At 45.6% G+C, this 57,400-nt stretch carries 60 protein-coding genes, 1 other RNA gene and 2 other annotated features (2 of these 63 running past the window's edge); of the genes, 47 read left to right on the top strand and 14 right to left on the bottom strand.

From position 1 onward, the window contains the following. The 6 genes from hisS to N179_RS07660 form a co-directional block, all read left to right on the top strand. Nucleotides 1–513, top strand: partial view of a histidine--tRNA ligase gene (gene hisS / locus N179_RS07685; RefSeq protein ID WP_023468925.1) — the 3' end only. 768 nt of this gene lie to the left of the window's left edge; only the last 513 of its 1,281 coding nucleotides appear in the window; its start codon lies off the left edge, out of view; its stop codon occupies nucleotides 511–513. After that, a complete protein-coding gene (gene aspS / locus N179_RS07680) occupies nucleotides 510–2,276 on the top strand; it encodes an aspartate--tRNA ligase (RefSeq protein WP_023468924.1) in 1,767 nt (588 codons plus the stop codon). The genes hisS and aspS overlap by 4 nt, the downstream gene beginning before the upstream one ends. A gap of 62 nt (nucleotides 2,277–2,338) precedes the next feature. Continuing rightward, a complete protein-coding gene (locus tag N179_RS07675) occupies nucleotides 2,339–2,923 on the top strand; it encodes a DNA-3-methyladenine glycosylase (protein WP_023468923.1) in 585 nt (194 codons plus the stop codon). Nucleotides 2,924–3,213: 290 nt separating this feature from the next. Further along, a complete protein-coding gene (locus tag N179_RS07670) occupies nucleotides 3,214–4,398 on the top strand; it encodes a DASH family cryptochrome (RefSeq protein WP_075642576.1) in 1,185 nt (394 codons plus the stop codon). A gap of 74 nt (nucleotides 4,399–4,472) precedes the next feature. After that, a non-coding RNA gene (gene ssrS, locus N179_RS07665) (6S RNA) lies at nucleotides 4,473–4,662 on the top strand. A 92-nt stretch (nucleotides 4,663–4,754) separates the two neighbouring features. Next, complete coding sequence (locus N179_RS07660; protein WP_023468920.1) at nucleotides 4,755–5,519, top strand: tRNA threonylcarbamoyladenosine dehydratase; 765 nt, start codon at nucleotides 4,755–4,757, stop codon at nucleotides 5,517–5,519. An 11-nt stretch (nucleotides 5,520–5,530) separates the two neighbouring features. On the opposite strand, the gene N179_RS07655 is transcribed toward N179_RS07660, so the two are convergent. Continuing rightward, nucleotides 5,531–6,868, bottom strand: coding sequence for a replication-associated recombination protein A (locus N179_RS07655; protein WP_075642575.1), 1,338 nt, complete (start codon nucleotides 6,866–6,868; stop codon nucleotides 5,531–5,533). Between the two features lie 60 nt (nucleotides 6,869–6,928). Here N179_RS07655 and cymR point away from each other — a divergent pair, with 60 nt between their 5' ends. The 4 genes from cymR to N179_RS07635 are packed head-to-tail and all read left to right on the top strand — an operon-like array spanning nucleotide 6,929 to nucleotide 10,294. After that, complete coding sequence (cymR, locus tag N179_RS07650; RefSeq protein WP_029342236.1) at nucleotides 6,929–7,336, top strand: cysteine metabolism transcriptional regulator CymR; 408 nt, start codon at nucleotides 6,929–6,931, stop codon at nucleotides 7,334–7,336. Nucleotides 7,337–7,349: 13 nt separating this feature from the next. Beyond that, nucleotides 7,350–8,477: a cysteine desulfurase family protein gene (locus N179_RS07645; protein ID WP_055968693.1), complete on the top strand. Its 1,128-nt coding sequence runs from the start codon at nucleotides 7,350–7,352 to the stop codon at nucleotides 8,475–8,477. 16 nt (nucleotides 8,478–8,493) lie between these two features. Then, on the top strand, nucleotides 8,494–9,615 hold the full coding sequence (gene mnmA, locus N179_RS07640) for a tRNA 2-thiouridine(34) synthase MnmA (RefSeq protein WP_023468916.1): 1,122 nt from the start codon (nucleotides 8,494–8,496) through the stop codon (nucleotides 9,613–9,615). 13 nt (nucleotides 9,616–9,628) lie between these two features. Continuing rightward, nucleotides 9,629–10,294 (top strand): tetratricopeptide repeat protein, encoded by a 666-nt coding sequence (locus N179_RS07635; RefSeq protein WP_023468915.1) that lies wholly within the window; start codon nucleotides 9,629–9,631, stop codon nucleotides 10,292–10,294. Between the two features lie 45 nt (nucleotides 10,295–10,339). On the opposite strand, the gene N179_RS07630 is transcribed toward N179_RS07635, so the two are convergent. Then, nucleotides 10,340–10,888 carry a VOC family protein gene (locus N179_RS07630; protein WP_023468914.1) on the bottom strand — a complete coding sequence of 183 codons (549 nt, stop codon included), beginning with the start codon at nucleotides 10,886–10,888 and terminating at the stop codon, nucleotides 10,340–10,342. Between the two features lie 116 nt (nucleotides 10,889–11,004). On the opposite strand from N179_RS07630, the gene recD2 reads away from it, so the two are divergent. From recD2 to N179_RS07555, 15 genes are all read left to right on the top strand, one after another. Beyond that, entirely contained in the window at nucleotides 11,005–13,230 is a 2,226-nt protein-coding gene (gene recD2 / locus N179_RS07625; protein WP_023468913.1) for an SF1B family DNA helicase RecD2, read from the top strand. Nucleotides 13,231–13,272: 42 nt separating this feature from the next. Then, nucleotides 13,273–13,483: a binding site (T-box leader), on the top strand. 57 nt (nucleotides 13,484–13,540) lie between these two features. Then, nucleotides 13,541–16,183, top strand: a complete 2,643-nt coding sequence (gene alaS, locus N179_RS07620) for an alanine--tRNA ligase (protein ID WP_058713808.1) — start codon at nucleotides 13,541–13,543, stop codon at nucleotides 16,181–16,183. Nucleotides 16,184–16,217: 34 nt separating this feature from the next. Beyond that, the gene (locus tag N179_RS07615) at nucleotides 16,218–16,487 is read left to right on the top strand and encodes an IreB family regulatory phosphoprotein (RefSeq protein ID WP_029342229.1); all 270 of its coding nucleotides are present in this window, start codon (nucleotides 16,218–16,220) and stop codon (nucleotides 16,485–16,487) included. Then, a complete protein-coding gene (gene ruvX, locus N179_RS07610) occupies nucleotides 16,484–16,906 on the top strand; it encodes a Holliday junction resolvase RuvX (RefSeq protein WP_023468910.1) in 423 nt (140 codons plus the stop codon). The genes N179_RS07615 and ruvX overlap by 4 nt, the downstream gene beginning before the upstream one ends. A gap of 14 nt (nucleotides 16,907–16,920) precedes the next feature. Next, nucleotides 16,921–17,208, top strand: a complete 288-nt coding sequence (locus N179_RS07605; RefSeq protein WP_023468909.1) for a DUF1292 domain-containing protein — start codon at nucleotides 16,921–16,923, stop codon at nucleotides 17,206–17,208. Next, complete coding sequence (locus tag N179_RS07600; RefSeq protein ID WP_023468908.1) at nucleotides 17,195–17,488, top strand: DUF1292 domain-containing protein; 294 nt, start codon at nucleotides 17,195–17,197, stop codon at nucleotides 17,486–17,488. The genes N179_RS07605 and N179_RS07600 overlap by 14 nt, the downstream gene beginning before the upstream one ends. A gap of 78 nt (nucleotides 17,489–17,566) precedes the next feature. Further along, nucleotides 17,567–18,715: an endolytic transglycosylase MltG gene (gene mltG / locus N179_RS07595; RefSeq protein WP_058264763.1), complete on the top strand. Its 1,149-nt coding sequence runs from the start codon at nucleotides 17,567–17,569 to the stop codon at nucleotides 18,713–18,715. Nucleotides 18,716–18,786: 71 nt separating this feature from the next. Beyond that, nucleotides 18,787–19,425 (top strand): O-methyltransferase, encoded by a 639-nt coding sequence (locus N179_RS07590; RefSeq protein WP_023468906.1) that lies wholly within the window; start codon nucleotides 18,787–18,789, stop codon nucleotides 19,423–19,425. Nucleotides 19,426–19,441: 16 nt separating this feature from the next. Further along, nucleotides 19,442–20,089, top strand: a complete 648-nt coding sequence (udk, locus tag N179_RS07585) for a uridine kinase (protein ID WP_023468905.1) — start codon at nucleotides 19,442–19,444, stop codon at nucleotides 20,087–20,089. Between the two features lie 56 nt (nucleotides 20,090–20,145). Then, nucleotides 20,146–20,619, top strand: coding sequence for a transcription elongation factor GreA (greA, locus tag N179_RS07580; protein WP_029342224.1), 474 nt, complete (start codon nucleotides 20,146–20,148; stop codon nucleotides 20,617–20,619). A 52-nt stretch (nucleotides 20,620–20,671) separates the two neighbouring features. Further along, a complete protein-coding gene (mtnN, locus tag N179_RS07575) occupies nucleotides 20,672–21,370 on the top strand; it encodes a 5'-methylthioadenosine/S-adenosylhomocysteine nucleosidase (RefSeq protein ID WP_058713810.1) in 699 nt (232 codons plus the stop codon). 107 nt (nucleotides 21,371–21,477) lie between these two features. Then, nucleotides 21,478–22,422, top strand: coding sequence for a beta-ketoacyl-ACP synthase III (locus N179_RS07570; protein WP_023468902.1), 945 nt, complete (start codon nucleotides 21,478–21,480; stop codon nucleotides 22,420–22,422). A gap of 1 nt (nucleotide 22,423) precedes the next feature. Beyond that, nucleotides 22,424–23,662: a beta-ketoacyl-ACP synthase II gene (gene fabF, locus N179_RS07565; protein ID WP_023468901.1), complete on the top strand. Its 1,239-nt coding sequence runs from the start codon at nucleotides 22,424–22,426 to the stop codon at nucleotides 23,660–23,662. A gap of 223 nt (nucleotides 23,663–23,885) precedes the next feature. Continuing rightward, on the top strand, nucleotides 23,886–25,313 hold the full coding sequence (locus N179_RS07560) for a peptide ABC transporter substrate-binding protein (protein ID WP_158024756.1): 1,428 nt from the start codon (nucleotides 23,886–23,888) through the stop codon (nucleotides 25,311–25,313). A 204-nt stretch (nucleotides 25,314–25,517) separates the two neighbouring features. Continuing rightward, nucleotides 25,518–27,161, top strand: a complete 1,644-nt coding sequence (locus N179_RS07555; RefSeq protein ID WP_023468899.1) for a peptide ABC transporter substrate-binding protein — start codon at nucleotides 25,518–25,520, stop codon at nucleotides 27,159–27,161. 97 nt (nucleotides 27,162–27,258) lie between these two features. On the opposite strand, the gene trpS is transcribed toward N179_RS07555, so the two are convergent. Then, a complete protein-coding gene (gene trpS, locus N179_RS07550; RefSeq protein WP_023468898.1) occupies nucleotides 27,259–28,260 on the bottom strand; it encodes a tryptophan--tRNA ligase in 1,002 nt (333 codons plus the stop codon). A gap of 51 nt (nucleotides 28,261–28,311) precedes the next feature. Then, nucleotides 28,312–28,517: a binding site (T-box leader), on the bottom strand. Between the two features lie 56 nt (nucleotides 28,518–28,573). After that, nucleotides 28,574–28,954: a DUF3899 domain-containing protein gene (locus N179_RS07545; RefSeq protein ID WP_035396667.1), complete on the bottom strand. Its 381-nt coding sequence runs from the start codon at nucleotides 28,952–28,954 to the stop codon at nucleotides 28,574–28,576. 272 nt (nucleotides 28,955–29,226) lie between these two features. Here N179_RS07545 and N179_RS07540 point away from each other — a divergent pair, with 272 nt between their 5' ends. The 5 genes from N179_RS07540 (at nucleotide 29,227) to N179_RS07520 (ending at nucleotide 35,185) form a co-directional block, all read left to right on the top strand. After that, nucleotides 29,227–30,840 (top strand): peptide ABC transporter substrate-binding protein, encoded by a 1,614-nt coding sequence (locus N179_RS07540; protein ID WP_035396669.1) that lies wholly within the window; start codon nucleotides 29,227–29,229, stop codon nucleotides 30,838–30,840. A gap of 333 nt (nucleotides 30,841–31,173) precedes the next feature. Beyond that, nucleotides 31,174–32,100 (top strand): oligopeptide ABC transporter permease, encoded by a 927-nt coding sequence (opp3b, locus tag N179_RS07535; protein ID WP_023468895.1) that lies wholly within the window; start codon nucleotides 31,174–31,176, stop codon nucleotides 32,098–32,100. Continuing rightward, nucleotides 32,100–33,131: an oligopeptide ABC transporter permease gene (opp3C, locus tag N179_RS07530; protein WP_023468894.1), complete on the top strand. Its 1,032-nt coding sequence runs from the start codon at nucleotides 32,100–32,102 to the stop codon at nucleotides 33,129–33,131. The genes opp3b and opp3C overlap by 1 nt, the downstream gene beginning before the upstream one ends. Before the next feature lie 27 nt (nucleotides 33,132–33,158). Beyond that, nucleotides 33,159–34,232 (top strand): ABC transporter ATP-binding protein, encoded by a 1,074-nt coding sequence (locus N179_RS07525; protein ID WP_023468893.1) that lies wholly within the window; start codon nucleotides 33,159–33,161, stop codon nucleotides 34,230–34,232. After that, nucleotides 34,232–35,185 carry an ABC transporter ATP-binding protein gene (locus N179_RS07520; protein WP_023468892.1) on the top strand — a complete coding sequence of 318 codons (954 nt, stop codon included), beginning with the start codon at nucleotides 34,232–34,234 and terminating at the stop codon, nucleotides 35,183–35,185. Before N179_RS07525 ends, N179_RS07520 begins: the two co-directional genes overlap by 1 nt. 47 nt (nucleotides 35,186–35,232) lie before the next feature. Here N179_RS07520 and N179_RS07515 read toward each other — a convergent pair whose 3' ends face one another. After that, nucleotides 35,233–35,766, bottom strand: a complete 534-nt coding sequence (locus tag N179_RS07515) for an HD domain-containing protein (protein ID WP_023468891.1) — start codon at nucleotides 35,764–35,766, stop codon at nucleotides 35,233–35,235. A gap of 224 nt (nucleotides 35,767–35,990) precedes the next feature. On the opposite strand from N179_RS07515, the gene N179_RS17025 reads away from it, so the two are divergent. From N179_RS17025 to mecA, 3 genes are all read left to right on the top strand, one after another. Beyond that, on the top strand, nucleotides 35,991–36,128 hold the full coding sequence (locus N179_RS17025; RefSeq protein ID WP_023468890.1) for a hypothetical protein: 138 nt from the start codon (nucleotides 35,991–35,993) through the stop codon (nucleotides 36,126–36,128). Between the two features lie 172 nt (nucleotides 36,129–36,300). Beyond that, nucleotides 36,301–36,699, top strand: coding sequence for a transcriptional regulator SpxA (gene spxA / locus N179_RS07510; protein WP_012370920.1), 399 nt, complete (start codon nucleotides 36,301–36,303; stop codon nucleotides 36,697–36,699). Nucleotides 36,700–36,870: 171 nt separating this feature from the next. Continuing rightward, entirely contained in the window at nucleotides 36,871–37,497 is a 627-nt protein-coding gene (gene mecA, locus N179_RS07505) for an adaptor protein MecA (RefSeq protein WP_023468889.1), read from the top strand. A gap of 62 nt (nucleotides 37,498–37,559) precedes the next feature. Here the strand turns inward: mecA and N179_RS07500 are convergent, their stop codons facing one another. Next, entirely contained in the window at nucleotides 37,560–38,282 is a 723-nt protein-coding gene (locus tag N179_RS07500; RefSeq protein ID WP_023468888.1) for an SDR family NAD(P)-dependent oxidoreductase, read from the bottom strand. Between the two features lie 68 nt (nucleotides 38,283–38,350). On the opposite strand from N179_RS07500, the gene cls reads away from it, so the two are divergent. The 3 genes from cls to pepF all read left to right on the top strand — a co-directional run bounded on the left by cls (nucleotide 38,351) and on the right by pepF (nucleotide 42,698). Continuing rightward, nucleotides 38,351–39,862, top strand: a complete 1,512-nt coding sequence (gene cls / locus N179_RS07495) for a cardiolipin synthase (protein WP_023468887.1) — start codon at nucleotides 38,351–38,353, stop codon at nucleotides 39,860–39,862. An 18-nt stretch (nucleotides 39,863–39,880) separates the two neighbouring features. Further along, the gene (locus N179_RS07490; protein ID WP_075642573.1) at nucleotides 39,881–40,831 is read left to right on the top strand and encodes a competence protein CoiA family protein; all 951 of its coding nucleotides are present in this window, start codon (nucleotides 39,881–39,883) and stop codon (nucleotides 40,829–40,831) included. Nucleotides 40,832–40,895: 64 nt separating this feature from the next. Next, nucleotides 40,896–42,698: an oligoendopeptidase F gene (gene pepF / locus N179_RS07485; protein ID WP_075642572.1), complete on the top strand. Its 1,803-nt coding sequence runs from the start codon at nucleotides 40,896–40,898 to the stop codon at nucleotides 42,696–42,698. Between the two features lie 219 nt (nucleotides 42,699–42,917). On the opposite strand, the gene N179_RS07480 is transcribed toward pepF, so the two are convergent. Then, nucleotides 42,918–43,709, bottom strand: a complete 792-nt coding sequence (locus N179_RS07480; protein WP_023468885.1) for a DsbA family protein — start codon at nucleotides 43,707–43,709, stop codon at nucleotides 42,918–42,920. A 94-nt stretch (nucleotides 43,710–43,803) separates the two neighbouring features. Next, nucleotides 43,804–44,385, bottom strand: a complete 582-nt coding sequence (locus N179_RS07475) for a CYTH domain-containing protein (protein WP_235515916.1) — start codon at nucleotides 44,383–44,385, stop codon at nucleotides 43,804–43,806. Between the two features lie 96 nt (nucleotides 44,386–44,481). Between N179_RS07475 and yjbM the strand changes: the two genes are divergently transcribed. The 3 genes from yjbM to N179_RS07460 are packed head-to-tail and all read left to right on the top strand — an operon-like array spanning nucleotide 44,482 to nucleotide 46,846. Next, nucleotides 44,482–45,126 carry a GTP diphosphokinase gene (gene yjbM, locus N179_RS07470; RefSeq protein ID WP_035396676.1) on the top strand — a complete coding sequence of 215 codons (645 nt, stop codon included), beginning with the start codon at nucleotides 44,482–44,484 and terminating at the stop codon, nucleotides 45,124–45,126. Nucleotides 45,127–45,136: 10 nt separating this feature from the next. Further along, nucleotides 45,137–45,940, top strand: a complete 804-nt coding sequence (locus tag N179_RS07465) for an NAD kinase (protein ID WP_023468882.1) — start codon at nucleotides 45,137–45,139, stop codon at nucleotides 45,938–45,940. An 18-nt stretch (nucleotides 45,941–45,958) separates the two neighbouring features. After that, entirely contained in the window at nucleotides 45,959–46,846 is an 888-nt protein-coding gene (locus N179_RS07460) for an RluA family pseudouridine synthase (protein WP_075642571.1), read from the top strand. Nucleotides 46,847–46,896: 50 nt separating this feature from the next. On the opposite strand, the gene N179_RS07455 is transcribed toward N179_RS07460, so the two are convergent. Then, nucleotides 46,897–48,066, bottom strand: coding sequence for an FtsW/RodA/SpoVE family cell cycle protein (locus tag N179_RS07455; RefSeq protein ID WP_035396680.1), 1,170 nt, complete (start codon nucleotides 48,064–48,066; stop codon nucleotides 46,897–46,899). 144 nt (nucleotides 48,067–48,210) lie between these two features. Between N179_RS07455 and fabI the strand changes: the two genes are divergently transcribed. Continuing rightward, nucleotides 48,211–48,984 (top strand): enoyl-ACP reductase FabI, encoded by a 774-nt coding sequence (gene fabI, locus N179_RS07450; RefSeq protein ID WP_029342212.1) that lies wholly within the window; start codon nucleotides 48,211–48,213, stop codon nucleotides 48,982–48,984. Nucleotides 48,985–49,095: 111 nt separating this feature from the next. Further along, entirely contained in the window at nucleotides 49,096–49,314 is a 219-nt protein-coding gene (locus N179_RS07445) for a hypothetical protein (protein WP_075642570.1), read from the top strand. 4 nt (nucleotides 49,315–49,318) lie between these two features. On the opposite strand, the gene N179_RS07440 is transcribed toward N179_RS07445, so the two are convergent. Continuing rightward, entirely contained in the window at nucleotides 49,319–49,831 is a 513-nt protein-coding gene (locus tag N179_RS07440) for a YjcG family protein (protein ID WP_075642569.1), read from the bottom strand. A gap of 145 nt (nucleotides 49,832–49,976) precedes the next feature. Here N179_RS07440 and N179_RS07435 point away from each other — a divergent pair, with 145 nt between their 5' ends. Genes N179_RS07435 through N179_RS07425 form a run of 3 tightly spaced genes read left to right on the top strand, consistent with a single transcriptional unit; the run spans nucleotide 49,977 to nucleotide 51,636 of the window. Further along, entirely contained in the window at nucleotides 49,977–50,519 is a 543-nt protein-coding gene (locus N179_RS07435; protein WP_034786059.1) for a phosphatidylglycerophosphatase A family protein, read from the top strand. Beyond that, nucleotides 50,519–51,139, top strand: a complete 621-nt coding sequence (locus N179_RS07430) for a phosphatase PAP2 family protein (RefSeq protein WP_075642568.1) — start codon at nucleotides 50,519–50,521, stop codon at nucleotides 51,137–51,139. The genes N179_RS07435 and N179_RS07430 overlap by 1 nt, the downstream gene beginning before the upstream one ends. Continuing rightward, nucleotides 51,139–51,636 (top strand): hypothetical protein, encoded by a 498-nt coding sequence (locus N179_RS07425; RefSeq protein WP_035396682.1) that lies wholly within the window; start codon nucleotides 51,139–51,141, stop codon nucleotides 51,634–51,636. Before N179_RS07430 ends, N179_RS07425 begins: the two co-directional genes overlap by 1 nt. Nucleotides 51,637–51,691: 55 nt before the next feature. Here the strand turns inward: N179_RS07425 and N179_RS07420 are convergent, their stop codons facing one another. The 4 genes from N179_RS07420 to N179_RS07405 all read right to left on the bottom strand — a co-directional run bounded on the left by N179_RS07420 (nucleotide 51,692) and on the right by N179_RS07405 (nucleotide 55,597). Then, a complete protein-coding gene (locus tag N179_RS07420) occupies nucleotides 51,692–52,567 on the bottom strand; it encodes a DegV family protein (RefSeq protein ID WP_055968680.1) in 876 nt (291 codons plus the stop codon). 65 nt (nucleotides 52,568–52,632) lie between these two features. Next, nucleotides 52,633–53,958, bottom strand: coding sequence for a branched-chain amino acid transport system II carrier protein (brnQ, locus tag N179_RS07415; protein WP_075642567.1), 1,326 nt, complete (start codon nucleotides 53,956–53,958; stop codon nucleotides 52,633–52,635). Between the two features lie 345 nt (nucleotides 53,959–54,303). Next, on the bottom strand, nucleotides 54,304–54,597 hold the full coding sequence (locus tag N179_RS07410) for a hypothetical protein (RefSeq protein WP_075642566.1): 294 nt from the start codon (nucleotides 54,595–54,597) through the stop codon (nucleotides 54,304–54,306). 247 nt (nucleotides 54,598–54,844) lie between these two features. Beyond that, nucleotides 54,845–55,597 (bottom strand): hypothetical protein, encoded by a 753-nt coding sequence (locus N179_RS07405; RefSeq protein WP_235147585.1) that lies wholly within the window; start codon nucleotides 55,595–55,597, stop codon nucleotides 54,845–54,847. Between the two features lie 111 nt (nucleotides 55,598–55,708). On the opposite strand from N179_RS07405, the gene N179_RS07400 reads away from it, so the two are divergent. The 3 genes from N179_RS07400 to N179_RS07390 all read left to right on the top strand — a co-directional run. Next, a complete protein-coding gene (locus tag N179_RS07400; protein ID WP_023468869.1) occupies nucleotides 55,709–56,266 on the top strand; it encodes a GNAT family N-acetyltransferase in 558 nt (185 codons plus the stop codon). 8 nt (nucleotides 56,267–56,274) lie between these two features. Beyond that, complete coding sequence (locus N179_RS07395; RefSeq protein WP_035396687.1) at nucleotides 56,275–56,988, top strand: alpha/beta fold hydrolase; 714 nt, start codon at nucleotides 56,275–56,277, stop codon at nucleotides 56,986–56,988. Between the two features lie 86 nt (nucleotides 56,989–57,074). Then, nucleotides 57,075–57,400 carry the beginning of a conserved virulence factor C family protein gene (locus tag N179_RS07390; protein WP_075642565.1) on the top strand. 766 nt of this gene lie beyond the right edge of the window, so the window shows 326 of its 1,092 coding nt (coding positions 1–326); it begins with the start codon at nucleotides 57,075–57,077; its stop codon lies off the right edge, out of view.

Raw genomic sequence — 57,400 nt, 5'->3', positions numbered from 1 at the left:
GGAATCGATTATTACAATCACACGGCGTTCGAGATCATGTCAGAAGCAGAAGGCTTCGGAGCAATCACGACACTATGTGGTGGTGGACGATACAACGGTCTCGTCGAACAAATCGGTGGACCGGCAACACCGGGAATCGGATTCGGAATCGGCATCGAGCGTTTATTGATGGCGCTTGAGAATGAGAACGTCTTACCGGCAGTCGATGATCAAATCGATGTCTTCATCGTCGCGCAAGGCAGTGACGAAGTCGAAAAGACAGCAACACGTCTCTTACAATTGATGCGTCTCGAAGGACTTGTCGCCGATCGGGATTATCTCGGTCGGAAGTTCAAAGGACAATTCAAAGCAGCCGATCGCTTGAAAGCACGCTACACGGTCATCCTCGGGGATGAAGAAGTCGAGCGTGGTGCAGCGGCGCTGAAGAACATGGCTACAGGGGAACAGACGGACGTTCCGTTATCAGCAGTCGCTGATACGATCGTCGCGAAATTAAAGGAGGAAGCACAATGATCGGACGCACGCATATGAACGGTCAGGTGACGGAAGAAGTCATCGGACAACACGTTCAACTTAAAGGATGGGTTCAAAAACGACGTGACTTAGGAGGATTGATCTTCCTTGATCTCCGCGACCGGAGTGGTATCGTCCAAATCGTCTTCCAACCGGAAAACGAGCAGGCACACCGCCTTGCAGAATCAATTCGTTCAGAGTATGTCCTCGATATCAAAGGACACGTCATCGCACGTGAGAATCCGAACCCGAACATTCCGACTGGGCAAGTCGAGGTCGTCGCGGATGAAGTCGTCATCTTGAATGCAGCGAAGATGACACCATTCCCGATCAGTGAAGAAGCAGAGCAGACGTCAGAAGATTTACGTCTTAAATATCGTTATCTTGACTTGCGTCGTCCGTCGCTTCAAGAGACATTCCGTCTTCGTTCGAAAGCATCGAACATTATGCGGAACTTCCTCGATGAGCAAGACTTCTTGGAAGTCGAGACACCAATCTTAACGAAATCAACACCAGAAGGCGCACGTGACTATCTCGTTCCGAGTCGTGTTCACCCAGGTGAGTTCTATGCCTTGCCACAATCACCGCAATTGTTCAAACAATTGCTGATGGTGTCTGGTTTTGAACGGTACTTCCAAATTGCACGTTGTTTCCGTGACGAAGACTTACGGGCAGACCGTCAACCTGAATTCACGCAAGTCGACATCGAGACGAGCTTCATGGACATCGAAGACTTGTATGCGATGATGGAATCGATGATGACGCGTGTCATGAAGGAAACGCTTGGTAAAGATATCGTGACACCGTTCCCACGGATGCCGTACGCGGAAGCGATGAGCCGGTATGGTTCGGATAAACCGGATACACGCTTCGGTCTCGAATTGATTGATGTCGCGGAAGCCGTCAAAGGGGCAGGATTCAAAGTATTCGACATGGCACTAGAAGCTGGTGGCGAAGTTAAAGCCTTGAACGTCAAAGGTGCAGCAGAGCGCTTCTCGCGGAAAGATATCGATAAGTTACAAGAATTCACGGCGATTTACGGTGCAAAAGGTCTCGCGTGGGTCAAAGTGACAGGGGACGGACTTAACGGTCCGATCGCGAAGTTCTTCGACGAAGAAGCAGCTGCTCGCCTGACAGCGGCGACAGGTGCGGAAGCAGGCGACTTATTGTTGTTCGTCGCAGCAAAAGCATCGATCGTAGCAGACAGCTTAGGTGCGCTCCGTCAGAAATTAGCGAAGGAACTGGACTTGATCGATGAGTCGGTCTTCAACTTCCTTTGGGTGACGGACTTCCCACTCGTCACGTATGAAGAAGAAGAAGGTCGTTTCTACGCGAACCACCACCCGTTCACGATGCCACGTCGTGAAGATCTCGAATTGCTCGAGACGGATCCTGGAAAAGTCCTCGCCGTCGCGTACGACCTCGTCTTGAACGGATACGAGCTCGGCGGTGGATCACAACGGATCTACGAACGGGATATCCAAGAGCGGATGTTTAAGTTGCTTGGCTTCACAGAAGAAGAAGCAAACGAGCAGTTCGGTTTCTTGATGGAAGCATTCGAATACGGAACACCACCACATGCGGGGATCGCACTTGGTCTAGACCGTCTCGTTATGTTACTCGCAGGACGTTCAAACTTGCGTGATACGATTGCCTTCCCGAAAACAGCATCAGCAAGTGATCTGTTGACGGCAGCACCAAGCCCAGTCTCGGATGCACAATTAAACGATCTCTCGATTCGAACAGCGGTCAAACAATCTTAAGATACGACAAGCGAATCTTCCGGTATGGGAGATTCGCTTGTTTCATGAAGGAGGATGAACGGATGGAACGACACTTTTTTGAACGGTCTCCGGTTGAAGTCGGTCCAGACTTCTTAGGAACACAGATCACAGTCGATGAGGTGACGATGCGGATCGTCGAGGTCGAAGCCTATCTCGGTCCTCACGATCAAGCAGCGCATTCGTTTTCCGGAAAACCAACGAAACGGACGGCACCGATGTTCGGTCCACCGGGGCATCTCTATGTGTATTTCACATATGGGATGCATCACTGCATGAATATCGTTTGTGGACATGAAGGGGAAGGATACGGATTATTGCTACGAGGTGCGGAAATCATTAGTGGGCACGATCTCGTCGCGGAACGTCGTTTTGGTTGTTCCTACGCAGAGTTGACAGCGGCGCAACGACGCAATCTCGTCAATGGACCGGCGAAACTGTGCCAAGGATTCGGTCTAACGACAGCTGATTCGGGACAGGATCTTTATCAAGACCGTTTCCGACTTGTTGCTGACTCGGTCGACGCGGTCGTCCAGACGACACGGATCGGTATTCCGAATGCAGGAGAAGCGACAGCCTATCCATGGCGTTTTTATGTAGAGGCGAGTGAAGGGGTAAGTAAACGTTAAAAAATGGACGCTCCGATAAGGAGACGTCCATTTTTTATTTAGGGTTGTTGATTGATTTTTTCGACTGTTGCTTTTTATAGAATTTATAGACGATTGGACCAACCGTCGTTACGAGCGTCATTAATGTTCTGAGTTTACCGCGTTTTGCTGCCATTGATTCATTCACTCCTCTGATTTGTTGTACTAATCATATTCCACGAAAACAACGTCTTAAAACCTCATCGGCACATCAAGTGGTTTTCTATCTACCTTGGTCGGGTCATAGTATAAGGAGAAGGGAGTCGATCAATATGGGAGCAGTCGTTTGGTATCGTCATGATTTACGTGTCGATGATCATGAGGCACTTCGGAGTGCGTGTGAAGAACAGGACGTCATTCGTGCCGTATACGTCAAAGACCAAAAGAAACGCGATTTTAAAAGAGGTACACAACAAGCACGGTTCGAACAAGAGACACTTGATAACTTAGCGGGCCATCTGTCTCAAATCGGGATTACGTTAGATATAGTAGAAGGGGAGACAAGTGAGGCACTCGATTCTTATCTGCAAGCGGATGATACCGTCTATTTCCATAAGATGACCGGAACAGAAGAAGCGACAAGTGAGCAGTATATCGAAGACAGATATACCGTCCGCTCTTTTGAAACACAGACGTTACATCGTCGGGAAGATATCGGAAGTGATGAATTAAAGCGCGTCTTTACGGCATTTCGAAAACGGGTCGAGGCGAAAGGGACCTTCTACGATCCACTCGATCCACCAACCGGTATTCAGCTAATAAAAGAGGAATCAGTTGAAGCGGCCCCAGAGACCGCGTTCCCATTTCGGGGAGGCGAATCAGCGGGAAGGGCACGCCTTCAGGAATATCTCGCCGAGCCCGTATTCACCTATAAAGAAACACGGAATGGGTTCTTACGAAATGATTCTTCGAAGTTGTCTGCCTGGCTAGCGAACGGTTCACTCTCACCGCGCCGCGTCATGGCTGAATTACAAGAAGCCGAGCGAAAACAGGGAGCGAATGAATCGACGTACTGGTTGTATTTCGAATTGTTATGGCGTGACTTCTTCCATTTGACGATGCGTGAGACAGGAAGCCGTCTGTTCCGTGCGAGCGGATTACAAGAAGGTCAATACACGTGGAAGGCGGACCAGCTGGCTGTCGAACGCTGGATAGAAGGAAAAACTGGTGTGCCATTCGTCGACGCCTTCATGAACGAGATTCGCGAGACGGGATGGATGTCGAACCGCGGCAGGCAGATCGTTGCCAGTTATCTAATTCATGAATTAAAGCAGGACTGGCGCATCGGAGCGCGATATTTCGAACAGCAATTGATCGACTATGATGTCGCTTCGAATTATGGGAACTGGGCGTTCATCGCGGGTGTTGGGAATGCAACACGCACACCACGATTTGATCCTGCATTCCAACAACAACGATATGATCCGAATCAACACTTCACGAAACGTTGGACCTGAAAAAAGCATCTTTTTCTGGAGTGGGAAGTAGTTGCATTTCAGAGGGGAGGATGCTATATTAAATGCATCAGATGGGGTTCCTGAATTGTACGAGAGCCGCCTTTTATCTTTGAGCCACTCTTTTTTGATAGGGAGTTTGACGTTCCAACTAGTAGTACATGCCTCGTAACACAGCAGGAGGACGTACGAATAGGAATCGGATAAGACACCCACCTGCACAGCAGGTTCAAAAATAAGGTATCGACACGGCACTTCGGGTCCCATCGTCTTATTATTTTGTTGTTTGACACGTCGCATGACGTTTTTTTTATGATATAATTCCGAGTAAAACAGTATGAGTATTGTGAGGTTATGAGATGTTACATCAATTTTCGCGTAATGAATTAGCAATCGGTAAAACTGGACTTGACGCATTGGCATCCAAGTCCGTCGCTATTCTGGGTATCGGTGGTGTTGGATCGTTCTCAGCAGAAGCACTTGCCCGCAGTGGTGTAGGTCGTTTGATTCTTGTCGATAAGGACGATATCGACATCACGAACGTCAACCGACAAATCCATGCTTTGCTTCCGACGGTTGGTCAACCGAAGGTCGATGCGATGGCAGAACGTCTTGCGTTAATCAATCCGGATCTTGAAATCGTTCGCTTGAAGATGTTCTACAATGAAGAGACATTCGAGTCGTTCTTCGAACAGCAACCGGATTATGTCATCGATGCATCGGACACGGTCTCGTTCAAGATTCACTTGATTCAGGAATGTAAGAAACGTAACATTCCAATCATCTCAAGCATGGGGATGGCGAACAAGATGGATCCAACACGCATCAAGATCGTTGACATCAAAGATACAAGTTATGATCCACTAGCGAAGGTCATTCGGACGAAACTTCGGAAAGCCGGCATCCATAAAGGTGTTCCTGTCGTCTTCTCCGATGAACCGCCCGTTAAGATCATCGAAGAAGTCCGTCAAGTCGTCGGAAACGATGCGGCTGCAATTCGTAAGGCAAAGATGCCGCCAAGTTCAAATGCGTTCGTTCCATCAGTTGGTGGATTGATCGCAGCGAGCTACGTCATCAACGAGATCGTCCGTGAAGCCGGCGTGACGATCGAACGCGTTCGTTAAAAAAAGCGACCTTATGGTCGCTTTTTCTGATGTGTGGCTGTTTGTTTGTTCCAAAAATCAAGTCGAGCTTGCAGTTGTTTCTCAAAACCGCGTGGGCTTGGACGATAAAAGACCGGTTTTGTCCGGGCAAGGTTCTCCGGCCAGTAATTCTGTGGCACATAGGCATGTTTGAAGTCGTGCGGGTACTGATAGGTGACGCCATTCCCAAGTGCCGCTGCCCCCGGATGATGGGCATCGCGCAAATGTGGCGGTACCGGACCGCCGTCTGAACGGCGGACGAGTGTCAATGCTTGATCGATTGCTGAGATGACAGCATTCGATTTCGGTGCCGTCGCGAGATATAAGACGGTTTCAGCGAGCGGAATCCTTGCTTCAGGGAAACCGACGTACTCGCACGCGCGTGCGCAGGCATCGACCATCAATAACGCTTGCGGATCAGACAGACCGATGTCTTCTGCCGCATGGACGTAGAGACGCCGTACGATGAAGCGCGGACTTTCGCCAGCTTCAATCATGACAGCGAGCCAGTAGAGCGCAGCGTCGGGATCGGAACCCCGAATCGATTTGATGAAGGCGGAGATGACATCATAATGCCGATCGCCGTCCTTATCGTACTTCAATGCTTTTTGTTGAATCGATTCCTCGGCGACAGCGAGATCGATCGTGATCTGACCATCGATTTCCGGTGTCGTTAAGACGGCGAGTTCAAGTGCATTCAATAATGCCCGGTAATCGCCATCCGACAACTTGACGTAATGATCGATCGCGTCATCCGTGATCGTGATCGGATATTTGCCAAGACCACGTTCTTCGTCTTTTAGGGTCCGGTCGAGGACGATTCGTAAATCGTCTGCTGTCGGGGGCTCGAAACGAAAGACTGTTGCCCGCGATAACAGAGCGGCGTTGACCTCAAAACTCGGATTTTCAGTCGTCGCCCCGATCAACGTGATCGTACCTGCTTCGAGCGCTGGCAGTAAGGCGTCTTGTTGCATCTTATTGAATCGATGGATCTCATCGAGAAAGAGAATCGTTTTTTGATCCTCGAACTGAAGACGGGCTTCGGCCGCTTTTAGAATTTCCCGTAATTGTTCCAGTTTCGCTGTGACCGCGTTCAATTGCTCGAACGCTGATTTCGTATAACTGGAGATGACACGCGCGAGCGTCGTCTTACCGGTTCCGGGTGGACCGTAAAAAATGACGGTTCCGAGACGATCGGCTAAGATGGCACGCCGCAGGAGCGTCGTCTCTCCAATCAGATGGCGTTGTCCGACGATTTCATCCAGATTCTGCGGACGCATTCGATTCGCGAGCGGTCCGGCAGGTGACTGGGATTCAAATAAATGTGCCATACACATACGCTCCTTCCACTTTTAGCTACTACTATACTAGAAAGGATGATCCTTCGCATGATGAAAATCTCGACGAAAGGGCGATATGGTCTGACGATCATGATCGCACTCGCGAAAGAAGCTGAATCTAAACCATTATCCCTAAAAAAAATCGCGCAGATGTATGACCTATCTGAGCATTATCTTGAACAGTTGATTGCCCCCCTTCGTAATGGAGGTCTCGTCAAAAGTGTACGCGGTGCTTACGGCGGGTATAAGCTCGGTCGTGAAGCGCAAAACATCACAGCGGGTGAAATCATCCGCCTGCTTGAAGGACCACTCGTCGTCGTCGAAGGCGATGCGTGTGACGAGGTCACAAAACGCAAACTGTGGGATAAAATCCAGCAAGCAGTCGATCAAGTACTCGATTCAACGACGCTACAAGACTTAGCGGAAGAAGAAGATACAGGATACATGTTCTATATTTGAGAGGTGAAAACGAATGAATTACTTTGACCACTCGGCGACGACGCCGATGCGTCCGGAAGTCCTTGAGGCGATGACGCCTTATTTGCTCGAACAGTATGGCAACCCATCTAGTGTCCACGCGGCTGGTCGGTCTGCTCGGGCAGCAATTGACAAAGCACGCCGGCAGATCGCACAAGAATTGAACGCGAAACCAACCGAACTGATTTTCACGAGCGGTGGAACGGAATCGGATAATTATGCAATCTTCGGTGCGGCTGAGGCGGCGCGTGAAAAAGGGCGTCATCTCATTACGACACGGTTTGAGCACCATGCTGTTTTGCATGCGTTCGAAGAGCTCGAAAAACAAGGCTATGACGTTACGTATCTCGATGTTCCAGATACAGGCGTTGTCTCAATGGCTGCTTTGCAAGAAGCGGTACGGGAAGATACGACACTCGTCTCGATCATGTTCGGCAACAATGAAGTTGGAACGATTCAGCCGATTGCGGCATTCGGTCAATTTTTACGAGAACGCGGTATTTTGTTCCATACGGACGCGGTGCAAGTGTTCGGAAAACAAGCAATCGATGTCGAAGCGTTACAGGTCGATCTCTTATCCGCGTCTGGTCATAAAATCAATGGGCCAAAAGGAATCGGATTGTTGTATGTACGGACTGGTGTGAAGTTAGCGCCTCAAACGTTCGGAGGAGAACAGGAACGCAAGCGTCGTGCTGGTACGGAGAACGTACCGGGAATCGTCGGTTTAGCGAAAGCGCTCGAACTGATGATCGCAGAGCGTGATCAACAACAGGACCACATCAAACAACTGCGTAACGTTTTGCTAACGCGATTGGATGAAAGTGGCGTCACTTACGAAGTTAACGGCGTTGAAGGATTGCCGAATGTCCTCAATCTTTACTTCCCGCGGATTGAAATCGAACCGTTCCTGATCATGCTTGATATGCGTCAAATGGCCGTATCGAGCGGGAGTGCATGTACGGCAGGATCCGTCGAACCTTCGCATGTCTTATCGGCGATGTATGGCGAAGATGAACGGACACGAGCATCGGTCCGGATCAGTTTTGGTCACGGAAATGAGCTCGCGCAAGTCGAACTACTCGCACAAGCCTTGCAAGATGTCGTAAAATCGTTTCAGAATTAACTAAGAGGTGAAATAAATGAATACACGAGCGAAAGCCCCGAGTGAAACGACAGTCGTCGTTGGGATGTCGGGCGGTGTCGATTCTTCTGTGACGGCTCATTTATTAAAAGAGCAAGGCTATAACGTCATTGGAATCTTCATGAAAAACTGGGATGACACGGATGAGAACGGCTTTTGTACGGCGACGGAAGATTATGAAGACGTCATCGCGGTAGCCAATCAAATCGGCATTCCGTACTATGCAGTCAATTTCGAGAAAGAGTACTGGGATAAGGTCTTCACGTACTTCCTCGATGAATATAAACTCGGTCGGACACCGAATCCGGACGTCATGTGTAACAAGGAAATCAAGTTCAAAGCCTTCCTCGATCACGCGATGCGTCTTGGTGCCGATTTCGTCGCGACAGGGCACTATGCGCGTGCCGTCTATGAGGATGGAGAACATAAATTGCTTCGAGGCGTTGATGCAAACAAGGATCAAACATATTTCTTGAATCAATTGTCGCAAGAGCAAATCGCGAAGGCGATGTTCCCGATCGGGCACATGGAAAAATCAGAAGTGCGCCGGATCGCAGAAGAAGCGAACCTCGCAACGGCGAAGAAAAAAGACTCGACAGGCATTTGCTTCATTGGCGAGCGGAACTTCAAACAATTCCTCGGTCAATATCTGCCGGCGCAACCCGGTGAGATGCGGACACTTGACGGCAACGTCATGGGACGTCACGATGGATTGATGTACTATACGATGGGGCAACGTCATGGACTCGGTATCGGTGGCGACGGAGAGCCTTGGTTCGTCGTCGGGAAAAATTTAGAGGAGAACATCCTCTATGTCGATCAAGGATTCCATAACGAATTGTTGTATTCGGAAGGGTTACTTGCTTCAGATGTCAGCTGGACATCTGAGCGTCCGGTCGGTGAGACATTCCGTTGTACGGCGAAATTCCGTTACCGTCAACAAGATACAACCGTCACGGTTCGTGTCCTCGAAGATGGACTCGATGTTTCATTTGACGAGCGTCAACGAGCAATCACACCAGGACAAGCAGTCGTGTTCTATGATGGGGACATCTGCCTCGGTGGTGCGACGATCGATGCAGCCTATAAAGCAGGCGAACGCCTCGCTTATCTAGCGTAAGGAGCAAAAGAAGATGAACTATAATGAAGTAGGATTCCGGCATCTAGAAGCTGGAAATTATGAATTAGCAGCGCAAGCGTTTAACGACGCGATCGAAGAAAATCCAAAAGATCCGACAGCGTACGTCAATCTTGGAACATTACTCCAATCGATGAACGATGCTGATCGTGCCCTTCGTTTTTATGACCGGGCACTGATGATCGATAACACGTTTGCGAGTGCCTATTATGCAAAAGGGGCGCTGTTCTTTGCTGCCGATCAACTCGTCGAAGCAGAGGAATCATTGCGGGCAGCGTTATTATATGGACTTGACGACGCGGATCTCCATTTCATGCTTGGGATGACGTATCAAAAACTCGGTGATCCAGTCCGCGGGTTGCCCCGTTTACAGCGTGCGTCAGAACTAAACGGTGTCGATATCGAGATCGCATTCCAATACGGACTTGCCTTAGCGCAAAACGAGAAGTTGGAAGAAGCGGTCGAGATGTTCGAGCACGTCTTGATGCTTGACGAAACGCATACAGATGCACGATACAATTATGCGATTGCCCTTGCTTTCCTTGGTCAACAAGAAGCCTGTTATGCAGAACTCGAAGCCGTTCTTGCCTACCAGCCGGAACACGCCCTTGCGCGGGACGCGAAAGCGAAGATGGATGCGTTATTAAAACAAGCAGACTGATATAAAAAAGACGATTCCGCCTGGAGTCGTCTTTTTTTATGCTATTTAATTCCCAACTTCACGGATGACACGAAGTGGTGGACCGGAAAAGTCTTCATAGGCTTCATCCATGTTTTTCGTGTACAGTTCGATGACGTTATTTTCCGTATCCTTGAAATAAGCAGAATGTTCTTTTTGATTCGATGTCTCCTGTTCGTCCCATTCTCTGAGCTTCACGGTGATTGATGCTTCCCGCAATTGATTCAAGGCTTGCTGGAACTCGTCCTTCTCAACGTAGAAAGCACAGTGGACATGGACACCACCTTCATCGTACAACGTGTCCCATTCGGACACTGGTAAGTGTTTGACGGTCCGTTCTTCCATCGTGAAGTCTCGCTTCAGCCACAGGCCGAGTCGAGTATTACCGCCAATGTAAAGCCACGTGGCCCAGACCCCGTCTTGTTTAGATTGTTCTTTACTTGGTTCCGCATCTTCAGGAGCCCATTGCTCGACGACTGGAATGCCTAGTGTCCCATTCCAAAAGCCAACCGCACGGTCCATATCCTCGACTTCAAGTACTAATTCACACAATCCTGCAATCGGTAAACGTGCCATCCTTAAACTCCTCCTCTTAACGAAATGTTTCAGGGTATCTTTCCCTGATTTAAAATCCGGTAAACGAATGCTATGATGAAAGCAGCGAATGAAAAAGAGAGAAAGAAGGTGGAGTGATGGAGCACCCCCATCAAGTCGTCGGGCGCGTCAAACGTGTGCTCTTTTCTTCTGAAGAAGAAGCACACTCCATTGTATTGGTCGCCGTCAAAGAAAAGAACTTTGAACTGAAAGAAACCGAGCTCGTCATCACGGGTACTGGGGTTGGGATCGAACTCGGAGGAACGTATCAAGCATTCGGTCGTCTCGTCGATCATCCCCGATTCGGAAAACAACTGAAGGCGGAACTGATTCGGCGATCGGTTCCGATGACAAAACATGCGACGATCCGCTTCTTGACGAATGGTTCGTTCACCGGCATTGGTCCGAAGACAGCGAAAAATATCGTCGATGCTCTCGGAGAAGAGGCAGTGGATCTCATTTTGAAAGATGAACGGGTACTGAATCAGGTGCCTGGGTTAAAACAAAAACAAGCTGACATCATCTTGAGTCGACTCGCCACGTTATACGGTGTCGATCAGTTGATGCTGTTCTTAGCACCATTTGATGTTACGCCGAAGCTAGCGGCAAAGATTTATGCTGCTTACGAAGGGGACGCCATGGCGCGAATACGAGAGAATCCATATTCCTTGATGTATGAAGTGAATGGGATTGGTTTTAAGACAGCCGATCATATCGCATCACATCTCGGACTCGTCGGATTACACCCGGAGCGCGTCGCTGCTTCGATCATGCACATATTAGAACAAGAAGCAGGAGAGGGACATGCCTTTGCGACAGTCGACTCACTATTGCAGCGAGCACCCCGTTTGCTTGGTGAAGACCCGGGTGAACGGCTAGAACAAGCGATTGAACTGTTGCTCGCTGAAGATAAGGTCAAGCTCGAAGAAGGCTGTTTGTATTTACCGACGATCTTTTATGCCGAAGTCCGAGCGGCGAAGGAACTGGCGCGCGTCATGGCGAACGGTGCCGAACAGGAAGTCGATGTCGCGACGATCCTTGAAGCAATCGGGCATCTCGAAGAACAGTTTGGCATGGAATATGCGGCGCAACAGCGAGAAGCGATCGAGTTAGCGGTCAAAGCACCGCTGATGGTCCTGACCGGTGGACCCGGTACCGGTAAGACGACTGTTATCAAGGGAATTTTACATGCCCTGCAAGAAATTCATGATTGGCCGCTTGAGAAGAGTCGCGTCAAGACGGGAGATGTTTATCCGTACGTCCTTGTTGCACCGACCGGACGCGCCGCTAAACGTTTGTCGGAAGCAACGGACGTCCCAGCGATGACGATTCATCGTCTGTTGAAGTATGACGGAACGAATTTCCAATTAAATGAAGATCAGCCGATCACCGGGAAAGTACTGATCATCGATGAGTCGTCGATGATTGATATCTACTTGTTATCGAGTCTGCTCCGTGCTGTGCCGAACGGTATGAAAATCTTGTTCGTCGGTGACCGCGATCAGTTACCATCCGTCGGTCCAGGGCAGGTGCTGGCAGATTTGATGGATACGGAAGGGATTCCCGTCGTTCGTTTGAACGTCGTCCATCGCCAAGCGGAAGATTCTTCGATTTTACGGCTCGCGCATGATTTGAAGAACCGGACGACGTCAGCTGATTTGTTATCACCACTTGCGGATCGTCGCTTTTACACCGCGTCTCCGCAAGAGACGTTACGCGGCATCTCAGCCTTCGCGGAAAAAGCACTCGCAAAAGGGTATTCGAAATTCGATGTTCAGGTTCTGGCACCGACTTACCGTGGGCAGGTCGGAATCGACGAACTGAATGTCGCCTTGCAACGCGTCTACAATCCGGAGGAACCGAAAAAACGCGAAGTCAAACAAGGCACTCGGATTTACCGGACCGGGGATAAGATTCTTCAGCTCGTCAATAATGCGGAAGAGAACGTCTATAACGGAGATATCGGCGAAATCGTCAATATCTTCTTCGCCAAAGAGAACGTCGACAAGGTGGATAAGATCATCGCCCGCTTCGACCAGACGGAAGTCGAGTACAACCGGAGTGACTGGGATCAATTCACGCATGCCTACGCGATTACGATCCACAAGGCACAAGGGTCCGAGTTTCCGATCGTCTTGATGCCGGTCTATTTCACGGGGGCATTCAAGCATTCCCGAAACTTGATTTATACGGCGGTCACCCGTGCGAAGTCGAGTTTATTATTGTTCGGCGACCCACGAGCGTTTCATAAAGCGTCGCAAGAAGAGGAGCCGCGGCGCCGAACACGATTGATTGAACGACTCGGTGGGGTGACAAAGACTTGACGGATGCTGTGTGATAGGTAATAATCACGATAGATGAATGGACGTAACACGTTGATGGAAGATAAGTAAAAGGAAAACTCGAGTCCAGAGAGAAGTGAGTCTGCTGCAATCACTTTCTCGAGTCCCTTTGAAGCTCCTTCCGGAGTCGGGTGTAAACACCTGCGGGTCATCCCCGTTATCAGATGTTCGAGGTAGGCAATGGATTGCTTACGAACGAGGGTGGTACCACGGAAGCGATGCTTTCGTCCCTTTTCAGGGATGAAGGCATCGCTTTTTTGCGTCCAAATAAAACCAATGGGGGTAACTGTTCATGAAAGCTCTAAAACCATTAACGGGTGCACAAATCCGTCAGATGTATCTTGATTTCTTCCAAAGCAAAGGGCATGCGATCGAACCGAGTGCTTCACTCGTACCGGTCGAGGATCCATCGCTCTTGTGGATCAACTCAGGGGTTGCGACACTCAAGAAATATTTCGATGGTCGTGTCATTCCTGATAATCCACGTATCGTCAACGCACAAAAATCAATCCGGACGAATGATATCGAAAACGTCGGGAAAACAGCACGTCACCATACGTTCTTCGAGATGCTCGGAAACTTCTCTGTCGGTGATTACTTCCGTGAAGATGCAATCAAATGGGGCTGGGAACTCTTGACGAGTGATGACTGGTACGGTCTTGACCCGGAACGTCTCTCGGTCACGATTCACCCGGAAGATGACGCAGCGCGTCAAATCTGGCTTGAACTCGGTGTACCGGCTGAGCGGATCATTCCACTTGAAGATAACTTCTGGGAAATCGGTGAAGGTCCATCTGGTCCGAACACGGAAATCTTCTTCGACCGTGGACCTGCTTTTGGAGACGATCCGAACGATTCAGAACTCTACCCAGGTGGCGAAAACGAACGCTATCTCGAGATCTGGAATATCGTTTTCAGTCAGTATAACCACGATGGACACGGCAACTACACGGAACTTCCGCGTAAAAACATCGATACAGGAATGGGACTCGAACGGATGGCATGTGTCATGCAGGACGTGCCGACGAACTTCGATACGGATCTGTTCATGCCGATCATTCACAAAACAGAAGAGATCAGCGGTAAAATCTACCGTGATGATTCGAAACTCGATGTAGCATTCAAGGTCATCGCAGACCACATCCGTACTGTGTCATTCGCAATCGGTGACGGTGCGCTTCCTTCGAATGAAGGTCGTGGATATGTCCTTCGTCGTTTACTACGCCGTGCGGTTCGTTATGCGAAGATGCTTGGAATCGAACGTCCGTTCATGTATGAACTCGTCGATACGGTCGGGAATGTCATGGTCGACTTCTACCCACAAGTTCCAGAAAAAGCAGACTTCATCAAACGTGTCATCAAAAACGAAGAAGAACGTTTCCATGAGACACTTCATGACGGTCTTGCAATCTTGAACACAGTCGCTCAGACGTCTAAGGCGAACGGTGAGCATGTTATCAGTGGCGAAGATGCGTTCCGTCTGTATGACACGTATGGTTTCCCACTCGAATTGACAGTCGAGTATGCGGAAGATCATCAGATGTCTGTTGATGAAGAAGGCTTCAAACTAGCGATGGATGCACAACGTCAGCGTGCACGTGCAGCGCGTGAAGAGAGTGGTTCGATGCAACAGCAATCGGAAGTCCTCTCGACGCTAAAAGATAAAAGTACGTTCGTCGGCTATACCGACCTTAAGGCGGATGCGAAAATCATCGCATTGTTGCATGATGGAGAACGAGTCACAGAAGTCGCTGCTGGTGAAGAAGCACAAGTCATTCTTGACATCACACCGTTCTACGCTGAAAGTGGTGGTGAAGTCGCGGATACAGGAACAATCGAAGGCAAAGACTTCGTTCTTGATGTCAAAGATGTTCAAAAAGCACCAAACGGTCAAAACTTGCATACGGTCATCGTTCGTACAGGGATCGCAACGGAAGCTGCAGACGTCGTTGCAACAGTCGAAGCAGCAGAGCGTAAAGCCGTCACGAAAAACCATACGGCAACACACTTGCTTCATAAAGCATTGAAAGATACGCTCGGAACACACGTCAACCAAGCAGGATCACTCGTTTCTCCAGATCGTCTTCGTTTCGACTTCTCACACTTCGGTGCAGTGACACAAGAAGAGTTGACGAAGATTGAACAAGACGTCAACCAAGCAATCTGGGCATCACTACCGGTTGATATCGAAGAGATGAACATCACTGATGCAAAAGCAAAAGGCGCAATGGCATTGTTCGGTGAGAAATACGGTGAAACGGTCCGTGTCGTCTCAGCAGGCACATACTCGATCGAGTTGTGTGGCGGTATCCACGTCGGGAACACAGCAGAAATCGGCTTGTTCAAGATCGTTTCAGAGTCTGGTATCGGTGCAGGTACACGCCGAATCGAAGCGGTAACGGGTGCAGGCGCATATCGTGTCATGAATCAACACTTGGAAACACTCGAACAAGCAGCAGCTGTCTTGAAGACGAAGACGACAGAAGTTCCTGTTCGCATCGAAGCACTGCAACAACAGCTCCGTGAGACGGAACGGGCGAATGAATCGTTGCAAGCAAAACTCGCGAACATCGAAGCTGCTTCATTGAAGGACGATGTTGAGGAAATCAATGGCGTGCGTGTGCTTGCGAAACGGGTCGACGTCTCAGATATGGATGCTCTTCGCGGTATGATGGACGAGTTGAAGAGCTCGCTCGGATCGGCAATCATCGTTCTCGGAAGTGCGCAAGGCGAGAAAGTCAATCTCGTCGCAAGCGTCTCAAAAGATTTAATCGACCAAGGCTATCATGCTGGTAAATTGATCAAGGAAGTCGCAACACGCTGCGGTGGTGGCGGTGGCGGTCGCCCTGACATGGCTCAAGCTGGTGGAAAAGATGCGTCGAAATTAGAAGAAGCACTCGCGTACGCTTCACAATACGTGCAATCACTGGCATAATAGAAACGTAGTGTATATGAAAGAGGTGATGAACGTGAGTCAGATGGATCAAACGATGAAATTCAACTTTCCGGAAGACGATAACAAAGCAGCGACACGTGATGTGTTGTTGACGGTCTATCATGCTTTAGAAGAAAAAGGATATCATCCGATCAACCAAATCGTCGGCTATCTCCTTTCAGGAGATCCTGCTTACATTCCTCGTCATAATGACGCACGTAATTTAATTCGTAAGATTGAACGCGACGAATTGCTCGAAGAACTCGTGAAATCTTATTTGGCGGAGAGTGGAAATTCAAAATGAAACGTGCAATGGGACTAGATGTCGGTTCGAAGACGATCGGGGTAGCGGTCAGTGACTTGATGGGCTGGACGGCGCAAGGCGTCGAGACGGTCAAGTGGACGGAACCGGATTACCCAGAAGCCTTCAAACGGCTCGATGTCATCATGAAGACATACAATGTCGAAATCCTAGTCATTGGTCTTCCGAAAAACATGAACGGTTCCATCGGTCCCCGCGCAGAAGCAAGTGAAGCTTTTGCGAAGGAAATCGAACAGCATACCGGGCTTGAAGTCGTCTTCATGGATGAACGGTTGACGACGATGCAAGCAGAACGGATGCTGATCGATGCCGATGTCAGCCGTAAAAAGCGTAAACAAGTCATCGATAAGATGGCTGCCGTCATGATCCTGCAATCGTACTTGGATCGGACGAATCGATGAAGGGGGAGAAACCGATGGCTGAAGAAAAACGTCAGTATCTCTTTCCAGATGAAGAGGGCGGCGAACATCTTTTCGAAGAATGGTACCGTTACTCGAGTGAACGTACAGGAAAAACCTATCTGTTTCTTGAAATGATCGGTAACCCTGACGAAGGAGCAGATGATCTGATCATCTGTGAGATCGATGAATATGGAGAAGGCGAAGATGATTTCGAATTGAGCCTGATCGATGAAAATGATGAGCAAACTTGGGATGAACTCGAGCTTGCGTTAAAGGAGCGGATCACTGATGCAACAGAATGAACCAACACGTTACGTAATTCCGGACGGCGAAGGAAATGATTTCGAATTCGTAGAACGTCTGCGTTACGAAAGCCCACGTTCGAGTAAGACATACATCTTCCTTGAGCCAATCGGAGCAGACTATGACGAAGCAGAAGAAGTCGATATCTTCGTTTACGAACTTGACGAATACGGTGATGGAGACAACGACTTCAACCTCGTACCGATCGATGAAGATGATACAGCGACTTGGGATGAAATCGAAGAAGTCTTTAACACGCTCGAAGATCAGTTAGACTAACCCGACTCATGACAGGTGACGTCGTAAGAGACTTTCTCTTACGATGTCACCTTGTTTTAAGAGAAGAAGGAGGAACCGATGGAGAACGAATGGAAGCAAAATGCCGAAATCGAAAAAAGGCGACGCCGGACATCACGGCGGATTACGCTAATCATCCTTTCTGTATTGTTGACGATTTTTCTAGTTGCCAGTGCGGTCGTCTATGTCTTTTTGAAAAATGCGCTTGAACCAGTCGATGAAGCAGCGACGAAATCCGTCAAAGTCGAAGTTCCTTTAGGAGCAGGGACGAGTACGATTGCTTCCTTACTAAAGGAAAAAGACTTGATTGCGAACGAGACGATTTTCCGTTATTACGTCCGTTATAAGAATGAATCGTCATTCCAGGCGGGTACGTATACACTGTCACAAGCCATGTCCCCGGATGAAATCATCAATGAATTAAAGACGGGAACGGTCATGAAGGCAGCGGATGTGAAAATCACGTTACCTGAAGGCATCACGATGGATCGTCAAATCGCTTTGATCGCGAAAGCAACGAACTTCAAGGAAGAGACGGTCCGTAAAGAATTGACGGATGCGACATTCATCGACAGCATGATTGAAAAATATCCGATGTTGACGGATGAAGTGAAAAAAGATGGTGTCCTGTATGCACTTGAAGGGTACCTCTTCCCAGCAACGTATGAGTTTGATAAAGGAAAAAGCATTGATCAAATCGTCGAGACGATGCTCGATGAAACAGAAAAAGTCTACGATGAGAATGAGGATGCCATTCAAAAGTCTGGCATGACCTTCCATGAAGTACTCAGTCTCGGTTCCATGGTCGAGCGTGAAGCGGCGACAGCAGATGATCGTCGTGAAATCGCTGGTGTCTTTAAAAATCGATTGGATGACGGTATGAAGTTACAGTCGGATCCAACGGTTTGGTATGGCACAGGTGAAAATACGGCTTTAACGACGCTGAAGGATCTCGAGAACAATTCGAAGTACAACACGTACAAGTACGAAGGAATTCCGATTGGTCCGATTTCAACGGTCAGTAAGGATTCGGTACTTGCCGTGTTAAATCCGAATAAAACGAAATATGTCTATTTCTTCGCCCGTCCACCAAGTGATAAACATCCACGAGGACAGATTCTATACGAAGAGACATATGAAGAACATCAACGAAACGTCGTTAAGTATAAGCCGGAATGGGTGGAATACGAAGCGAGTAAAGAGCAATGAGCAACGGGTTGGGTTGAAGCGGGAAGTTCGCTTCAAGTCAACCTGTTTATGCGGAAGAGGGAGTGAATGGCGTGAATGATTTCACGACCTATGTCGAATCAATGATTCATCCTCGAGATGCTCTGTTAGAAGAAATGGAGCGTTATGCGGAAGAACATCATATACCAATCATCGAACTGACAGGTTCCGAAGTCTTGTTATCGCTATTGCGATTACAACAACCGAAGCGCATTTTAGAAGTCGGAACCGCAATCGGATATAGTGCGATTCGGATGGCCCGTGCGCTACCGGATGCGCGCATTACGACGATTGAACGAAATGCAAAGCGGTATGAAGAAGCAAAAACCTTCATCGCCCGGTCAGATGTGGCGGACCGGATTGACATCATTTTTGGTGATGCAGTAGAATTAGCCGAAACGCTTGAAGACCAGTTCGATGCGGTCTTCATTGATGCAGCTAAAGGACAGTATAAAAAATTCTTTGCAGGATATGGGCGACTCATTCCTGAGGGCGGCGTGCTCTATACGGATAATCTCTTCTTACACGGAGATGTCCTCGAGTCTGATCCGAAGACATTCGATCGAAGAAGACGTCGACTCGTGCGTCTCGTCAAGGAATTCACGGTCTGGATGATGGAACAAGAACAATACGATACGACGATTTTTCCGCTCGGTGACGGTGTATCCGTCAGTCGGAAAAAGTCGAAATGATGGAGGAACGAATGACATGCAAAAACCGGTAGTAATTGGCGTAGCGGGCGGAACGGGTTCAGGGAAGACGACGGTGGCACGTTCACTCGTCGATGCGTTCCCAAGTGAATCAATCGTCATGATTGAGCAGGACGCGTATTATAAAGATCAAAGTGATTTATCAATGGAGGAGCGGTATCAGACAAACTATGATCACCCGTTCGCTTTTGATAATGGTCTGTTGATTGAGCACATTCAGTCGCTCCGTGAAAACATTGCCGTTGAAAAACCGGTATATGACTATGTCGCCCACACGCGGGCACAAGAAACGATTCGTCTCGAACCACGCGATGTCATCATCGTAGAAGGAATTTTAGCGCTTGAAGACGAACGGTTACGGGAACTAATGGATATCAAGGTGTTCGTCGATACGGATGCGGACGTTCGCATTTTGCGTCGGATGCAACGTGATATCAACGAACGTGGACGTTCGATCGACTCAGTCGTTGAGCAGTACACGAACGTCGTTCGTCCGATGCATCTGCAGTTCTGTGAACCAACAAAACGGTATGCGGACATCATCGTACCGGAAGGCGGCGAGAATCATGTCGCGATCGATTTACTCGTGACGAAGATTCGAGCGATTCTTGATTATCGTTCAGCACTCGATCAAAGAGGATATTGATTCCAAAAAAGATGTGAATATACTATACTAGTGGAATAAAAAGGAGCGTGACAAAAATGGCAGAAAAGCAATACTACATGACGCTTGAAGGTAAAGCGAACATTGAAAATGAATTGAATGAATTGAAGTCAGTCCGCCGGAAAGAAGTCGTCGAGAACATCAAGATCGCCCGTTCGTTCGGTGACCTTTCAGAGAACGCTGAGTACGATTCAGCAAAAGAAGAGCAAGCGATGGTCGAAGGCCGGATCGCTCAACTTGAAGAGATGCTTCGTAATGTTGCCATCATCTCAGAAGAAGAGAAGGATATCTCGGTCGTCGGTATCGGAACGACGGTCACTTTCTTAAGTGTCGAAGATAACGAAGAAGATACGTATACGATCGTCGGTAGTGCCGAAGCAGATCCGTTCACGGGTAAAATCTCGAACGAATCACCAATCGCGAAAAGTTTAATGGGGCACCAAGTCGGAGATCAAGTCTCTGTACCAGCACCAGGCGGCGAATACGCAGTAAAAATTACATCGATCAAATAAAGAACACAGGAGCCGGAGCAATCCGGCTTTCTGTTTGATGGAGGAATGAATTATGCCAATCGCAATCATCGGCGCAATGGAAGAGGAAGTCAACTTATTGCGTAATGAGTTATCAGAACGTAAAGATACAGTCATCGCAAACTATCATTTTTATGAAGGGCTTTTAAATAGCGTTCCTGTCGTCATCTTGAAGTCAGGAATCGGGAAAGTGAACGCTGCGATCGGGACGACATTATTGCTAGACCACTACAAACCAAGTGCTGTCATCAATACGGGCTCAGCAGGTGGATTCAAGGAAGGCTTAACGGTCGGGGATGTCGTCGTCTCAACAGAAGTACGTCACCACGACGTCGACGTGACGGCATTTGGATACGAATATGGTCAGGTACCTGGAATGCCAGCTGCCTATCAAGCAGATCCGAAGCTTGTTGCAACGGCAGAAGCCGTCATCGAGCGGATGGATGCGATTCGCGTCGTTCATGGATTAATTGCGACAGGCGATTCATTCATCCACGATTCAGAGCGCTCTGCTCAAATCAAGGCGCACTTCCCAGAAGTCGCAGCCGTCGAGATGGAAGCAGCACCAATCGCACAGGTCTGTCATCAGTTCGGTGTTCCGTTCGTCGTAACGCGGTCGATTTCAGATAGCGCCAATGAAGAAGCGTCACTCTCGTTTGATGAATTCCTCGAGATTGCGTCAATCAATTCCGCTAAAATGGTCATGGAAGTCGTACGGACGTTAGTAGAATGAGGTATGGGGGAAGGGCAAGGGAGACCATGCTCTTCCTTTTTTCTTTGACAAAAGTATATTAACGCTTTATATTAGTACCAGATACTAATAACAAAAGGGGATGCCTTATGAAGATCGGGATTGTAGGATTAGGAACGTCTTTGCCGTCACGCCGCGTGACGAACGATGAATTAGCAACGACGCTCGATACGAGCGATGAATGGATTCGGACACGGACAGGAATCGGGGCACGACGGATTGCAGCCGATGATGTGGATGTCACTGACTTAGCGACAGAAGCTGCTCAGAAAGCGCTTGATGATGCTGGATTGACAGTAGAGGACATCGGGTTGATCGTCGTCGGAACGGCAACAGGACGAGCATTTCCGTCTACTGCCTGTATCGTTCAAGAGCGTCTTGGAGCACGCGGAGCGACTGCATTCGATATTAGTGCGGCATGTAGTGGTTTCATCTTTGCATTACAAACAGCTGCTAGCATGTTAGCAACAGTCGAAGGAAAACATGCGCTCGTCATCGGTGCTGAAAAAATGTCGAGTATCGTCGACTGGTCAGACCGGTCAACTGCCATCTTATTTGGAGACGGTGCAGGGGCAGTCGTCATCGGATCAACTGAGCAAGAGGGTCTTAATGCCTTTGAGCTTGGAACAGATGGACGCGGAGCACATTTGTTATTTAAGGACATCGATGGACCAATCGAGATGAATGGTCGTGAAGTCTTTAAGTTCGCTGTTCGCAAATTACCGGAAATCGTTGAAAAAGTCATTCAAAAAGCGGATAGCACACTCGAAGACATTGATATCTTGATTCCGCATCAGGCAAACCTACGAATTATCGATGCAGCGTGCGAACGACTGCATATACCGCAAGAGAAAGTCATCGTCACCATCGATGAGCATGCGAATACATCGGCTGCTTCAATCCCACTCGCGCTCGAAGAAGCACGTCAACAAGGACGCTTGACACCTGGTACGAAGCTCGTACTTGCTGGATTCGGTGCCGGATTGACTTGGGGAGCAGCATACATTACTTGGACTAAAGGAGAGAACACATAAGATGATGAGAAAACGCGTTGTAGTCACAGGAATCGGAGCACTGACACCAATCGGGAACGATGCTAATACATTCTGGGAAGCATTAAAAGAAGGAACGAACGGGATTCGACCGATGGAGCGTCTCGATATCGATGAATATCCAACAAAGGTCACTGGCGAATTGCAGAACTTCGACGTGACAGAATTCATCGAGGCGAAAGAAGCACGCAAGATGGACCGCTTCGTTCATTACTCACTTGTCGCAAGCATGGAAGCTGTAAAAGATGCTGGAATTGATATCAAGTCGATTGCTGAACGTGCAGGTGTCTGGATTGGATCAGGGATTGGTGGCGTGGAGACAATCGAGAAACAAGCAAAAATTTACTTCGAGCGCGGACACCGTCGTGTCAGCCCGTTCTTCATTCCGATGATGATTCCGAACATGGCAAGCGGTCAGGTATCGATCTATACCGGAGCCAAGGGGCCGAATAACTGTTCTGTCACAGCATGTGCTTCAGGAACGAATGCGATCGGGGAAGCACTTCGTGTCATCGAACGGGGCGATGCAGATGTCATGATCGCTGGTGGAGCGGAAGCACCAATCACGAACTTAGCGTTTGCTGGTTTTTGTTCCAACAAAGCGATGTCAACGAATCACGATCCTGAGACAGCAAGCCGTCCGTTTGACGAAGGACGTGATGGATTCGTCATGGGAGAAGGAGCAGGCATCTTGATTCTTGAAGAGTACGAGCATGCGGTAGCACGTGGCGCAAAAATCTATGCCGAAGTCAGTGGGTATGGATTAACAGCTGACGCCTACCACATCACAGCTCCAGATCCAGATGGAGACGGTGGAGCACGTGCGATGGCAATGGCAATCCAAGATGCAGGTATCGCACCAGGAGCAGTCGGATATATCAATGCACACGGAACGAGTACACCGATGAACGACATTCTTGAAACGAAAGCGATCCACAGTGTCTTCGGTGAACAGGCAAAACAACTCGTCGTCAATTCGACGAAATCGATGATTGGTCACTTGCTTGGTGGCGCAGGTGGGGTCGAGGCGATTGCGACGATTAAATCGCTACAAGAACAAACCGTTCACCCAACGATTCATCTCAAACAGCCAAGTGAAGGTTGTGATCTTGATTACGTGACGGAAGGTGCACGGAGCGTCGAATTGAATTACGCCCTGAGCAACTCGCTCGGGTTCGGTGGACACAACGCATCACTCGTCTTCAAACGTTACGAAGCTTAAGCTTAAGCGATTCCCTTGGAAAAACGAGGGGGTCGCTTTTTTGCTGATTTTCTGATTCAATAGAGAAATGCGTGTTTGACGCAGAAAGGAGTCGTTTATGACTAACATCACAAGAAAAACATCAATCCTGATACTGATCCTATTTTTATTGATTGGTCTCAGTGGTACGCTCATATATCGTCTATCATCTCAAAAGACGAAAACAGATCAGGAGACCCAAGCAGTGAAGGTTGAATTAATTGAATCATCACTCCCGAAAACATCCGATATTGCGTTAGCGACGGATAGCCGTTCTCAGACACTGTTAGCACAACTGTATGAAGGATTATATGTCTTTACTTCTGGGACATCCGTCCGTAGAGGATTAGCACAGGATATGTCAGTCTCAAAGGATCGTCTGACGTATACGATTCAACTCAAACAAACGAAAAATGCGCAGGGTCAGTCGATCACGGCACAAGACTTTGTCGATAGTTTCCGACGTGTAGCAGCTAATAAAACGAATTCTCCTTATGGTTTTTTATTTGAAGTGTTTGAAAATGGACGTGCCGTCAACGACGGAAAAATGAAGCCAGAGCGTTTAGGTGTAAAGGCGAAAGGACGCGATCAACTTGTCATCACGCTGAATCAGCCGGTTTCGAATCTAAAAGAATTACTCGCGATGTCCGTCTTTTATCCCCAACCGGAATCTAAGAAGTGGCAGGAGCTCACGGGTAATGGTCCGTTTACACTAGAACAGATGTCGAAAAACGGATATACGCTTAAGAAAAACAACCAGTATCATCAACAAAATGTTGTCACGGTCGAGAAAGTGAAAAGTCGCATCATCTTTGATCATCAGACGCAATGGAGTACGTATGAGAACAGTAAAGCAGCGATTCTTCCGTTACAAGAGAGTGTCGAGACACAAGAAGATCAAGTCTCTCGACCAACCTATCAAAAAAAGCGGAGCGGTGTCTTTTATATCGCATTTAATCAAAAAAATGAAGCCTTCCGCGAAAAAACACTCCGACAACGAATTGCTTACGCCTTGATGGAAAAAGAGTCCGTTCAACTTCCTTTAGGATATGCAGGCATTCCGACGAATCGATTCGTTGTTACAGATACGAATGTATTAATGACAGAACCGGTACAAGTAAAAAAAGAAAATGGTAAACAACAGAAGAAACAACGAATCGAGATGCTTAATTTTGATGATCCACAGGCAAAACGGATCGGGAAACAGCTCGAGACGTATCTTGAGAAACAGTTGCCTAATATTGATATCGTCCTTAAACCCGTTGCGATTGAAGAGAAAATAAATAAAGAACAATCAGCACAATATGCGATGACACTTACAGGTTGGATGCCAGATTATCCAGGTCCACTTGCGTATTTGAATCAGTTCGTTTCGGATAATCCGTTAAATTCCGTAAACTATCAATCCGATACGTATGATCAGACGATTGAAAAAGCACGACAGACACAAGATGTAAAGAAAAAACAAGCACTGTATCATCAAGCGGAAAAACGTTTAATTAAACAAGATGCTGTCATCGTTCCTTTGTATCAGACGACTGAAAAATTATATGTTTCTGATACGATTCAAGGAATTGAAGTCCCCATCTATGGACCAGAATACCTACTTCGATCGATGAAAATTCTAAAATAATTATTTAACTGGGACTATTTTTGCGTGTGGTCCCAGTCTTTTTTGAAAAAATATTTAGAAAAATCGGATAAAAGGTTTGCAAAATTATCAGAACATTGTAAACTATTTGTAACGAAGGGTTTGATTCGAATATAGTAATTCTTTTTTTTCGGTCAAAAACCTGACAGTATCATGCTTTTAGAATTTTAGGGGGGTCATCGTAACATGAAGAAGAAAAGCTTTGCTCTAGCTACATCTGTAGCTCTCGTATCAAGTGCGTTCCTCGCAGCTTGTTCGACAACGGATTCAGGCGACAAATCGGGCGACACAGGTTCAAGCAAAAAATCAAGTGAACAAACGCTTAACTTGATTGAATCAGCTGATATTCCTACACTGAACCCGACGACTTCGACGGACTCAGTCTCATTCAACGTGTTGAATAACACAATGGAAGGTCTGTACCGTCTTGATGACAAGCAGCAACCAACACCAGGTATTGCTGAAAGCCACAAAGTATCGGACGACAAGTTGACGTACACGTTCAAATTACGTGATGCGAAATGGTCTGATGGTACACCACTTACGGCAAAAGATTTCGAATATGCATGGAAAGAAGTTCTAAATCCTGAGAACGCTTCACAGTATGCATATGTCTTCTACAATATCGAAGGTGCAGAAGAGTACAACACGAAAAAAGGCGATCGTGATGCTGTCGGTGTTAAAGCAGTCGATGACAAAACGCTCGAAGTTAAGTTAAAAGCACCTGCAGATTACTTCCTCGGTCTCACTGGATTCGGACCATTCATGCCGAAATCAGAAGAACTTTCGAAGAAAATCGGGAAAGACTTCGGTTCGACTGCAGATAAGTCGCTCTATAACGGACCATTCAAATTAACAGAGTGGACACGTGAGCAAGGCTGGAAAATGGTTAAAAACGATAACTACTGGGATAAAGATGCGGTCAAACTTAAAACGATCAACGTTAAGGTCGTTAAAGAGACAGCGACAGGTGTTAACCTTTACGAAAAAGGTGACATCGATCGTACAGGTCTAACTTCTGAGTTTGTTGCTCAGTACAAAGACAATAAAGAGTTTAAAACAAAAGGTGAATCAACAATCTTCTACCTTTACCTCAACACAAAGGTAAAAGCACTTGATAACGAAAAAATCCGTCGCGCCATCGATATGGGTTACAACAAAAAAGGAATCACGGATGTTATCCTTGCAAACGGATCACTTCCAGCAAACTATCTTGTACCAAAAGATTTCGCGAAAGACGCTGACGGAAAAGACTTCCGTGACAAGTATCCAACATTCAACGAATACAATGCAGACGAAGCGAAAAAACTCTGGGAAGAGGGCTTAAAAGAAATCGGTCAAAAATCGGTTGATCTTGAACTCTTGAACTATGATAGCGATGATTCGAAGAAAATTGGTGAGTTCTTGAAAGGCGAGCTTGAGAAAAACCTTCCAGGTATGAAGGTTACGATCAAGCAACAACCGTTCAAAAACAAACTTGATCTTGAGAACAAAGGCGATTTCGAGTTCTCAGTAGCGGGCTGGGGTCCTGACTATCAAGATCCAATGACGTTCCTCGATCTCTTCGTCACTGGCGGACCATACAACCGTGGTAAATGGTCAAATGAAGAGTACGATAAACTCATCAAAGACGCACAAACACAAACAGATGCAGCAAAACGTTGGTCTGAATTGCAAGAAGCTGAGAAAATCCTTCTTGATTCTGCAGCGATCTCACCTGTTTATCAGCGTGGACGTGCATTCCTCGTTAAACCATACGTCAAAGGAGTCGTCGAGCATAACTTCGGCGCAGACTTCTCTTACAAATGGGCTTCGATCGAAGGAAAATAAGCAAAATAAAAACTACTTCCGATTTCATCCGGAAGTAGTTTTTTGTTTGGAAATATCAAAAAAGACCGGAGCATTCCGATCTCTTTTGGAGAAAAACTTATTTTTTTACTTTGGCACGCTTCCGCTGTAAGCCCATTGCCTTCTCGATTTTCGCGAGTTTTTTAGCGGCAACGGCTTCAGCACGGTCACGCCCAGCATCAAGAATCTGATCGAGTTCTTCCGAATCAATCAATTCATAGTAGCGTTGTTGAATCGGTTCAAGTTCCGAAATGATCGCTTCGGCGACATCTTCTTTAAATGTTCCGTAGTTCGAACCTTCATATTTAGTTTCGAGATCTGGAATCGAGATGCCAGCGAGTAGGGAGTAGATCTCAAGCAAATTCGACACACCTGGTTTGTTCTCTCGATCGAATTTGACGATACCTTCCGAGTCCGTGACGGCTGATTTTACTTTTTTACGAATGACGTCTGGTGCGTCAAGCATCGAGATGAAGCCTTTTGGATTCTGATCAGATTTTGACATCTTTTTGTCTGGCGTCGTCAGGCTCATGATCCGAGCTCCTGACTCAGCGATGATTGGTTCTGGTAATGTGAACGTCTCATAGTAACGACTATTGAAACGCTGAGCTAGGTCGCGCGTTAACTCAATGTGTTGTTTTTGATCATCCCCGACCGGAACGAGTTCCGCATCATAGAGTAGGATATCGGCTGCCATGAGTGTTGGGTAAACGAACAACCCTGCTCCAATCCGGTCTTTTCCTTGAGATTTATCTTTATACTGTGTCATACGCTCGAGCTCACCCATCCCGGAGAGGCATGTTAACATCCAGCCGAGCTGCGCATGTGCTTTGACTTCTGATTGAACGAAGATCGTTGATTTTTCTGGATTCAGACCACTTGCGATGTAAAGTGCAGCGAGTGCACGTGTATTGTTCATCAGTTCGACACGATCGATATCGACCGTGATCGAGTGTAAATCAACGACGCAATAATACGCATCATGCCCGTCCTGTAAGTTAACGAAGTGTTTCATGGCACCTAAGTAATTTCCGAGTGTCACTGTTCCTGTTGGTTTGATACCTGAGAAAATCGTTTTCATAGTGAAATCCCTCCAAATAATAAAATCAAAATAAAAAACGTCCCTTGAAAATCAAGGGACGAATCATCGCGTTGCCACCCAAGTTGCTATTCGCATAGCCGCTCAATTTGCTGTAATGGGCAACCCCATCTGACTCTACTTGATTCAAGTCAGCCACTCGAAAGTCCATTCACGTAGGCATCACCTGTCCATTTTCAGCACCATGGACTCTCTGAAAGGGATGTACCTAAGTTACTACTCTTTGTCGTCGTGTTTTCTTGTTTAATTCATTTAAGTTTACCATACGATAGAAGACACGTCACGGTGATTTCGATTAAAAGTAAGAGATGATCAGCGATACGATAATGAAGATGACACCGCTAGATACATAAGGTTTTGTTCGCGCAGAAGCCCGATTTTGCTTTTTACGGAGGACTTCTTCCTCTTCGTCATCATCTTCGTAGTAATCGCCATCAATCTCTCGAAGCTTTGCTTCCCGTTGTTTTTTAAATCCAGCTGTCATGCCACGGAAGAAGCCGTTAGCCGACATGTTGGAAAAGAATCCGATTGCCATCAGCAAAAAGCCTCCAATGAACAACCCACCGGATAGATGGTATATAATACCGTGCGTCGAATCGATGATAGTCGCCCATATCGTATAAAGTAACACCAGAATGACCGCAGTGATGACCGGTCGGAAATAGGTCGATCGCATGAAAAATCCCCCTTTATTGCATTGATACTCTTAGTATACGAAACTTTTAATCCTGTTACGAATCAGTAACAGACGAATGATGCAAAATAGCAAATAGTGTGACTATTTACTTGACGTTAATGCTATTCTCACATAAAATCAATTTATCACTTCGTTTAGGTTTTTGAAACTAGGTCAATGGATTTTGGGGAATACATTGCAGTTTCGACGGGACGTTATTGATGTCATAGGCATTATGGCAACTTGGAAATTGAAAAGGAGATGACTTACCGATGAAGAAAAAAACAGTCGGTCTTGCTTTATCCGTCATGCTTGCAGGAAGCGCTGTGCTTGCTGGATGTTCGACAGGTGGAGGAGACAGTGATTCAGGTTCGACAGACGGAAAGAAAAATTTACGTTTGACGGATACATCGGATATCACGACAGTTGACCCAGCGAAAGCTACGGATGCTGTCGCGTTCAACATGATCGGGAACACGATGGAAGGTCTTTATCGTTTAGACAAAGACGGAAAAGCGATTCCAGCACTTGCAGAAAAAACAGATATTTCAAGTGACAATTTAACGTATACGTTCACACTTCGTGATTCGAAATGGTCTGACGGTACGCCGGTCAAAGCACAAGACTTTGAATTTGCATGGAAGCGTGCAGCTGATCCGAAAACAGGTTCTGGTTATTCTTACATCTTTGACACGTTAAAAAACGGCTCTGATGTGACAAAAGGTAAAAAATCTGTCGACGAACTCGGTGTTAAAGCAATCGATGACAAAACGTTAGAAGTAAAACTTGAGCGTCCGGCTCCTTACTTCCTCTCATTGACATCTTTCGGTACGTACACGCCAATTAGCGAAGATTTCTACAAAAAGAATGAAAAAGACTTCTCACTTAAACCAGATAAATTGCTTTATAACGGTCCTTTCGTTTGGGAATCGTGGAAAACGGATTCAAAACGTGTTCTGAAAAAGAACGATAACTACTGGGATAAAGATGCCGTCAAACTTGATGAAGTTACGATCAGTGTCGTTAAGGATACGTCAACAGTAGCGAATCTTTATGATTCAAATGAGATTGATTATGCAGCTCTGACTTCAGAGCAAGTTGAAGCTTATAAATCGAAGCCGGAATTCAAAACAGCTCTTCGCTCTTCGATTGCTTATTTGAAATTCAACAACGAAGATGCAACGATGAAGGACGTGAATGCACGTAAAGCCATCGCTCGTGCGATCGATCCAAAAGGAATCACGGATACGCTTCTTGCGAACGGATCGATTCCAACAACAAGCTTCATTCCAAAAGAATTTGTCAAAGATGCATCAGGAAAAGACTATACAAGCGACATCAACTGGTTCGATCGTGATGCTAAAGAAGCAGCAGATCTTTGGAAAAAAGCAAATGGTAACAAAAAAACAACGATTGAATTGCTCTCATTCGATAGTGAAGATGCGAAAAAAATCGGTGAGTATATGAAAGGTCAAATCGAGAAGAATCTTCCAAACGTCACAGTTGCCATCAAGCAACAGCCGTTTAAGAATAAACTCGATCTTGAAGCAAAAGGAGATTATCAAATCTCTTACTCACTTTGGGGTCCAGACTACCAAGATCCAATGTCTAACCTCTCGATCTTTGAATCAACAAACAGCCAAAACGACGTCAAGTATAAATCCTCTGCTTATGATAAATTGTTGAATGCAGCGAATGAAGAGTCAGATTTAACAAAACGTCTTGATCTCTTTAAACAAGCGGAAGCACAATTGATCGAAAAAGATCAAGCGATTGCTCCAATTTATCAAGCTGGTTCTGCATATTTAAGCCGTCCGACGGTCAAAGATTTCAACCGTCAATTGTTCGGAGCAGATTTCCAATACAAATACGTTGACATTAAGTAATCGAGAATGGGAGCGTCCCCTGATCAGTTCGGGTACGCTCCTGTTTTATACTACTTTTTCTGAATGGAAACTCATTTTTTACGAAAATGTGAAAGTTTCGTAAAAAAGTAGTTCTAATTACTTTGTTAGCAAAGTATAATGGAATCAAACGAAAAATTCTGACTATTGGATGAAATTAGAAAAACATCCAAACGAACATCAAATCAAAGCACAATAAAAAAGAATTTTTAAATTTTTATGACAAAATTCTTGAATGTTCCGACAATTGTGGGTCATACTGATTTTATTGATGTTTCGAAAAAAACAGAAAATCTTTATAGGGGGTGCCATCTTATGGGCCGTTATTTAGCTCAACGCCTGATCTACGGCGTAATGACGTTTTTACTCATCGCTTCGTTCACTTTCTTCTTGATGGATCTGCTACCAGGTTCACCGTTCCAAAACCAGGAGAAACTTTCTCCTGAACAGTTGAACATCCTTCGGGATAAGTACAACTTGAATGATCCACTTCCGCAACGCTACGCAGCGTACATGGTCAACTTGTTCCAAGGAGATCTTGGTATTTCATTTAAGTATGATAGCCGTCCGGTAACGGATCTGATCTCTGAACGAATTGGACCATCGGCTCAACTTGGAGTTCAGGCGTTGATTCTTGGCGTCCTACTAGGGCTTGTACTTGGTGTTATCGCGGCGCTTCGTCACAACACAGTGATTGATTATGGTGCGATGTTCGTATCGGTTATCGGGATCTCAGTACCTTCCTTCGTATTCGCCTCACTCCTTCAGTACTATGTCGGCGTGAAATGGGGCGTTTTGCCAGTCGCGTTCTGGGAAAGCCCGGCGCATACTATTTTACCGACCATATCGTTATCACTTGGGGTCACGGCCTCGATTGCTCGATTCGTCCGTACAGAGATGTTGGAAGTTACAGGTCAGGATTACGTCACGTTAGCTAAAGCAAAAGGCCTAGATGGTCAAGCGATTACTTGGAAACACATGGTTCGGAATGCTTTGATTCCGGCAATCACGATTCTTGGACCGATGACAGCTGCGCTAATCACAGGTACGCTTGTTATTGAAAAAATCTTTGCGGTACCAGGACTGGGTGAGTTATTCGTATCATCGATCACACAAAATGACTACACGGTTATCATGGGAACGACGTTATTCTTCTCGGCAGTCTTCATTCTCATGATCTTAATCGTCGATTTACTGTACGGTGTCGTTGATCCACGGATTCGTTTGGGGGGTAACAAATAATGGCTGAACAAAATTCAAATGCAAAATCAGAACAGTTTGATTCGTCACTGTTCCAACACGTTGAGTTCAATGAACAGGCGGGAGAACGCCTTGCTGGTAAAAGTTTAAACTTCTGGCAAGATGCATGGATGCGTTTGCGTAAGAACAAAGCGGCGATCCTATCGTTAGCGGTCATCATCATCATCGCGATCATGTCACTAGTGGGTTCTTCACTTTCTGGTAATGATCCTTATACCCAAACAATCACACAGGCTAAACTTCCGCCTAAAGTTTCAGGGTTAGAGTGGGCTGGTTTTGATGGTATGGCAACACTTGGTGAAACACCGATTGATTTTTATAAACAAAAACAGGTGACAGAGAACTTCTGGTTTGGTACGGATCACCTTGGTCGTGATCTTTGGTCACGTGTCTGGGAAGGCACAAAGATTTCCTTATTCATCGGTTTAATGGCAGCAGTCATTGACGTTCTCGTAGGTGTCACATACGGTGGTATCTCTGCTTATTATGGTGGACGTGTCGATAACATCATGCAACGGATTGCTGAAATTTTGACAGGTGTACCGAACTTGATCTTAATTATCTTGTTCATCTTAATTCTTGAACCAGGGATTACGACGATTATCCTTGCGATGACGATTACCGGCTGGATCGGGATGAGCCGACTTGTTCGTGGTCAAATTTTGAAACTAAAGAACCAAGAGTTCGTTCTTGCAGCACGGACACTTGGTGCTTCTAGCACACGGTTGATCTTCAAACACTTGATTCCAAATACCTTGGGAACGATCATCATCTCACTCATGTTCACGATTCCAAGTGCAATTTTCTTTGAAGCATTCTTAAGCTTCATCGGTTTAGGACTTGCACCACCACAACCGTCACTTGGTACTTTGATCAACGAAGGGTATAAAGAACTCAAAACGTTCCCTTACTTGCTCGTTGTTCCATCGACGGTCATCGTACTCCTCATGATCAGCTTCAACATGTTGGCAGATGGATTACGTGATGCGTTCGACCCACGTTTACGACGCTAACGGAAACTAGAGAGGAGCTCATTCACAATGGAAACTATTTTATCTGTTCGCGACCTGAATGTCGCTTTCCATACGTATGCCGGGACGGTTCAAGCCGTCCGCGGTGTATCGTTTGATTTGAAAAAAGGCGAGACACTCGCAATCGTTGGTGAGTCTGGTTCTGGTAAGTCAGTTACTTCAAAAGCAATCATGCGTTTGATTCCAAACCCACCGGGTGAAATCACGAAAGGCGAGATTTTATTCGAAGGTCGTGACTTAGTTAAGCTTTCCGATAAAGAGATGCAAAAAGTCCGTGGTCGTGATATCGCAATGATCTTCCAGGATCCAATGACATCACTTAACCCGACGATGACAATCTATAAACAAATCGCTGAAGGCTTAAAACGTCACCAAGGTTTAACGGGTGACGCAGCGAAGAAACGTACACTCGAACTTTTGACACTCGTAGGGATTCCAAACCCAGAAGCGCGTCTGAAACAATACCCACACCAATTATCAGGTGGGATGCGTCAACGGATTGTCATCGCGATCGCACTTGCTTGTAACCCGAAAGTATTGATTGCGGATGAGCCGACAACTGCACTCGATGTTACGATTCAAGCTCAGATTCTTGAGTTATTGAAAGACATCCAGCAAAAAACGGGTACAGCGATTATCTTCATTACACACGATTTAGGTGTCGTAGCGAACATGGCTGACCGTGTAGCCGTCATGTATGCTGGTAAATTGATTGAAAAAGGAACGGTAGATGAGATCTTCTATGAGCCACGTCATCCATACACATGGGGACTACTTGGTTCGATGCCACGTCCATCGGATGACCGTTCGCAAGATCTTCCAGCAATTCCTGGAACGCCACCGAACTTGATGCACCCACCAGTAGGTGATGCGTTTGCACCGCGTAATAAATACGCGATGAAGATTGATTTCGAGAAAGAACCACCTTTCTTCAAAATCTCAGATACACACGAAGCGGCGACGTGGTTGCTCCATCCACAAGCACCTTATGTTGAACCACCTGCAGCAATCCGTGACTTGGCATTAAAATACCGTCCGGACAGCGTGTTCTCAAAATCGCTTCTGAAAGGCGGTCTGAAGTAATGGAAAACCGTAAGAAACTACTTGAAGTAAAAAACTTAAAACAACACTTTAATATTGGTCGCGGTCGTGTCGTTAAAGCAGTCGATGGTCTCTCGTTTGATATCTATGAAGGAGAAGTGCTCGGTCTTGTAGGGGAGTCAGGCTGCGGTAAATCGACAACTGGTCGTTCGATCATCGGCTTGTATGATGCGACAGACGGCGAAGTCATGTTCAAAGGTGAAAACGTACACGCGAAAAAATCGCGTAAAGAGAAACTGAAGTTTAACCGTGCGATGCAAATGATCTTCCAAGATCCATATGCCTCTTTAAATCCACGTATGACAGTCGGTGATATCATCGCTGAAGGTATCGATATCCATGGCTTAGCGAACTCGAAAGAGGAGCGTAATAACCGTGTGTATGATTTACTTGAGACTGTTGGTTTAACGAAAGAACACGCGAGTCGTTACCCGCATGAGTTCTCAGGTGGTCAGCGTCAGCGGATTGGGATCGCACGCGCACTTGCTGTAGAGCCGGACTTCATCATTGCGGATGAGCCGATTTCAGCACTCGATGTATCGATTCAAGCCCAAGTCGTCAACTTGATGAAAAAACTACAACGGGATCGCAGTTTGACATACTTGTTCATCGCACACGATTTATCGATGGTCAAGTATATCTCAGACCGGATCGGTGTTATGTATCAGGGTCACCTCGTTGAATTGTGTGATGCAGATCGTCTGTATGAGAATCCAGTTCATGCGTATACGAAGTCACTTCTATCTGCGATTCCGCTTCCGGATCCAGAGCACGAGCGGACACGTAAACGGATTATCTTTGATCGTCCGACGAGTGGACCGGTTGGTAAATCGGATGAAGATTCGAGCATTCCACCACTTCGTGAAATCGAGCCAGGTCACTTCGTTTCGATGACGGATGCAGAACTTGAAGCGTATCAAGCGCAACTCGTATAATTTTTTAAAATAAAAGGCATTTCCACGTTGATCGTGGAAATGCCTTTTTAATTTTCTGATGCGATACGCGGTAGATGAGCAAATCGGTGGACGACTGAATCGATCGCATCAAGACGACGCATGGCTTCTTCAAAGTCAATTTTTTCGTAATGATGGAGTCCGCCCGGCTGTTCTTCCAGCGTATCCGCATCATGAACAAGTTGTTGAAGAGGTGTTCGGTTGATCGCACCTGGTGGGAGATAGGAATCCGTATGCAAAAGAACAGCGAGAGCAATTTCTTTTGCGCGTGCTGGTTCTTCACCAAGGCGAATCAATAGTTTATGAGCACGTTCAGCTCCTTTAATGGCATGAATATCATTTTGGCGATATAAATCATAGTTCCAAGTGCCGTCGGTATACCATTCGTAATGACCAATATCATGTAAGAGTGCTGCCTTCGTAGCAGTGTCAGCATCTAAACCACGTTTCGTAGCGAGTGTCAGTGCGCGTTCCGCTACTGAAATCGCATGATTCAAGCCAGAACGAGATAAATATTTTTGAGCGATCGGATGATCGAGAATCGTAACGAGTGTTAATGCCATGAATGAAAAACTCCTTTCTGAGCGTTGATATTTCTATATACTCTACAGAAATTTGAAAGAAATTGCAACTATTTTTCATTTATCAATCGACAATCTCACATATTTAATTGCTTAAAGTAGGAATAGATTTTTGAGATACGTGGTATACTTACTAGTGTAGAAGATGATTTATTCGCTTTCGTATGGTTGTTAGTTCTGTTTCGGGCCGAATGGGGTGTCGGAATATGAAAGAACGTGACAAGAAGAAAAAGCTGAAGAAGCGCCTTTTGCGGGACATTTTAGAGAAAAAACTGAAAGAAATGAAACTTCCTAAAGCAAAAGAGACGATTTCTCAGCCATTTGATCACACGCCAGCTTGTTAAAGCCACGTGGTGGCTTTAACAAGCTTTTTTACGAAAAGTTCTTTCATCTTTAGAAAAAAGCTAGGTTTTCTGCTTTATTAGATGTAAACTGTCAAGTAATAGAACCATCATCAATATCTGCTTATTCACATAGGTGTTGAATGATGTTAAATCAGGGGGAGGATGTTTTTCAATGGTAACACTCTATACTTCACCAAGTTGTACTTCTTGTCGGAAAGCACGCGCGTGGCTTGAAGAACATGAAATCCCGTTCGTAGAACGTAATATCTTTTCTGAACCATTATCGCTCGATGAAATCAAACAGATTCTTCGTATGACGGAAGATGGAACGGACGAGATTATCTCAACACGTTCAAAAGTCTTCTCGAAACTCGATGTTTCCGTTGAAAACTTATCGTTGCAACATCTATACGATTTGATTCAAGAATACCCGGGATTATTGCGTCGCCCAATCTTGATTGATGAAAAACGCCTTCAAGTGGGATACAACGAGGATGAAATTCGTCGATTCTTACCTCGCAAGGTGCGTACGTTCCAACTTTTGGAAGCGCAGCGTCTTGTCAACGAGTAATTTCAAAAAGCACGCTGCTTCGTGAGCAGTGTGCTTTTTGTTACCGATAAAAAAGGTTAAAATAAAGATAACAAAGGAATAGAAATATATCCTTCGGATTCAAAACCATGAATCCAAGTTATGTCCTCGTTCGTATTCTAGATAAGGAACGAGAAGAAAGGAGTGGACAGTTTGAAAATCGAACGCGTCAATGACAATACGGTCAAGTTCTTCATCACGTACACCGACATCGAACGCCGTGGTTTTGCCCGAGATGAGATTTGGTATAACCGGGAACGGGGAGAACAGTTATTCTGGCAGATGATGGACGAAGCGAATGAAAAAGAGTCCATCTCCTTCGAAGGTCCACTGTGGATACAAGTGCAAGCATTTGAAAAAGGTCTTGAAGTCACTGTAACGATCGCGAAAAATGCAGTTGATGGCGAGCAAGTCGATGAAGACGAACTCGATTCACTTTTACGATCAGCGATGTCTGAGACAGAAGATAAAGATACAGAGTTAAGCCAAGATGTTTTATTTGAAACTCGCGATTTCGAACATATCATCGCGCTCAGTCAATATGCGAATGCTCCTGTATTCGCAGAACTTGAAACAGCGCTTTATCAAAAAGATGGGCTCTATTTACTGCATGTTCATTTCGAAGATGATGTGAACGTAGAAGCGCAAGAAAACGTCATGAGTTTAATCGCAGAGTATCTCCAGTTCAGCGAACAAACAATACATCCTGTAGCTGAATACGGGAAACAGATCATTGCTTCAGATGTCTTTCCGTTCATTCGGAAACATTTTCCGAACTAAGGTCAGAAAAAGTGCGAGGAAAAGGAGGATCACATATCGTGATACCTCCTTTTGTTCTGGTATTAAGTGAGTGTATAGCCTCCATCTACGATGAGCGCTTGACCGTTGATGTAACTCGCTTTGTTTGATAATAAGAAACAAACGACCTCAGCGATTTCAGAAGGTTGTGCAGGCTCACCTCGAAGGTGATGTTTCATTGCGAGGTCAAATTTATCTTTCCCGCCATATAACGCATGACTGAGCGCTGTATCGACTGGTCCCGGGCAAATCGCATTAAATCGGTACTTACCATGGAAGCGGGCGGCGTATGTCTTTGTTAGCGTCAGTAAAGCACTTTTAGACGAAGCGTAAGGCAGTAGCATTGCTGGAAACTTAACATGACCTACGATGGCGCTATTATTGACGATGGAAGCACCTTTTGAAAAGCGTTTCGTCGCGAGCTGTATGATTCGTTCGGGTGCGTGATAGTTCACTTGGAATACTTCTTTTTGTTGATCGGAGACACGTTCAGGTGCAACGGGTTTACCGAAAGTACCTGCATTGTTGAAAATACCATCGATTTCTGGGAAATCTTCTTGTGTTTCTTCAAAGAACGCATCGATTGCAGAGGAATCAGTTAAGTCGACAGGGAAGAAATATAAACGTCCTTCTCCATTTGATTCAAGCGAGGATCCTTTATCTTCATTACGACCAATCGCAAGGACAGTATGTCCCTCCCGGATGAGTTGAAGCGCAGTTGCCTCACCAATTCCACTTGTTGCACCAGTAATGATATACGTACCCATTTAAACGCTTCCTTTCTGTCATCAGTTTAAATACGATTTGTACTACTTACATAAAAGGAGGGGGATTCATGCTACGACGTGTACAACTTCTCATGACCCTCATCTTGACCATCGGCTTGATTGCCTTTTTATCCTACTATTGGAGTGTCTACATGGTAGGTTGGCTGTCCATCGTCATCATTTTGGTCGTCATGAGCGTGTTCGTCATCATTCTACTCGAAAATCGGAACCCAGAACGAACGCTCGTCTGGGCACTCGTCATGATGGCATTGCCTGTCGTTGGCGTATTCGTGTATTTCACATTTGGTCAGAACTACCGCCGAAAACGAATGTTTCGACTGAAGGCAATGCTTGATGAGGAGTCTTACATTAAATATCGTACCCAGTTTAAGGCAGGGGTACACCAATCAGTGTTCCAAGAAGGGCGTTATGGAAAAGTTGTGACACTTATCGATTCAATCAGTCGTCTTCCGATTTCGTATAATACACATACAAGAATCTTGACGAATGGTCAGGAAAAGTTTCCGATTCTTTTAGAAGAGATTCGTCAAGCACAGCATCATATTCATTTGGAGTACTATATCGTACGGGATGATCAACTTGCGCTTCAGTTACAGGAAGCGTTGATTGAAAAGGCCGAGCAAGGAATCGAGGTCCGTTTTCTTTATGATGCCGTCGGATGTTTTTCGACGGATAAGCATTATTTCAAGAAGATGCAGGCGGCTGGCGTTGAGGTTCGCGCGTTTTTCCCTGTCGTCTTACCGTTTATTTCGAGTAAATCGAACTACCGGAATCATCGGAAAATTGTCGTCATCGATGGAACGGTTGCATTTACAGGCGGAATCAACATTGGGGATGAGTATATCGGTCGCGATCAACATTTTGGTTTTTGGCGTGATACCCATCTTCTCGTAAGGGGAGAGGCTGTCTCTGAACTCCAACTGATTTTTCTCCAAGACTGGTATTACATGACAGGTGAACGGCTGTTTACACCGTTTTACATGGAGCCACTTGAGTACGTTGAAGAAGCAACAGGGGGTGTTCAAATCATTGCGAGCGGTCCTGATGAGCCACATGAGGCAATGAAATCACTTTACTTCGGGCTCATCACGGAAGCGCGTGAATCAGTCTATATTGCTTCTCCGTATTTGATACCGGATGAAGACCTGATGACAGCACTGAAGACAGCTGCTATGGCAGGGATTGATGTCCGTATTTTGCTACCGAGCTTTCCAGACCATAAAATCGTATTTTTTGCGAGCCGTTCTTATTTTGATGACTTGCTACGAGCTGGTGTGAAAATTTACGAGTACAATAAAGGATTCATGCACTCGAAAGTCATCGTTGTGGACGACGCCATCGCAACGATTGGGACAGCGAACATGGATTTACGTAGTTTTCATTTGAATTTCGAAGTGAATGCTTTCTTATATGGAACGAACTCTGTCCATGAACTAACACGTGATTTTTATGAAGATTTTAGCCATTCGACACAAGTTGATGCTGATATGTTCCATCGGCGTCCATTACGCCGTCGATTGATTGAATCGATTTCACGTTTATTCTCACCGTTACTCTAGAAAAAGGGGACGATTCAGATGTTTGAAGCCATTGATGCTTCTGGTAAACGCATCATGATTCACAGATTTCCCATACATGAATTAAAAGCGATGTCCTTACGTTGTCCGTATTGCCTGAAGCCCTTGCGCGTCAGGCAAGGACGACGACTACATTTTGCACATATCTCAGCTTGTTCAGGAGAAAGTAATTTGCATATGTCTTGGAAAAAGCGGATTGCTAGTTCTTTAATAAATGCAGGTATCCAAGTCGAAATTGAATGGGTGACTGGAGAGAGACGTTTTGACCTGTGGATACCAGAACAGAAACTTGGAATTGAGATTCAACGTTCTCCGATGTCGGCAGAGGAATGGATTAGACGAGCCTTACTTGATGCGAAACAAGAACAAACGGTTCGGTGGATCGGATTTCATCCTTCACATGGTGTCACGTTGCGATTGCAGGGTTGGATGCGACAAGCATTTTTACAAAATGATTATTTGGATCTGATCGTCGAGAATCAAATCCGGAGATTTCGACATCCAGTTCCTTTTGCAAAACACCATGTCTATTGCACGGTTCAATCGCTCTCGTTATCTGATTTTCTCTCGACAGAGCCTTCATCATTTCCTCGGAAATTTTCAATCGCTCGATGGCAAGGGATCGTTCATCGCTATCGGAGACGTCCTTTTTATCCTTCATTACCTCCACGCATTCTCAAGACCCCACTGTATCAAGCAGGTCTCCATCTACAAAACCTTCCCTCATTTGTGTTTCTTCCGATCACACGTCTATTATTTCTCCCTGTCCATCCCTTTGAATTTCAAATCGCAGTCTTTTTAAAGCTAAAAGGGAGATATACTTCAATCCATCTAGAACATGCCATAAATCAACTGCTTTACCAATTGAATCTATCGATTGAAAGAGATTTGATTGATGCTCTCGTCAGAGAATGGATGGAACGGATCGAGGAGGCGAATAAGCTGTTTTAGCAGGAGCACTTCGATTGTTTGTCGAAAAGAAAACAGGTATAACTGAATTAAAGGAGTGAGGGAAATGGCAGAAGTATTAACACGTCAAGATGTTGACGTTACAGAAACATGGAATCTAGAGTCGATTTACGCAACGAACGAAGCGTGGGAAGAAGAATTCGAATCGGTGAAAGCGATGCTTCCATTACTCGTCGAGTATAAGGGTCGTCTTGGACAGAGTGCAGAAACACTCTATGAAGGGTTACAGTTACGCGACGAAGTCTCAAGACGCCTTTATAAGCTTTATACATACGCGCACATGCGTTATGACGAAAATACAGCAGACAGCTTCTACCAAGCTATGAATGACCGTGCTCGGACGCTCGCGTCGCAAATCGGAGCAACACTTGCTTTCATGACACCAGAATTGTTAGCTGTACCTGAGTCAACGATTGAGACGTATCTTAATGAGAATCCAGATCTTGCGATGTATCGTCATGCATTTGATGAATTGAATCAAGAGCGTGAACACGTCCTGACGGAAGCGGAAGAAGCGATTCTTGCAAAGGCAGGAGAAGTACTCGGTCAATCCGGTGCGACGTTCGGTATGTTGAACAATGCAGATCTGACATTCCCGAAAATCAAAGGGGAAGACGGAGAAGAGACAGAGTTGACACATGGTCGCTTCATCACATTCCTCGAGTCATCTGATCGTTCGGTCCGTGAAGCTGCATTTAAAGCGATGTATGGAACATATGCAAAATACACGAATACGCTCGCTTCGACACTTGCTGGGTCAGTTAAGAAAGACAACTTCTATGCGGATGTCCGGAAGTTCCCATCGGCACGCGCAGCAGCTTTACATGGTAATGCGATTCCTGAGTCCGTCTATGATGGATTAGTTGAAGCGGTACATGAGCATTTACCATTACTCCATCGTTACGTCGCTTTACGTAAGCGAGTACTTGGACTTGATGAACTACACGTGTATGATATGTACACACCGCTCGTTTCTGAGGTGGAGATGAAAGTCTCTTACGAGGAAGCGAAACAATTGATGGTTGAAGGACTTGCACCGCTTGGAACAGAGTATAAGCACATCCTCGAAGAAGGATTGTCTGAACGTTGGGTTGATGTCCGAGAGACGCGTGGTAAACGGAGTGGAGCCTACTCTTCTGGCGCTTATGATACACAGCCGTTCATTTTGATGAACTGGCAAGACAACATCAACAACCTCTTTACACTCGCACATGAATTCGGACATTCTGTCCATAGTTATTACACGCGGAAGTCTCAACCATATCCATATGGTGATTATTCAATCTTCGTCGCAGAAGTTGCCTCAACGACGAATGAAGCATTGTTGAACGACTATCTATTGAAGAAAGTAACGGATCGTAAAGAAAAACTCTATCTATTAAACAATCAACTCGAAACATTCCGTGGAACATTGTTCCGACAAACGATGTTCGCCGAGTTCGAACATGCAATTCATGATGCGGCTCGTCTTGGCCAATCGCTGACACCGGAATTCTTAACGTCAACGTATTATGCGTTGAATCAAAAATACTTCGGAGAAGAAATTGTATTGGATGAAGAAATCGGTCTAGAATGGGCTCGGATTCCACACTTCTATTACAATTATTATGTCTATCAGTATGCAACGGGCATTTCTGCTGCCGCTGCTTTGACGGATCAGATTCTAGAAGAAGGACAACCTGCTGTAGAGCGATACATTAACAATTTCTTAAAAGCGGGATCAAGTGATTATCCAATCGAAGTATTAAAAGCTGCGGGTGTCGATATGACAACAAAAGCGCCAGTTGAAGCAGCATTGCGTCAATTTGAACATGTCCTAGATGAATTTGAAGCTTTGTTAGCAGAGTGACATCTTTGTGACAAAGTGAACAAAGAGTGGAAAAGAGGCGAAGTCCACGATATACTTATATTGTGAAGAGGGTCACATTCCCCAGTCGATTCTCTTTTTCCCCCATCCAGTGGTCAAAAGAAAAGTCCTTCTCGTCATGAAGGACTTTTTCTTATTCTATGAGTAAATACTAAAAAGGGACAGTGAAGCATTCTTCACTGTCCCTTTTTATTGTTTTTATCATGCGTGTGCCGAATCTTTTAAATGACGCCATACTTTTCCATCACAGTACGATAGAGAAGCACATTTTTGTTGCAAGACCAGTTTTTTTAATTCGTGTTCAATCTGGGATTCAGGAGCATCATAAATAAAGGCGATTTCAGCCGTTGTTGCTGTTTCATACCGTCTCAAGAATTGTTCGAGTGGTGGCTTCGGTTGTTTCTCGATCGTATGATCTAGTAATTCACTTAAGATCGAGACATACACCAAATACTCATAAGGTCCTTCTGCTTTGATCGCTTCTTCGTCTCCGACAAAAGCGAGTGTTGGAAGAATCCGAACATCCCAATCGGTGACTAGTTCGGTTTCTTTCTCGAGCATTTGCTGAATCGTATCCGACGAGACATCACGATGAAACTCTTCTAAATCCAAACCATACTCCGTTAATGCCTCTGCTAGCCGCATCAATGATGGGCGACTATAAGCACTTTCTCCTTCGACGTTATGAAGCATTCGAAGGCGTCGCATGAATCGCATACCAAACGTCTTTCCTTGAAGCTCAATTGCTTTTAGAATGACGAGTGGTGACATATCGCATGCAGATCGTGATGGAGCACATGGAATCGTTGCAATCGTCCGAAGACGGAACAGATGACCATATTCTAGCTCTAGCTTCTTGAGGACGGGTATCAACCGTAAACCATCCGTTTGTGTCACATCTAGAAAATGATAGATTTCCAGAGGTTTCGTCGGTTGTTGAATCGATGGTTCGTCCAATGAACAATAAGATCCGTTACATTGTGAGTGTTCCATCCGTTCACCCCTTCCTGTTGTTATCGTTACCCTATTTTAGCAACGAAAAAAAAGAAAGAGCAAAGGTTTTGCTTGTTCATTCTTACACGAAAAATCAAGAAAGCGCTTTACGCTCCATGAAGCGAACGATTTTGTTTTTTGTTTTGCGCTGGGGAATGTCATGTTCTGAAAGAAGTCGCTCGAAATCCTTTTGCCCTTGTTCGAAGTTACTGACCTCAAACTCTAACTCATAATCGGTGTGTCCGAGATAGCGACTTTTATCAAGGACAAGCAATCCTTCCGGGAGCACGGTTTCGATTCGTTCTGTCTCTAATCGACCTAAATGCTCCAAAGATCCCTGTAAATCAAATGACTTTAGCTGTTCGTTCATCTCTTCGGAATGAATTAGACCGTATTTGAACAGATCTTCTGCTTCAGTTGATGATAACGTGACATGCGTTTCAAGCAACCCTTCCTCATGGGGTTGTTTTAAAGTCAGGACGAGCCCTTGTTTTTTCTCACGAATCCGTAATGCAGCACCTTTTTTTCGAAGTTCAAAATCTGGCGTATCAAAATAATCATTTGCTTGCCAAATGGGTTGTTTAGCTGATGCATAATGGGTAAATAACGATAGATATTCTTGTTCAGACAATAAGTTCTTAAATTCGATTTCCAATTCTTGTCTAATCGGAATCACGCCTTTCTAGTTGAATGTCTGAAAATATGATAACATGAATGAGGTAGGAACAGGCAGTGAACCAATACTATTCGATTAAAAGTGGTGACAAATCAGATGACAAAAGAAAATTGGGATTTATTTCTTGCACCGTATCAGATCGCGGTCGACGAGTTGAAAGTTAAGCTAAAAGCGATTCGTAAACAATTTCAGCAACGGGGAGAACATTCACCGATTGAATTTGTCACAGGACGGGTCAAACCTGTAAAGAGCATTCTTCAAAAAGCGGAACGAAAAGCAATTGCGCGTGAGTCATTAGAACAAGACATGCAGGATATCGCCGGATTACGTATCATGTGTCAATTCGTCGATGATATCATTCATGTCCTTGAGCTGTTGCGCTCGCGCGGAGATTTTAAAATCGTCGAAGAACGGAACTACATTACGCAAAAAAAGGATAGTGGCTATCGATCGTATCACGTCATCATTGCCTATCCGGTACAGACGATCGAAGGTGAAGTTCCGACGTTAGTCGAGATCCAAATTCGAACGCTTGCGATGAACTTCTGGGCAACGATTGAACACTCGTTGAATTATAAGTACCAAGGAAATATTCCGGAAGAGACGCGTGAGCGTCTGCGTCGTGCAGCAGAGGCAGCATTTTTGCTTGATGCGGAGATGAGCCAGCTGAAAGTAGAAATCCAAGACGCACAACTCGTCTTTCAACGCGACGCTAAGGCGTCTGAACGATTAAAAGAGTAGGGGGATGACCATGCGTTTTGCAATCACGGCTCGTGATGATGAGCGATCTCATGCGCTGAAACAGCAACTCGAGCAGGCATTGACGGATCGGGGATGTATTCTTGATGTCAGCCAGCCGGAAATCGTCGTCTCGATTGGTGGAGACGGAACGATGCTACAGGCGTTTCATTCGTATCTCGATCAAGTAGAGACGATCACGCTTGTTGGGATTCATACGGGGCATCTTGGTTTTTATGCGGATTGGCGCCCTGAAGAAATGGATGAACTGATTGATCATATCGCGAAGCAGGATTTAGCGACGGTTCAATACCCGTTGCTTGAACTCTCGATTGATTATGCGGACGGTTCACACAACCAACTGCTTGCCTTGAATGAATGTACGATTAAAAGTTTTAATCAGACGCTCGTTTGCGATTTATCGATTCGAGGCGACTACTTTGAGACATTCCGAGGTGATGGACTGTGTGTATCGACACCGTCTGGTTCGACAGCATACAATAAGGCACTCGGCGGAGCGATCGTTCACCCGGCGCTCGAAGCAATTCAAATTACAGAGATGGCTTCCATCAACAATCGTGTCTACCGGACGATCGGCTCACCGATGTTGCTACCCAAACATCATGATGTCGAAATTCGTCCCGTTAATCCGATTGATTTTCAGATGACCTATGACCACTATGCTTCGATCATTCATCAAAACGTGACATCGATTCGGTGCCGGGTCTCTGATAAAAAAGTGAAATTTGCTCGTTTTCGTTCTTTCCCGTTCTGGCAACGGGTGCGGGAATCTTTCCTGGCAGACGAAAGACGTTAAAGTAAAGGAAATGGAAACATGAATGGATTTCAGCTACAACAGATGGTGACTGACATTGAGGATGGCTGGCGTGTCAGTCATTTTTGTACGACCCGCTTAGGGATTTCGCGGAAAATGTTAGTATCGATTAAAAATCATGGGGATATCACGCGTAATGGTCAGCATGTTAACGTCCACGACGTCTTACACGCGGGTGATCGTGTCCATGTCTTCTTCCCGGAAGAGACACCAGCACCGGATATGGTGGCGACAGAAGGGGAACTTGATATTTTGTTTGAAGATGATTGGTTGCTCGTCGTCAATAAACCGCCGGGAATGGCATCGATCCCGTCACGACTGCATCCGGAACGCTCATTATCGAACTATGTCCTTGGTTATTACCGAAAACAAGGAATTCCGTATGCAATCCATATCGTTAATCGGCTCGATCGTGATACAAGTGGTCTTGTCTTGTTCGCGAAACACGGGTTTGCCCATCACCGGATGAGTCTCATGCAACGATCTAATGAATTAGAACGACATTATTTAGCGTATGCACCCGGAAACGTACCGGTACAAACGATTGATCAACCGATTGGTCAAACCGATCATTCCTTTATGGAACGGATGGTACGACCAGATGGTCAACGTGCCATCACTCATATCTTAAATAGCCGTCTAGTTCGAGCCTTTGACCAAGAAATTTCATTACTCGATATCCGACTAGAGACAGGTCGGACACACCAAATTCGTGTCCATCTTGCTTTTCTTGGGCATCCCTTGATTGGCGATACGATGTATCAAGGGAACCCGTTACTCCCGCGTCAGGCGCTCCATAGTGCGTCAGCAACGTTCCTTCATCCTGCGACGGGAGAACGGGTTCGTTTTGAAGCACCACTTCCTGAGGATCTTCGATTGGAAGGATAAAGTACACAAATAAAAGGCAATGGACTCGGTCCACTGCCTTTTATTTGTGTTTAGTCTTCATCGAACATGGAAATCCGAGATTGAGAGGCGATTGCCATGATCAATCCTAGACCGACGAGGTTTACGATCATCGTTGATCCCCCATAACTGATGAACGGTAAGGGAAGACCTGTGATTGGTAAGACACCAATCGTCATCCCGATGTTTTGGAAGATTTGGAACGTAAACATCGCGACATATCCTGTCACGATATAGGTACCAAATGGATCCGCTGTCTCGAGAGCAATCTGAATCAAGCGATAGACGAACAGGAACAAGACGATCAAGACGATGGCAGCCCCGATGAAACCGTAGTGTGAGGCAATCGTCGTAAAGATGAAGTCTGTATGCAATTCCGGAACGAACACTTGCAGTTTCCCGTATCCAACGCCGAACATTTGCCCTGAACCTGTTGCGTTGATTGCTTGGACGAGTTGGTACGACAGATCATCCGCATATTCGAACGGTTGCAACCAAGCCATGATTCGGTTCATCGCGTGACCTGGGAAAAAGGTTGCGAGTAAATCGTTTTGGAAAAAGAACAGGTAAAAGAAGATGATGACGGCTCCTGCGAACAGACCGAACATCGTCAAAAGCCATTTCCAGTTTAGTCCGGATAACAACATCGCACATGCTAAGATGACGCATAGAATCAAACCGATCCCTAGATCGGGCTGAATGATGATAAGACCGAGCGGTAAGGCTGTAACCGCGACCAACTTGATAAGTAACAAGAGATCTCTTTCATGTTGAACATAACGCGCATTGTGCTCGGTAATGACGGCAGCGAGCGTCACGATCAAAAAGAACTTCATGAACTCAGCCGGTTGGACCGTACCGATAACCGGGAATTGATACCAACCGTATGCCCCTTTGATTTCAGTGACGATTGGTGTGTTTCGAAGAACGACAAGACCGATCAATGACACGATACCTGCTCCATATAAAAACCAGTGAAATCGCTTCAACTGTTCATAATCGATGAAAATGACGACCGATAACGCCATGAAGCCGATGACATACCATTGAATTTGTTTGGCAGAGAAGTTGATGGCACTGATCGCACCTTTAAGCGAAGGTTGTGCTGTATAGATGGCGATGATACTGATGACCATCAGACAGGCGAGTAAAAAAAGCAACGTATGATCATAACGTTGTGTAAATGATTTGAATCGATTCATTTCATCCCTACTTTCTATCACTTTCTATATTACCGTAATTTATCAAATCCGCAATATCAAGAGCGATGGTTGACAGAAGCGTTACGTTTTTGTAACCTGAAGATAGGTTTTATTACCAGGTACTAATTCAAGGGGGACTTTATCATGAATATTTATCCTTCACTCGAAGGCAAGACGTACGTCGTCATGGGCGTCATCAACCAACGTTCGATTGCATGGGGCATCGCACGTGCGCTCGACGCTGCTGGAGCAAGCCTGGCATTTACATATGTCGGAGAACGTTTCAAGGCACCACTTGAAAAATTAGGACAAGAATTATCACGACCGGCTTCTTATTATACGTGTGATGTCACGAGTGATGAAGAGATCGAACAGGTCTTCCAAACAATCCATGCAGATCACGGTAAGATTTCAGGGATCGCTCACTCGATCGCATTCGCGGATAAAGAAGCGCTTCGCGGTGAGTTTTCTGGGGTAACGCGTGAACAGTTTGCGCAAGCACTTGATATCTCAGCCTACAGCTTAACAGCAGTCGTCAAGGCCGCGAAGGATTTCTTCACGGAAGATGCATCCGTCATCACGTTGACATACCTCGGTGGTGAGAAAATGGTTCCGAACTACAACGTCATGGGTGTTGCGAAAGCCGCATTAGATGCAAGCGTTCGTTATCTCGCTGCTGAATACGGTCAGCAAGGCGTTCGTGTCAATGCGATTTCAGCTGGTCCAATTCGGACAGTATCCGCAAAAGGTGTCGGCGACTTCAATTCCATTCTTGATAGCATCGAAGAACGAGCGCCACTTCATCGTAACGTGACGACGGAACAAATTGGTCAAAGTGGATTGTTCTTGCTTTCGCAAATGTCGAGTGGGGTGACAGGAGAAATTCTTCACGTCGATAGCGGATTCCACATTCTTTAATAAACGATCGATTAAGCCAGGCTTTCCCATGCGGGAGGCTTGGTTTTTTTGTGCTCGATCGGGGAACTATCAAATATAAGTGTCACTAGAAGGAGAGAGGAAGTGCAGAGGATGAACGCAATCGATTTTACAGTCGTACAATATGTCAATCGTCAAGTACGTGTCGATCCACAGCTAAAGAATGAACCAGTCGCTCGAGTTCAACCGATACGCCCAACTGACCCTTACCGCGAACACGAAGCGGACGACTTTTTAGAAGAACAGGCAAATGCATACGGTGTATTACCGGAACTAAAACTTCCCGGTCGAAGCTTCGACCGGGAAGTTTAATCATTCATTGACCTGTGAAGCGGAATGTCTCATAGACACTCCAAGCACCGTTCTCCAGTTCATACAATAAAGCCATTTTCGTGACGTCCTCTTGGAAACGGATATCTTCCATCTTGAGACGTTCTAGTACATCGAACAGTTCGACATCCGACAGTTCTTGACCGATTGTGATGTGTGGCAAGAAATCGTATTTCGGCTTATGTTCGAGTGGTCCCGTATGCAAAGCGCGATGTAATTGTTCTAACTCATCCGTCGGCATTACTTTAAGGAACAAGACATTGTTCGTCGGATGGAACGAACGAGCTCCTTGGATGTGCAAATTGATAGGCTTCGTTTCGGACGCGATTCGATTCAACTCCGTCACGATGTGGTCTAATTCTGTTTCATCAACTTCCATCCGCTCCCGTAGCGTGATATGAGGTGTGATCAGTGCATACTTCGAGTCATATCTCTTTCGGTATGAATTGGCAAAATCTTGAACGCGTTTCGATGGAAACAATACAACCCCGATGTTCATCGAAAATCCCCTACTTTCCCCTGAAATGATAACGCTTTACAAAATAATCATGACGGATTCTGGCGTCGATGTCAAAGAAGTTTGAGAGGAGGTTCAGAATCCGTGTATACTAATGAAGTACTTTGTTGGAGAGGTGGATATAGTCATGAAGAAAACACATTCAAAAGAGGTCAAACAGGCAGCTATCGATAAGTTACACGAACGTGGGGTGACGATTCATGCAATCGCTGAGATCGTGTACCAAATGCAGGCCCCCTACACGGTGGATCTGACAATTGAAACATGTGTCAGTTCAGTAGAACGTGTTCTTGAAAAACGTGAATTACAACATGCGATTCTCGTCGGAGCAGAACTAGACATCCTGGCGGAAAAAGGGTTATTATCAGAACCTCTGCTGTCCATCATCCAAAGCGATGAAGGGCTATTTGGCGTAGATGAGACGATTGCGATTGGTGCCGTCAACACGTATGGTTCGATTGCGGTTACGACATTTGGCTATTTGGATAAAGCAAAGGTTGGTATCATCAAAGAACTCGATACGAAACTTGGGGACGGAAAAGTCAATACGTTCATGGATGATATCGTCGCAGCCATCGCAGCAAATGCATCCGGACGACTAGCGCATCGTTTGCGAGATAAGGAAGACTATTCAGCAGAAGAATTAGAAGAACGTAAGGGGACATACTGATGCGGGGTGCGAGAGGGGCGTGGATTGGTGCATCCATCGCTGTCGTCTTATTCGTGATCATCGCTGTCTCCATTCGGACGACAGGCTATTTTTTATTTGATGCTCAATTATCGTCATATATGTCGCAACACGTCCCAGGGGATTACGTTTCTTGGTTCACTCAACTCGGATCAGGTCCAGGGGCGATGATGATGACGGTGTTACTTGGAATACTGAGTTATGTTTTGTGGCGGGATCGCATTGCAAGTATCTGGTATGTAATCATGGCAATATCAGTAGGTGTATTGAATCAAGTCGTTAAATTTGCCTTTGTCCGAGAGCGCCCCTCATTAAATGAATTGGTTGGTGGCGTAGGATACAGTTTTCCGAGTGGTCACTCAGCGATGGCTTTTGCCGTCTATACTGGGTTTCTCGTTGTTGCGTTTCGTCATTTGAAAACAGGTGGGAAGGTACTTGTATCGATCGTGACGATTGGATTATTCCTCGCCATGGGAGCTTCTCGAATCATTTTAAACGTTCACTATTTCTCAGATGTCATCGGTGGATATTGTTTTGCCGCGATTCTTTTATGTAGCTCCTATGCATTCATCGTCTCCCGTAGAAAAAAAGGAGTAGCTTGATGTTACTGTTAGATGTTGATCATAGTTTATTATTTGATGAAGAAACGATGCGCTCCATCGACAAGCCGACGTTGCTTGTCGAGCGAGTCGCTGGGCGACCTCGTTTTATGACGATGCGAGCGCATCTTAGATTAAAACGGTTAGTATCGATTAACGGTGTTGTTCCGGTGACGAAACGAACGATGGAAGAGTACCAGCAGTTGGAACTCTTTCAAATCGATGCGCCACCGAAGTGGGCGATCATTGACGGTGGAAAGATTTTGCTTAAAGAAGGAAAAGTGGATCGTCGATATGAAAATTGGCTTCGTCAATTCAATAAGGAGACATCACTTGATTCCATCCTTGAGTATCTCATCGAAATGGAACAAGTTTCGATTGATGTATATCCTTCTGAGACGTTATCCAGTGTAATTACGCTTCCGCATGAGCCGATTCAATGGACGACGGACGAAGCCGTATTATTAGAAGAACTATTTCGTAAGTATGAAACGACATGAAAAAACCGGACGGTCTCAAGCAGACCGTCCGGTTTTCATCGTTTCGTGCAAGATATCAAGTTGTTGGTAAAGGAATCTCATCGAACCAGTACACACCGACCGTCTCAGCGCCAGCATGTGCCAAGATGGAAGGACCAAATTGGGTAATGCGTACTTGAAGCTCCGGATGTTCTGTAGAAATCAAGCGCCGTAATTCTTCAGCAGCGGCATGAGCGAGCGTATGACTGACATAAAGCGTCCGATCATATACACCATGAGCACTGACTTTTGATGAAATTTCACTGACCATTTCTTTAAAAGCTTTTTTGATGGAACGGACTTTTTTAAATGGGACAAGTCGTCCTTCCTCATTAAATTGAGCGATTGGTTTAATATTGAGCATGTTTGCTAGTAAAAATTGACTCCCAGAGACACGTCCGCTCCGTCGCATCGTCTCCATATTTCCGATGATCAGATAAAAATGCGATTTGTGTTTGAATGTCTCAAGCGTAGACATGACTTCATCTGGACCTTTACCAGCAGCAACGAGTCGTTGTGCGATCCGGACAAGTTCTTGCTGATTCGCAGCACCTGTATACGAATCAATCGCGTATAAGGGGAAACCGACAGCTTCAGCTGCAGCGACGGAACTCGAATATGTGCCGCTCAGTCCACTCGTGATATGAATCGCATACCCATAATCATAACCATCTTCAAGCAATTGTTCATACAAGGTTACGAAATCACCGAATGATGGTTGAGAAGTCGTCGGTGAAGCGTGGGAATCTTCTCGCATTTTTTGATCAAGCTGTTCAATCGAGATATCGACATACTCCCGGTAAGACTCTCCGTTTAAGATGAGTAAAGTCGGTATCACATGGACTCCGATTTTTTCAGCCTCTCCTGGCTCAAAAAAAGCCATGCTGTCGGTAATCCAAGCAATCTTATCCATGTATATGACGCCTCCATTAATAGAACCATTTTATTCATCATACCATAGCGATGAAAGCGGAATCACTAGCTAGCGCGTTTTTGTGTGATAGAAGCACTAGAAACGTGTCCAAACCATGAACTGATACCGAAGGCGATGAGTGTTGGGAATAACCATTCTAAACTTTGATCCACTAAAGGCAAGGATTGATAGAACGTTTTAAGATTTCCCGGGAAAAGCGAAAGTTGATTCAACGCACTACAGAATGAGAAGAAAATCGTTACACCAAGAGTTGATTGATAAACGACCGACTTACGACGGAACAGATGACGCATGAATGTCAAAGCGATCAAGACGATGACGATTGGATAAAGGAACATCAATACCGGAACGGCGATGGATAGCAATGTCTGCAATCCGACGATCGATACCGTAAGACCAAGAGCAGTCGTGAAAATACTTGCCGCTTTTAAAGATACACGGTTGGAAATCGTCATCATATATTCTGCAAATGCGGTGACGAGACCAACTGATGTCGTCAAACATGCAAGCAGAATTGCAAGACCAAGTACAGCTAAACCGATTGAGCCGAAGGCAGTATTTGCATAATGCTGAAGAAGTGCTGGACCATCAACTTTTCCGATGGCGGCAAATGTGTTACGTCCGATCATTCCAAGTCCGACATAGACGAGAGTCAAAGCAGTGGCAGCGATAATTCCGGCACGAGTAACGACTTTAAATTGTGCTTTTCGTTCATGAACGCCTCGGCTTTTCAATGTATGCAGTACGACGACACCAAATACCAAGGCGCCGAGTGCATCAAGCGTTAAGTATCCTTGAAGGAAACCTTGAATGAATGCCTGTCCAGTTGTCTCATACGCTTCGTTGGGTGAAGCGACACTCGAAAGTGGCGAAATGATGCTACTGATGCTTAATGCTGCAAGAGCAATCAGTAATAATGGTGTGATGAAACGCCCGATGATCTCAAGTAATTTTCCAGGTCGTAAGACAAGATAAAGCGTGGCAAGGAAAAAGAGACTCGATGAGATGATCAACGTTATTTGTGAGGGAGCACCAAGGAATGGTACGACTCCGAGCTCATACGTGACAACCGATGTTCGCGGAATCCCGAAAAAGGGACCGATCGCAACATAGAGTGCGAACGTCAAGGCAGCACCTACAAAACGAGGGAGTGGTGCAGCAAGTGTTTTGATGCCACCTCCGATAGAGGCAACTGCAAGTAAGCCGAGCAAAGGAAGACCGACACCCGTTACGATAAAACCAAGGATGGCAGGAAGGAACTGTGAACCCGCAAGCGCACCGAGTTCCGGTGGGAAGATTAGGTTACCCGCACCGAAAAATAAAGCAAAAATCATAAATCCTAAAGCAAATGTATCTTTTGTCTTAAACATGTGTTGTCCTCCATTCATCCTAATTTCATAAAAAAAGCCTCATCCACTAAGTTTGTGGATAGGCGTCGTTTGCTCAGACGCCTTGTCGAAATGACGAAAAGGGCCTGGATCTTCATTTTCTCAAACGAGAAATGAATCTTCAGTCCCTACTCTTAATCACAATCAGTCGTTCTTGGATGAGCGTTGCGTGTGTCATGTTTAAAACCTCCTGTTTGAATTTTTCTAAGGATAACATGAAGAAATTAATAAAACAATATTTTCTGAAAATTCATCACTGAATTTTTGAAAACAAATAACGCCTTGAGGAGAGATGAGGTCTCTACCCAAGACGTTATACATTACACATCAGCTCGTTGCAATCGTGCGCGTTTTTTTGTGACGTTTCAATTTATGGAGGAGCCAAGCGTGAACGACCTCACAGGATTGACGTGGTAACGTCAGTTCAACAAGCGATTCCTGCTGTTGCCCTCTAATGATGAAAAGTCCATTTTCTTCATCGACAGGGGCGATGGTCATTGAACTCGCTTCATTCAGCGACAATTTCACTTCACCGAGTGTCGCATCCTTTAATTTCAGGATGTTCCCATTTGTCGCAAATTTCGTGAATGAGCCAATTCCGTTCACTTTTAACTGATCCATATTGAATTCCTCCTTCTGCTGATTCCAGTACTATCCCTATAAAAAACAGGGTCTAACTTCTATCTTGAAAAGGTTATCCTCATTATAGCGAAGTCTTCACAAGATGCTAGTCTTATTTTGTGTGAAAATTCGAAAAATTTTTTAACAATATTGTCATATGGATAGGAATACCTGTTAAGAGGCAATAGTGATATGAAATTCAAATAGAACAAAAGCATCCTTTTCCAAAAGAAAAAGATGCTAAAGGTCAATCTAACTCAAAACTCCATTTCTTTTTGCGACAAACAAGCGATCCACGTCGAAGGATCGATTCTTTCTCTGCTTCAAAATCTTCATGTAATACGTTCATGTCTTCGTACCGTCCTGCTACATAGACGGGAATCGTGATATTTCTTGAGAAAACAGACCGTTTTGCACTTTCGAAATCAATCAATACTCCTTCTTTGAGAAGATGACGGATATGAATCATGATTTCAGCTGTTAAAGCGATCGAGGCGACGGATCGTGCGTGCTGACGAAATTTCCGTTGTACGAGATCAGAGATAAGTTGTTCTACCCGTGACCAATCCTTCAAGTAAACAGAAGCATGAAGACCATCGTGTTCGCTAAAATAGACCAGTTCATTCTCGATCGAGTCAAGGAAAGGAAGCGGTGTCCCTCGTTTCATATGCATTAAAAATAATAACTCCGCGATTTCGACATCCGTCAATACATCAAGCGAATGAGAGGAGCGAATATCAATAGCAGTCAAAGGATGACGCTGGACATCCGTTGATTGTGAAAACTGTTCGATCTCATGCGCTTCGATGTAATGAAGCATCGTTCGAAACGATTGTTTCGTCTGTTTGAAATCACTTCCTGAAATGAGTAAAGGACGTTTCAAATCGACGGCTGCAGCGAAATCAGAGAAATGTACTCCTGACATCGTTAATCGTTGATTTTCCTCGTCCTCATATAAGTAAAGTAACGCACTCGACATACCACTTCGCTTCCTTTCCATGACTAACTCCTTCATAATTTAATAGTAGCAAAACTTCGAATTGCCTGAAAGGATATTTACTTCTGAAAACGGGCATACTACATAGAGAAGCATAAAGAGAGGTGATGGAGCATGTGGGGCTTGCGAAAGCCTTTCCCGGAATTGCGGACCGAGCGCTTCATATTACGTGAGCTCGAAAACCGTGACGCACGCGAATTGTTTAAAATCCTATCGGACGATAAAGTCATGTATTATTACGGATCAGATCCGCTCGTGACGGTCTATGAAGCTAAAAATGTCATCAGTTACTTTAAAGAACAGTTCACGCAAGGTAAAGCGATTCGCTGGGCAATTGCTGATGCACAAACGAATCAATTGATCGGTACGATCGGTTTTCATAACTGGCTGTCTCAATACCATCGGGCTGAAATTGGTTTTGAAGTTAGTCAAGATTATTGGCAACGTGGTGTCGCTTCGGAAGCGGCAAGAGCTGTTCTGACATATGGCTTTGAAGAATTTGCTCTCCATCGAATCAGCGCCCTCGTCGCACCTGAAAACCTCGCTTCTAACGCATTGGTTCAAAAATTAGGATTCAAAGCAGAAGGATTACTAGAAGATTATGCATACAGTCATGGTCGTTTCATGGATTTGACGATGTACCGTATGCTCGCATCTGAATGGAAGGGATGAGGTAGTCAATGGAAAAACAAACACTTGTACTCCTGCATGGATTTACAGGAGGAACAGATTATTTTAATCGGGTAGAGGCAAACTTACGACATTCCTTTGATGTCTTACCACTAAGTTTACCGGGGCATGAGGGACTTGATGTTGGTCCGGATACGATTGAAGGCTTTGCCGAATGGGTCATGCATGAACTTGATCGACGTGGTATCAAAAAGCCGATCATCATCGGACATTCCTTTGGTGGATACATCACAGCTGCAATCGTTGAAGGGTATGCGGATCAAATCAGTGGATACGGTCTTGTGTATTCGACAGCTAAAGCAGATGATGAACAAGCGAAACAAAAACGAAATCAAAACATCACACGCGTTGAAGAAGTCGGTGTCAGAGAATTCGTCAATGGTCTTGTTCCATCCTTATTCGCTGAAGGGGCAGATGAGTTCGCTGTCGCTGAAGCACTTGAAATCGGGTACATGATGACGGTCGAAGGAGCGATTCGTGCGCTCTCTGCGATGCGAGATCGGCGAGATATGACGAAGGTCTTGACGAGGTCAAACGTGAAGGGTGTCATCATTCACGGCACGAAAGATCAACTGATTTCAGAGGAAAGTGCATTTGCACCAAAGAATGATCATCTCATACATCGGTCAACAGACAGTGGACACATGGGGATGCTTGAGACACCGGATGCTTTCGTTGCAATCATCGAAGAGGCATTCAAGTAAGTTTTTGCCCTACAGTCACGTCTGTAGGGCATTTGCTTTGCATTTCAGATTAGATATCTGAAATGATAGAAATGGAGGGGATACACATGAAAATCGTAGCGATTGAACCAACACCAAGTCCAAATAACATGAAAGTCATCGTTGATGAGGTCTTTTCGGAAAAGGGGCAGACATTCGAGCATGCCTTTGGCGCACCGGAACACATTCAGCGATTACTTGAAATACCTGGCGTTAAGTTCGTTTATCAGGTCAGTGACTTTTTATCGATCGAACGTTATCCGAAATATGATTGGCGCTCGCTTGTCATCGATATACGACGTGCGTTCGGTGAAACGTTGAATGATGTTGAACAGCACGAGACAGATGCTGAGTATGAGCCTGTCCATCTATTCGTGCAGTTCATTTTAGGCGT

Origin of the sequence: Exiguobacterium indicum HHS 31, from assembly GCF_001939065.1 — a bacterium.
GTDB lineage: Bacteria > Bacillota > Bacilli > Exiguobacteriales > Exiguobacteriaceae > Exiguobacterium_A > Exiguobacterium_A indicum.
This window is presented reverse-complemented; position numbering and strand designations above follow the sequence as displayed.

Excerpts from the sequence above, each read along its gene's own strand:
- aspS (WP_023468924.1), top strand. The coding sequence starts at position 510 with ATGATCGGACGCACGCATATGAACGGTCAGGTGACGGAAGAAGTCATC.
- N179_RS07675 (WP_023468923.1), top strand. The coding sequence starts at position 2,339 with ATGGAACGACACTTTTTTGAACGGTCTCCGGTTGAAGTCGGTCCAGAC.
- N179_RS07670 (WP_075642576.1), top strand. The coding sequence starts at position 3,214 with ATGGGAGCAGTCGTTTGGTATCGTCATGATTTACGTGTCGATGATCAT.
- N179_RS07660 (WP_023468920.1), top strand. The coding sequence starts at position 4,755 with ATGTTACATCAATTTTCGCGTAATGAATTAGCAATCGGTAAAACTGGA.
- N179_RS07655 (WP_075642575.1), bottom strand. The coding sequence starts at position 6,868 with ATGGCACATTTATTTGAATCCCAGTCACCTGCCGGACCGCTCGCGAAT.
- cymR (WP_029342236.1), top strand. The coding sequence starts at position 6,929 with ATGAAAATCTCGACGAAAGGGCGATATGGTCTGACGATCATGATCGCA.
- N179_RS07645 (WP_055968693.1), top strand. The coding sequence starts at position 7,350 with ATGAATTACTTTGACCACTCGGCGACGACGCCGATGCGTCCGGAAGTC.
- mnmA (WP_023468916.1), top strand. The coding sequence starts at position 8,494 with ATGAATACACGAGCGAAAGCCCCGAGTGAAACGACAGTCGTCGTTGGG.
- N179_RS07635 (WP_023468915.1), top strand. The coding sequence starts at position 9,629 with ATGAACTATAATGAAGTAGGATTCCGGCATCTAGAAGCTGGAAATTAT.
- N179_RS07630 (WP_023468914.1), bottom strand. The coding sequence starts at position 10,888 with ATGGCACGTTTACCGATTGCAGGATTGTGTGAATTAGTACTTGAAGTC.
- recD2 (WP_023468913.1), top strand. The coding sequence starts at position 11,005 with ATGGAGCACCCCCATCAAGTCGTCGGGCGCGTCAAACGTGTGCTCTTT.
- alaS (WP_058713808.1), top strand. The coding sequence starts at position 13,541 with ATGAAAGCTCTAAAACCATTAACGGGTGCACAAATCCGTCAGATGTAT.
- ruvX (WP_023468910.1), top strand. The coding sequence starts at position 16,484 with ATGAAACGTGCAATGGGACTAGATGTCGGTTCGAAGACGATCGGGGTA.
- N179_RS07605 (WP_023468909.1), top strand. The coding sequence starts at position 16,921 with ATGGCTGAAGAAAAACGTCAGTATCTCTTTCCAGATGAAGAGGGCGGC.
- N179_RS07600 (WP_023468908.1), top strand. The coding sequence starts at position 17,195 with ATGCAACAGAATGAACCAACACGTTACGTAATTCCGGACGGCGAAGGA.
- mltG (WP_058264763.1), top strand. The coding sequence starts at position 17,567 with ATGGAGAACGAATGGAAGCAAAATGCCGAAATCGAAAAAAGGCGACGC.
- udk (WP_023468905.1), top strand. The coding sequence starts at position 19,442 with ATGCAAAAACCGGTAGTAATTGGCGTAGCGGGCGGAACGGGTTCAGGG.
- greA (WP_029342224.1), top strand. The coding sequence starts at position 20,146 with ATGGCAGAAAAGCAATACTACATGACGCTTGAAGGTAAAGCGAACATT.
- mtnN (WP_058713810.1), top strand. The coding sequence starts at position 20,672 with ATGCCAATCGCAATCATCGGCGCAATGGAAGAGGAAGTCAACTTATTG.
- N179_RS07570 (WP_023468902.1), top strand. The coding sequence starts at position 21,478 with ATGAAGATCGGGATTGTAGGATTAGGAACGTCTTTGCCGTCACGCCGC.
- fabF (WP_023468901.1), top strand. The coding sequence starts at position 22,424 with ATGATGAGAAAACGCGTTGTAGTCACAGGAATCGGAGCACTGACACCA.
- N179_RS07555 (WP_023468899.1), top strand. The coding sequence starts at position 25,518 with ATGAAGAAGAAAAGCTTTGCTCTAGCTACATCTGTAGCTCTCGTATCA.
- trpS (WP_023468898.1), bottom strand. The coding sequence starts at position 28,260 with ATGAAAACGATTTTCTCAGGTATCAAACCAACAGGAACAGTGACACTC.
- N179_RS07545 (WP_035396667.1), bottom strand. The coding sequence starts at position 28,954 with ATGCGATCGACCTATTTCCGACCGGTCATCACTGCGGTCATTCTGGTG.
- N179_RS07540 (WP_035396669.1), top strand. The coding sequence starts at position 29,227 with ATGAAGAAAAAAACAGTCGGTCTTGCTTTATCCGTCATGCTTGCAGGA.
- opp3b (WP_023468895.1), top strand. The coding sequence starts at position 31,174 with ATGGGCCGTTATTTAGCTCAACGCCTGATCTACGGCGTAATGACGTTT.
- opp3C (WP_023468894.1), top strand. The coding sequence starts at position 32,100 with ATGGCTGAACAAAATTCAAATGCAAAATCAGAACAGTTTGATTCGTCA.
- N179_RS07525 (WP_023468893.1), top strand. The coding sequence starts at position 33,159 with ATGGAAACTATTTTATCTGTTCGCGACCTGAATGTCGCTTTCCATACG.
- N179_RS07520 (WP_023468892.1), top strand. The coding sequence starts at position 34,232 with ATGGAAAACCGTAAGAAACTACTTGAAGTAAAAAACTTAAAACAACAC.
- N179_RS07515 (WP_023468891.1), bottom strand. The coding sequence starts at position 35,766 with ATGGCATTAACACTCGTTACGATTCTCGATCATCCGATCGCTCAAAAA.
- N179_RS17025 (WP_023468890.1), top strand. The coding sequence starts at position 35,991 with ATGAAAGAACGTGACAAGAAGAAAAAGCTGAAGAAGCGCCTTTTGCGG.
- spxA (WP_012370920.1), top strand. The coding sequence starts at position 36,301 with ATGGTAACACTCTATACTTCACCAAGTTGTACTTCTTGTCGGAAAGCA.
- N179_RS07500 (WP_023468888.1), bottom strand. The coding sequence starts at position 38,282 with ATGGGTACGTATATCATTACTGGTGCAACAAGTGGAATTGGTGAGGCA.
- cls (WP_023468887.1), top strand. The coding sequence starts at position 38,351 with ATGCTACGACGTGTACAACTTCTCATGACCCTCATCTTGACCATCGGC.
- N179_RS07490 (WP_075642573.1), top strand. The coding sequence starts at position 39,881 with ATGTTTGAAGCCATTGATGCTTCTGGTAAACGCATCATGATTCACAGA.
- pepF (WP_075642572.1), top strand. The coding sequence starts at position 40,896 with ATGGCAGAAGTATTAACACGTCAAGATGTTGACGTTACAGAAACATGG.
- N179_RS07480 (WP_023468885.1), bottom strand. The coding sequence starts at position 43,709 with ATGGAACACTCACAATGTAACGGATCTTATTGTTCATTGGACGAACCA.
- yjbM (WP_035396676.1), top strand. The coding sequence starts at position 44,482 with ATGACAAAAGAAAATTGGGATTTATTTCTTGCACCGTATCAGATCGCG.
- N179_RS07465 (WP_023468882.1), top strand. The coding sequence starts at position 45,137 with ATGCGTTTTGCAATCACGGCTCGTGATGATGAGCGATCTCATGCGCTG.
- N179_RS07460 (WP_075642571.1), top strand. The coding sequence starts at position 45,959 with ATGAATGGATTTCAGCTACAACAGATGGTGACTGACATTGAGGATGGC.
- N179_RS07455 (WP_035396680.1), bottom strand. The coding sequence starts at position 48,066 with ATGAATCGATTCAAATCATTTACACAACGTTATGATCATACGTTGCTT.
- fabI (WP_029342212.1), top strand. The coding sequence starts at position 48,211 with ATGAATATTTATCCTTCACTCGAAGGCAAGACGTACGTCGTCATGGGC.
- N179_RS07445 (WP_075642570.1), top strand. The coding sequence starts at position 49,096 with ATGAACGCAATCGATTTTACAGTCGTACAATATGTCAATCGTCAAGTA.
- N179_RS07440 (WP_075642569.1), bottom strand. The coding sequence starts at position 49,831 with ATGAACATCGGGGTTGTATTGTTTCCATCGAAACGCGTTCAAGATTTT.
- N179_RS07435 (WP_034786059.1), top strand. The coding sequence starts at position 49,977 with ATGAAGAAAACACATTCAAAAGAGGTCAAACAGGCAGCTATCGATAAG.
- N179_RS07430 (WP_075642568.1), top strand. The coding sequence starts at position 50,519 with ATGCGGGGTGCGAGAGGGGCGTGGATTGGTGCATCCATCGCTGTCGTC.
- N179_RS07425 (WP_035396682.1), top strand. The coding sequence starts at position 51,139 with ATGTTACTGTTAGATGTTGATCATAGTTTATTATTTGATGAAGAAACG.
- N179_RS07420 (WP_055968680.1), bottom strand. The coding sequence starts at position 52,567 with ATGGATAAGATTGCTTGGATTACCGACAGCATGGCTTTTTTTGAGCCA.
- brnQ (WP_075642567.1), bottom strand. The coding sequence starts at position 53,958 with ATGTTTAAGACAAAAGATACATTTGCTTTAGGATTTATGATTTTTGCT.
- N179_RS07410 (WP_075642566.1), bottom strand. The coding sequence starts at position 54,597 with ATGGATCAGTTAAAAGTGAACGGAATTGGCTCATTCACGAAATTTGCG.
- N179_RS07405 (WP_235147585.1), bottom strand. The coding sequence starts at position 55,597 with ATGGAAAGGAAGCGAAGTGGTATGTCGAGTGCGTTACTTTACTTATAT.
- N179_RS07400 (WP_023468869.1), top strand. The coding sequence starts at position 55,709 with ATGTGGGGCTTGCGAAAGCCTTTCCCGGAATTGCGGACCGAGCGCTTC.
- N179_RS07395 (WP_035396687.1), top strand. The coding sequence starts at position 56,275 with ATGGAAAAACAAACACTTGTACTCCTGCATGGATTTACAGGAGGAACA.